This window comes from Rhodanobacter ginsengiterrae (assembly GCF_050026815.1).
Taxonomy (GTDB): Bacteria; Pseudomonadota; Gammaproteobacteria; order Xanthomonadales; family Rhodanobacteraceae; genus Rhodanobacter; species Rhodanobacter ginsengiterrae.
Genome location: NZ_JALBWO010000051.1, coordinates 113,935 through 164,457 on the forward strand (window position 1 = coordinate 113,935; position 50,523 = coordinate 164,457).

General features: G+C 66.2%; 45 protein-coding genes and 1 tRNA gene (1 of these 46 only partly in view). 29 read left to right on the top strand and 17 right to left on the bottom strand.

Annotation, left to right across the window (positions count from 1 at the left end; genetic code table 11):
* On the top strand, nt 1–390 hold the 3' portion of the coding sequence (gene sucD, locus ACQGNJ_RS07465; RefSeq protein ID WP_426688604.1) for a succinate--CoA ligase subunit alpha. 483 nt of this gene lie to the left of the window's left edge; 390 of the gene's 873 nt are visible here — the last part of the coding sequence; its start codon lies beyond the left edge, outside the window; it ends in the stop codon at nt 388–390.
* A gap of 88 nt (nt 391–478) precedes the next feature.
* Nucleotides 479–2,110: an NAD+ synthase gene (locus tag ACQGNJ_RS07470; protein WP_426688605.1), complete on the top strand. Its 1,632-nt coding sequence runs from the start codon at nt 479–481 to the stop codon at nt 2,108–2,110.
* 62 nt (nt 2,111–2,172) lie between these two features.
* On the opposite strand, the gene ACQGNJ_RS07475 is transcribed toward ACQGNJ_RS07470, so the two are convergent.
* A complete protein-coding gene (locus ACQGNJ_RS07475) occupies nt 2,173–3,003 on the bottom strand; it encodes an outer membrane protein assembly factor BamD (protein WP_426688606.1) in 831 nt (276 codons plus the stop codon).
* A 104-nt stretch (nt 3,004–3,107) separates the two neighbouring features.
* Between ACQGNJ_RS07475 and rluD the strand changes: the two genes are divergently transcribed.
* Together rluD and pgeF are read left to right on the top strand one after the other, a co-directional pair.
* On the top strand, nt 3,108–4,082 hold the full coding sequence (rluD, locus tag ACQGNJ_RS07480; protein ID WP_426688607.1) for a 23S rRNA pseudouridine(1911/1915/1917) synthase RluD: 975 nt from the start codon (nt 3,108–3,110) through the stop codon (nt 4,080–4,082).
* A gap of 68 nt (nt 4,083–4,150) precedes the next feature.
* Nucleotides 4,151–4,900 (top strand): peptidoglycan editing factor PgeF, encoded by a 750-nt coding sequence (gene pgeF / locus ACQGNJ_RS07485; RefSeq protein ID WP_426688608.1) that lies wholly within the window; start codon nt 4,151–4,153, stop codon nt 4,898–4,900.
* On the opposite strand, the gene otsA is transcribed toward pgeF, so the two are convergent.
* From otsA to otsB, 3 genes are read right to left on the bottom strand one after another with little or no spacing between them, the layout of a single operon-like run.
* Nucleotides 4,891–6,279, bottom strand: coding sequence for an alpha,alpha-trehalose-phosphate synthase (UDP-forming) (gene otsA, locus ACQGNJ_RS07490; RefSeq protein WP_426688609.1), 1,389 nt, complete (start codon nt 6,277–6,279; stop codon nt 4,891–4,893). The genes pgeF and otsA overlap by 10 nt on opposite strands.
* The gene (locus ACQGNJ_RS07495) at nt 6,279–8,081 is read right to left on the bottom strand and encodes a glycoside hydrolase family 15 protein (RefSeq protein WP_426688610.1); all 1,803 of its coding nucleotides are present in this window, start codon (nt 8,079–8,081) and stop codon (nt 6,279–6,281) included. Before ACQGNJ_RS07495 ends, otsA begins: the two co-directional genes overlap by 1 nt.
* The gene (otsB, locus tag ACQGNJ_RS07500) at nt 8,044–8,853 is read right to left on the bottom strand and encodes a trehalose-phosphatase (RefSeq protein ID WP_426688611.1); all 810 of its coding nucleotides are present in this window, start codon (nt 8,851–8,853) and stop codon (nt 8,044–8,046) included. Before otsB ends, ACQGNJ_RS07495 begins: the two co-directional genes overlap by 38 nt.
* A gap of 176 nt (nt 8,854–9,029) precedes the next feature.
* Between otsB and clpB the strand changes: the two genes are divergently transcribed.
* Nucleotides 9,030–11,621 carry an ATP-dependent chaperone ClpB gene (clpB, locus tag ACQGNJ_RS07505; RefSeq protein WP_426688612.1) on the top strand — a complete coding sequence of 864 codons (2,592 nt, stop codon included), beginning with the start codon at nt 9,030–9,032 and terminating at the stop codon, nt 11,619–11,621.
* Between the two features lie 109 nt (nt 11,622–11,730).
* Here clpB and ACQGNJ_RS07510 read toward each other — a convergent pair whose 3' ends face one another.
* Nucleotides 11,731–12,462, bottom strand: coding sequence for a CsgG/HfaB family protein (locus tag ACQGNJ_RS07510; protein ID WP_426688613.1), 732 nt, complete (start codon nt 12,460–12,462; stop codon nt 11,731–11,733).
* Nucleotides 12,463–12,936: 474 nt separating this feature from the next.
* Nucleotides 12,937–15,420 carry a TonB-dependent receptor plug domain-containing protein gene (locus ACQGNJ_RS07515; protein WP_426688614.1) on the bottom strand — a complete coding sequence of 828 codons (2,484 nt, stop codon included), beginning with the start codon at nt 15,418–15,420 and terminating at the stop codon, nt 12,937–12,939.
* A gap of 280 nt (nt 15,421–15,700) precedes the next feature.
* On the opposite strand from ACQGNJ_RS07515, the gene ACQGNJ_RS07520 reads away from it, so the two are divergent.
* From ACQGNJ_RS07520 to ACQGNJ_RS07555, 8 genes are all read left to right on the top strand, one after another.
* Entirely contained in the window at nt 15,701–16,027 is a 327-nt protein-coding gene (locus ACQGNJ_RS07520) for an FmdB family zinc ribbon protein (RefSeq protein ID WP_426688615.1), read from the top strand.
* Between the two features lie 104 nt (nt 16,028–16,131).
* The gene (locus tag ACQGNJ_RS07525; RefSeq protein ID WP_426688651.1) at nt 16,132–16,707 is read left to right on the top strand and encodes a DUF3011 domain-containing protein; all 576 of its coding nucleotides are present in this window, start codon (nt 16,132–16,134) and stop codon (nt 16,705–16,707) included.
* A 118-nt stretch (nt 16,708–16,825) separates the two neighbouring features.
* Nucleotides 16,826–18,598 (top strand): aspartate--tRNA ligase, encoded by a 1,773-nt coding sequence (gene aspS / locus ACQGNJ_RS07530; RefSeq protein ID WP_426688616.1) that lies wholly within the window; start codon nt 16,826–16,828, stop codon nt 18,596–18,598.
* A 40-nt stretch (nt 18,599–18,638) separates the two neighbouring features.
* A complete protein-coding gene (locus ACQGNJ_RS07535; RefSeq protein WP_426688617.1) occupies nt 18,639–19,277 on the top strand; it encodes an esterase/lipase family protein in 639 nt (212 codons plus the stop codon).
* Between the two features lie 85 nt (nt 19,278–19,362).
* Nucleotides 19,363–20,097: a YebC/PmpR family DNA-binding transcriptional regulator gene (locus ACQGNJ_RS07540; RefSeq protein ID WP_426688618.1), complete on the top strand. Its 735-nt coding sequence runs from the start codon at nt 19,363–19,365 to the stop codon at nt 20,095–20,097.
* Between the two features lie 34 nt (nt 20,098–20,131).
* Nucleotides 20,132–20,653 carry a crossover junction endodeoxyribonuclease RuvC gene (ruvC, locus tag ACQGNJ_RS07545; RefSeq protein ID WP_426688619.1) on the top strand — a complete coding sequence of 174 codons (522 nt, stop codon included), beginning with the start codon at nt 20,132–20,134 and terminating at the stop codon, nt 20,651–20,653.
* Complete coding sequence (gene ruvA, locus ACQGNJ_RS07550) at nt 20,650–21,246, top strand: Holliday junction branch migration protein RuvA (RefSeq protein ID WP_426688620.1); 597 nt, start codon at nt 20,650–20,652, stop codon at nt 21,244–21,246. Before ruvC ends, ruvA begins: the two co-directional genes overlap by 4 nt.
* Before the next feature lie 51 nt (nt 21,247–21,297).
* Nucleotides 21,298–23,229, top strand: coding sequence for a potassium transporter Kup (locus ACQGNJ_RS07555; RefSeq protein WP_426688621.1), 1,932 nt, complete (start codon nt 21,298–21,300; stop codon nt 23,227–23,229).
* Nucleotides 23,230–23,242: 13 nt separating this feature from the next.
* Here ACQGNJ_RS07555 and ACQGNJ_RS07560 read toward each other — a convergent pair whose 3' ends face one another.
* On the bottom strand, nt 23,243–23,377 hold the full coding sequence (locus ACQGNJ_RS07560; protein WP_426688622.1) for a hypothetical protein: 135 nt from the start codon (nt 23,375–23,377) through the stop codon (nt 23,243–23,245).
* A gap of 65 nt (nt 23,378–23,442) precedes the next feature.
* Here ACQGNJ_RS07560 and ruvB point away from each other — a divergent pair, with 65 nt between their 5' ends.
* The 11 genes from ruvB (at nt 23,443) to ACQGNJ_RS07615 (ending at nt 31,648) form a co-directional block, all read left to right on the top strand.
* The gene (gene ruvB / locus ACQGNJ_RS07565) at nt 23,443–24,492 is read left to right on the top strand and encodes a Holliday junction branch migration DNA helicase RuvB (RefSeq protein WP_426688623.1); all 1,050 of its coding nucleotides are present in this window, start codon (nt 23,443–23,445) and stop codon (nt 24,490–24,492) included.
* Nucleotides 24,485–24,907, top strand: a complete 423-nt coding sequence (gene ybgC, locus ACQGNJ_RS07570) for a tol-pal system-associated acyl-CoA thioesterase (protein ID WP_426688624.1) — start codon at nt 24,485–24,487, stop codon at nt 24,905–24,907. The genes ruvB and ybgC overlap by 8 nt, the downstream gene beginning before the upstream one ends.
* A gap of 48 nt (nt 24,908–24,955) precedes the next feature.
* Nucleotides 24,956–25,642 carry a protein TolQ gene (gene tolQ / locus ACQGNJ_RS07575; protein WP_426688625.1) on the top strand — a complete coding sequence of 229 codons (687 nt, stop codon included), beginning with the start codon at nt 24,956–24,958 and terminating at the stop codon, nt 25,640–25,642.
* A 14-nt stretch (nt 25,643–25,656) separates the two neighbouring features.
* On the top strand, nt 25,657–26,109 hold the full coding sequence (tolR, locus tag ACQGNJ_RS07580; RefSeq protein ID WP_426688626.1) for a protein TolR: 453 nt from the start codon (nt 25,657–25,659) through the stop codon (nt 26,107–26,109).
* On the top strand, nt 26,096–27,040 hold the full coding sequence (tolA, locus tag ACQGNJ_RS07585; protein WP_426688627.1) for a cell envelope integrity protein TolA: 945 nt from the start codon (nt 26,096–26,098) through the stop codon (nt 27,038–27,040). The genes tolR and tolA overlap by 14 nt, the downstream gene beginning before the upstream one ends.
* Nucleotides 27,037–28,368 carry a Tol-Pal system beta propeller repeat protein TolB gene (gene tolB, locus ACQGNJ_RS07590; protein ID WP_426688628.1) on the top strand — a complete coding sequence of 444 codons (1,332 nt, stop codon included), beginning with the start codon at nt 27,037–27,039 and terminating at the stop codon, nt 28,366–28,368. The genes tolA and tolB overlap by 4 nt, the downstream gene beginning before the upstream one ends.
* A 248-nt stretch (nt 28,369–28,616) precedes the next feature.
* Nucleotides 28,617–29,123 (top strand): peptidoglycan-associated lipoprotein Pal, encoded by a 507-nt coding sequence (pal, locus tag ACQGNJ_RS07595; protein ID WP_426688629.1) that lies wholly within the window; start codon nt 28,617–28,619, stop codon nt 29,121–29,123.
* A 2-nt stretch (nt 29,124–29,125) separates the two neighbouring features.
* Nucleotides 29,126–29,968, top strand: a complete 843-nt coding sequence (gene ybgF, locus ACQGNJ_RS07600; protein ID WP_483432963.1) for a tol-pal system protein YbgF — start codon at nt 29,126–29,128, stop codon at nt 29,966–29,968.
* Between the two features lie 12 nt (nt 29,969–29,980).
* Complete coding sequence (gene queE / locus ACQGNJ_RS07605) at nt 29,981–30,673, top strand: 7-carboxy-7-deazaguanine synthase QueE (RefSeq protein ID WP_426688631.1); 693 nt, start codon at nt 29,981–29,983, stop codon at nt 30,671–30,673.
* A 138-nt stretch (nt 30,674–30,811) separates the two neighbouring features.
* On the top strand, nt 30,812–31,498 hold the full coding sequence (queC, locus tag ACQGNJ_RS07610; RefSeq protein WP_426688632.1) for a 7-cyano-7-deazaguanine synthase QueC: 687 nt from the start codon (nt 30,812–30,814) through the stop codon (nt 31,496–31,498).
* A gap of 74 nt (nt 31,499–31,572) precedes the next feature.
* Nucleotides 31,573–31,648: transfer RNA gene (locus ACQGNJ_RS07615), tRNA-Lys, on the top strand.
* Nucleotides 31,649–31,693: 45 nt separating this feature from the next.
* Here the strand turns inward: ACQGNJ_RS07615 and ACQGNJ_RS07620 are convergent.
* From ACQGNJ_RS07620 to ACQGNJ_RS07635, 4 genes are all read right to left on the bottom strand, one after another.
* Nucleotides 31,694–33,592: an ATP-binding response regulator gene (locus ACQGNJ_RS07620; RefSeq protein ID WP_426688633.1), complete on the bottom strand. Its 1,899-nt coding sequence runs from the start codon at nt 33,590–33,592 to the stop codon at nt 31,694–31,696.
* A gap of 124 nt (nt 33,593–33,716) precedes the next feature.
* Nucleotides 33,717–34,433, bottom strand: coding sequence for a TVP38/TMEM64 family protein (locus ACQGNJ_RS07625; protein ID WP_426688634.1), 717 nt, complete (start codon nt 34,431–34,433; stop codon nt 33,717–33,719).
* Nucleotides 34,430–34,990, bottom strand: coding sequence for a nucleoside deaminase (locus ACQGNJ_RS07630; RefSeq protein ID WP_426688635.1), 561 nt, complete (start codon nt 34,988–34,990; stop codon nt 34,430–34,432). The genes ACQGNJ_RS07625 and ACQGNJ_RS07630 overlap by 4 nt, the downstream gene beginning before the upstream one ends.
* 11 nt (nt 34,991–35,001) lie before the next feature.
* Nucleotides 35,002–36,762 carry a glutamine--tRNA ligase/YqeY domain fusion protein gene (locus tag ACQGNJ_RS07635; protein ID WP_426688636.1) on the bottom strand — a complete coding sequence of 587 codons (1,761 nt, stop codon included), beginning with the start codon at nt 36,760–36,762 and terminating at the stop codon, nt 35,002–35,004.
* A gap of 114 nt (nt 36,763–36,876) precedes the next feature.
* On the opposite strand from ACQGNJ_RS07635, the gene ACQGNJ_RS07640 reads away from it, so the two are divergent.
* Nucleotides 36,877–37,146 carry a putative signal transducing protein gene (locus tag ACQGNJ_RS07640; RefSeq protein ID WP_426688637.1) on the top strand — a complete coding sequence of 90 codons (270 nt, stop codon included), beginning with the start codon at nt 36,877–36,879 and terminating at the stop codon, nt 37,144–37,146.
* Nucleotides 37,147–37,181: 35 nt separating this feature from the next.
* Entirely contained in the window at nt 37,182–37,700 is a 519-nt protein-coding gene (locus tag ACQGNJ_RS07645) for an adenine phosphoribosyltransferase (RefSeq protein WP_426688638.1), read from the top strand.
* A 17-nt stretch (nt 37,701–37,717) separates the two neighbouring features.
* Here ACQGNJ_RS07645 and ACQGNJ_RS07650 read toward each other — a convergent pair whose 3' ends face one another.
* A complete protein-coding gene (locus tag ACQGNJ_RS07650; RefSeq protein WP_426688639.1) occupies nt 37,718–38,323 on the bottom strand; it encodes a hypothetical protein in 606 nt (201 codons plus the stop codon).
* 79 nt (nt 38,324–38,402) lie between these two features.
* Entirely contained in the window at nt 38,403–39,368 is a 966-nt protein-coding gene (locus ACQGNJ_RS07655) for a LysR substrate-binding domain-containing protein (protein ID WP_426688640.1), read from the bottom strand.
* A 301-nt stretch (nt 39,369–39,669) separates the two neighbouring features.
* Between ACQGNJ_RS07655 and ACQGNJ_RS07660 the strand changes: the two genes are divergently transcribed.
* A complete protein-coding gene (locus ACQGNJ_RS07660) occupies nt 39,670–42,351 on the top strand; it encodes a M1 family metallopeptidase (protein ID WP_426688641.1) in 2,682 nt (893 codons plus the stop codon).
* Between the two features lie 60 nt (nt 42,352–42,411).
* Here ACQGNJ_RS07660 and ACQGNJ_RS07665 read toward each other — a convergent pair whose 3' ends face one another.
* Complete coding sequence (locus tag ACQGNJ_RS07665; protein ID WP_426688642.1) at nt 42,412–42,879, bottom strand: hypothetical protein; 468 nt, start codon at nt 42,877–42,879, stop codon at nt 42,412–42,414.
* A 231-nt stretch (nt 42,880–43,110) separates the two neighbouring features.
* Here ACQGNJ_RS07665 and ACQGNJ_RS07670 point away from each other — a divergent pair, with 231 nt between their 5' ends.
* Nucleotides 43,111–44,112, top strand: a complete 1,002-nt coding sequence (locus tag ACQGNJ_RS07670; protein ID WP_426688643.1) for a hypothetical protein — start codon at nt 43,111–43,113, stop codon at nt 44,110–44,112.
* A 154-nt stretch (nt 44,113–44,266) separates the two neighbouring features.
* Nucleotides 44,267–45,301, top strand: a complete 1,035-nt coding sequence (locus tag ACQGNJ_RS07675) for a DUF535 family protein (RefSeq protein ID WP_426688644.1) — start codon at nt 44,267–44,269, stop codon at nt 45,299–45,301.
* Between the two features lie 20 nt (nt 45,302–45,321).
* On the opposite strand, the gene ACQGNJ_RS07680 is transcribed toward ACQGNJ_RS07675, so the two are convergent.
* The 3 genes from ACQGNJ_RS07680 to ACQGNJ_RS07690 all read right to left on the bottom strand — a co-directional run bounded on the left by ACQGNJ_RS07680 (nt 45,322) and on the right by ACQGNJ_RS07690 (nt 49,455).
* Nucleotides 45,322–47,682, bottom strand: a complete 2,361-nt coding sequence (locus ACQGNJ_RS07680; protein ID WP_426688645.1) for a TonB-dependent siderophore receptor — start codon at nt 47,680–47,682, stop codon at nt 45,322–45,324.
* A gap of 193 nt (nt 47,683–47,875) precedes the next feature.
* Nucleotides 47,876–48,883, bottom strand: a complete 1,008-nt coding sequence (locus ACQGNJ_RS07685; RefSeq protein ID WP_426688646.1) for a FecR family protein — start codon at nt 48,881–48,883, stop codon at nt 47,876–47,878.
* A complete protein-coding gene (locus ACQGNJ_RS07690) occupies nt 48,883–49,455 on the bottom strand; it encodes an RNA polymerase sigma factor (protein ID WP_426688647.1) in 573 nt (190 codons plus the stop codon). Before ACQGNJ_RS07690 ends, ACQGNJ_RS07685 begins: the two co-directional genes overlap by 1 nt.
* Nucleotides 49,456–50,523 lie beyond the last annotated feature (1,068 nt).

Sequence of the window (50,523 nt, forward strand, 5' to 3'; positions counted from 1 at the left end):
GCCGTCTTCCAGACCACCAACGAGGGCCTGGGCCAGTCCACCTGCATCGGCATCGGCGGCGACCCGATCAACGGCCTGAGCTTCATCGATTGCCTCAAGCTGTTCCAGGACGACCCGCAGACCGAAGGCATCATCATGGTCGGCGAAATCGGCGGCAGCGCCGAGGAAGATGCGGCGGAGTTCATTGCCGAGTACGTGACCAAGCCGGTGGTGTCGTTCATCGCCGGTGCGTCGGCTCCGGCCGGCAAGCGCATGGGCCATGCCGGTGCGATCATTTCCGGCGGCAAGGGCACGGCGGAAGCCAAGTTTGCCGCGCTGGAGAAGGCTGGCGTCACCACCGTGAAGTCGCCGGCGGATCTGGGCAAGACCCTCGCCCGGCTGATGAAGTAATCAGCCCGACGCAAGTCGGCACCGCCGTACCGTAAAATGCGAAGGCCGCGATTCGTCGCGGCCTTCGTCGTCTCAGGAGCTCTGGTTCATGGCAAAGCTGCGGTTGGCGCTGGCCCAAGTCGATTTTCCGGTCGGAGCGGTGGCGGCGAATGCCGCCAGGGCGGGCGAGCTGATCGTCCGGGCGCGCGCCGATGGCGCGGCCGTGGTGGTGTTTCCGGAGTTGACCTTGAGTGGTTATCCGCCGGAAGACCTGTTGCTGCGGCCGAGCTTCCTGGCGGCCTGCGACAGCGAACTGGCAGCGTTGGCTGCCGCGACCCATGGCATCGCCGCGCTGGTCGGTCATCCGCACAGCGAAGGCGAAGTCTTCAACGCGGCCAGCCTGCTGCGCGACGGTCACGTGGAATGCACCGCGCACAAGCAGGCGCTGCCGAATTACGGCGTGTTCGACGACAAGCGCTATTTCCGCCCGGGTCACGCATCGGTCACCACGGTGATCGAGGGCGTGACCGTCGGGCTGTTGATCTGCGAAGACGTCTGGCAGCCCGAGCCGGCCGCGCAGGCCGCCGCCGCGGGCGCCGAACTGTTGCTGGTGATCAATGCCTCGCCCTGGGACGAGCGCAAGCAGGTCGAACGGGAGGCGGTGTTGCAGGCACGGGCGCGGGAAACCGGCTGCGCCATCGTCTATCTGAACCTGATCGGTGGCCAGGATGAGGTGGTTTACGACGGCAGCTCGATGCTGGTCAATGGCGACGGTGCCATCGCGGCGCGGGCGCCGGCCTTCGTCGATGCCTTGCTGTGGGCCGAGTTTGATCCGGCCACGCGCAGCCTTGCCGCGCAGGCATGGCCGGCACCGGGCGACGGCTCGCTGGAGGCGACGCTGTACGCCGCCCTGGTACGTGGCACCCGCGACTACATTGACAAGAACCGTTTCGGCGGCGTGCTGCTCGGCCTGTCCGGCGGCATCGATTCGGCGTTGACGCTGGCACTGGCGGTCGACGCGCTGGGCGCGGAGCGGGTGACTGCGGTGATGATGCCGACGCGCTACACCTCGCAATTGTCGCTGGATGGCGCACGCGCGCAGGCCGAACAGCTGGGGGTCGACTATCACGTGATCGACATCGAGGCGACGTATCAGTCGTTCGTCGACGCGCTGACGCCCGCGTTCGCCGGCAAGGGCGCCGATACCACCGAGGAAAACCTGCAGTCGCGCACCCGCGGCGTGATGCTGATGGCGCTGTCCAACAAGCACGGCCGTCTGCTGCTCGCCACCGGCAACAAGAGCGAGATGGCGGTGGGCTACTGCACCTTGTACGGCGACATGTGCGGTGCCTACGCACCGCTCAAGGATGTCTACAAGACGATGGTGTACCGGCTTTCGCGCTGGCGCAACGCGCAGGCCGACGCAGCGGAACGTGGCGACATGATTCCGTCCGCAGTCATCGACCGCCCGCCCTCGGCCGAGTTGCGCGACAACCAGACCGATCAGGATTCGCTGCCGCCGTACGACGAGCTGGATGCGATCCTCGAACGCTTCATCGAGGCTGAGCAGTCGCAGGCGGAGATCGTGGCGGAGGGCTTCCACGCCGATACGGTGCGCCGGGTGGTGCAGCTGGTGCTGCTGAACGAGTTCAAGCGGCGGCAGTCCGCGCCGGGTCCGCGAGTGACCACGCGTGCCTTCGGCCGCGAGAGGCGCTATCCGATCACTTCCGGTTGGCGTTGAGTCGCCACAAAAAAAAGCCGGCGATTGCTCGCCGGCTTTCCGTTTTCATTCCACCAGTGGACTCAGTGGTGTCCCGAGAACGGCACCATCTTGCGCAGCGTCGAGGGCGCGCGCGGCCACTTGGCGTCGGTCAGATAGGGGTGGTTCGGGTAGTTCAGCGCCAGCACCTGGCGGCTCTGCTCGGCCAGCGCCTTCTGATCCAGCGCCAGGTAGCTGCGGGTCAGGATGGCCAGCGCGTCGCCCGTCTGCGGTGCCTGCTGGTAATGCTCGATCACGTACTGGGAGCGGTCGGCGGCGGCGATGTATGCCTTGTTGCGCAGGTAGAACTCGGCCACGTTGATTTCGTACTGGGCGAGAATATTGCGCAGATAGATCATCCGCTGGCGCGCGTCGGCGGTGTAGGCGCTGTCCGGGAAGCGTCGCGACAATTCTGAGAAGTCATCGAACGACTGCAGGTTGTAGCCCTGATCGCGGCGCGAATCCTTGTCGGAACGGGGGAAAAAGCGTTCGAATACCGTGCCGGTGCGATCGAAATTGATCAGGCCGCGCAGGTAATAGGCATAATCGACGTGTTTGTTGGCCGGATACGTCTTGATGAAGCGGTTCACCGTCGACAAGGCATCATCGGGCTGGTTGTCCTTGTACTGCGAATAGGCCAGATCGAGCTGGGCCTGCTCGTTGTACTCGCCGGACGGGAAGCGGGCGATCAGACGCTGGTAGGCTTTGGTGGCAGCGGCGTAGTCGCCGTTCTCCAGCGAACTGTGCGCATTGTTGTACAGCGCCTCCAGCGGCATCGTGTCGATGTTCTGTTTCGACTTGAACATCGAACATGCACTCATCGACACCGCGGCCACCAGCAGCAACAGCACTTTCATGACAGTCAATTTGGACATCGGCAGCTTCGGCAAGTCGATTGTTGGACGCATAAGGAAGGAATTCAGATGTTTGAGCGAACAGGCATGATAGCCGAAACCGGCCATGGCCCGCGGATGCCCGCATGACCACGATCCGGCACGAGGCGCAGGTCCCGCTGACCGCGGCGGGACGCAGGTTCGACCAGTCCCTGGCCGAGATGTTCCCCGATTATTCGCGGTCGCGGCTGAGCGGCTGGATCAAGTCCGGCGCGGTGACCCTGGACGGCGCGCAGGTGCCGGCGCGGCAGTTGCTGCGCGGGGGCGAGCAGGTGCAGCTGGAGGTCGAACTGGAGAACGAGGTTTCCAGTGCTCCCGAAGCGATGGCGCTGGCCATTGTTTACGAGGACGAACACCTGCTGGTGCTGAACAAGCCCGCCGGACTGGTGGTTCACCCGGGTGCCGGCAACCCGGTCGGAACCCTGCTCAACGGCCTGCTGCATCACGACCCGAAGCTGGCCGAACTGCCGCGCGCCGGCATCGTGCACCGGCTGGACAAGGACACTTCCGGCCTGATGGTGGTGGCGCGCACGCTGCCCACCTGCACCGCGCTGGTCGACCTGCTGTCGCGCCACGAGGTCGAGCGCCAGTACGAGGCGGTGGTGCTGGGCACCATGGTCGCCGGCGGCACGGTGGATCTGCCGATCGGTCGCAGCATGGGCGATAGGCTGCGCCAGTCGGTGCGTGACGAGGAAGACGGCAAGCGTGCGGTCACGCACTACCGCCTGCGCGAGCGCTTTCGCGCCCACAGCCTGCTGCAGTGCCAGCTGGAAACCGGCCGCACTCACCAGATTCGCGTGCACCTGACGCATGTCGGCCACCCGCTGGTCGGCGATCCGCTTTACGGCGGCGGCCTCAAACTGCCCAAGGGCGCCAGTGCCGAACTGGCCAGCACCTTGCGCGGCTTTCGCCGGCAGGCGCTGCATGCCGAGAAGCTGTCCTTCATCCACCCGGCCACGGGCGAGGCGATCTCGTTCAGCGCAGAACGTCCCGAGGATCAGCGCTTGCTGATCGAGGCCCTGCGCGCGGACCTCGTCGAGCACGGCTCGGATCACTACTGAGCTGGAGCGGGAGGCGGAAACCACGAGTGTGCGATGCTTTGTGTTCCGCGTTTCCCGTTCCCGAGCCCATGACCGAAAGCTGGATCTTCCCCGACTGGCCCGCGCCATCGCAGGTACATGCCGCCGTCACCACGCGACTGGGCCCTGGCGTTTCGGCGCCGCCGTTCGAGCGTTTCAACCTCGGCCTGCGCAGTCGTGACGCCACGGATGCGGTGATTGCCAACCGCAGCGCGTTGCAGCAGGCACTGCGCCTGCCGGCGGAGCCGCGCTGGCTGCATCAGGTACACGGCAGCGAAGTGGCCGAACTCGGCCCCCTGCCCAGCAGCAACGAGCCGCAAGCCGACGCCGCGATCTCGCATATTCCGGGCACCGTGCTGTCGATCCTTACCGCCGACTGCCTGCCGGTGCTGTTCTGCGCCGCCGACGGCAGCGAGATCGGTGCCGCGCACGCGGGCTGGCGCGGTCTGGCCGGCGGCGTGCTGGAAGCCACGCTGAGCCAGATGATGGCGGCGCCGGGGCGGGTGCTGGCCTGGCTGGGCCCGTGCATCGGCGCGGCCTCCTACGAGGTGGGCGAGGAGGTGCGCGCGGCCTTCGTCGACCATGATGCGGCAGCGGCGGAATGTTTCGTCGCCACTCGCCCCGGCCACTGGCGCTGCGATCTGGCCGGACTGGCACGACAGCGGCTGGCGAAGCTCGGCGTGACCCGGATCCATGGCGGTGGCTTCGACACCCTGGCCGACCCGCGCTTCTATTCGTACCGCCGCGATGGCGCCGACAGCGGCCGCTTCGCCAGCCTGATCTGGCTGGATCAGGACTGAGCGCGCAGCGTCTGCAGGAAGTTGCTGCGCCATTGCGTGATGTCGTTCTTCTGCAGCGTGTCCATCATCGATCGCCAGCGTTCACGGCGTTCGGCCAGCGGCATGTTCAATGCGGTCTGCAGCGCGTCGGCGACTTCCTCGGTGTCGGCCGGATTCACCAGCAGCGCTTCGCTGAGTTCGAACGCGGCGCCGGCGAAACGCGACAGCACCAGCACGCCCGGATCCGCCGGGTCCTGGCAGGCCACGTACTCCTTGGCCACCAGGTTCATGCCGTCGCGCAATGGCGTCACCAGGCCCACCCGCGCGCTGCGGTAGTAGCCGGTCAGCAGCCGGTGCGCGAACGACTTGTTGATGTAGCGGATCGGCGCCCAGTCCGGCGTGGCGTACTTGCCGTTGATGTGGCCGGCACTGCGCTCCAGCTCGCGGCGGATCTGGCGGTATTCCAGCACCGCGCCGCGCGAGGGCGGCGCGATCTGCAGGAAGGTGACCTGGCGATGCAGCTCCGGCGCATGCTCCAGCAGGCGCGCATAGGCCTGGAAGCGTTCCGGCAGGCCCTTGGAGTAATCCAGGCGATCGACCCCGATGATCAGCGAGCGGCCTTCGAGGCTGGTGCGCAGCTGGCCGATTTCCTTGAGCGATGCGGCGCTGCGGGCCGCGTCGGCGATGCCCGCCGTATCGATGCTGATCGGAAAAGCCGCAGCGCGGAACAGTCGCCCGTTGGCGGCGCGCATGCGCCCGCCCAGGCGCATCGCGGCCCCGGCCTCGTGCAGGAAATAGTCTTCCAGAGCGCGCAGGTCACGTGCCGTGTGCACGCCCACCAGGTCATAGCTGGCCAGCGTTTCCAACAGCTCGCGGTGATTGGGCAGCGCGATGAGCAGGCCGGCGGCGGGCAACGGCGTATGCAGGAAAAAGCCGATGCGGTTTTTCACGCCGCGCTTGCGCAGCATCGCCGCCAGCGGAATCAGATGGTAGTCATGGATCCAGAGGGTGTCGTCGGGGCTGATCAGCTGGCACAGCCGGTCGGCGAAGATCTCGTTGACGCGCAGATAGCCGTCCAGATGGCTGCGCTGATAGTCGACCAGGTCGGGCCGGTAGTGCAGCATCGGCCACAGCGTGCCATTGGCGAAACCGGTGTAGAAGTCGTCGTGGTCTGCGCGCGACAGGTCGACGGTGGCGTAGTCGACCTTGCCATCGTGCACCTGGTGCAGCTCCGCCGCGGTGTCCGCGCCAATCCTGCCGCTCCAGCCGAACCACAGCCCGCCGCGCTCGCGCAGCGCCGCCTGCAGCGCCGAGGCCAGGCCGCCGGCCGCGGTCTGGCGCGGCAGCGCGACCCGGTTGGACACCACTACCAGGCGGCCCGCGCGCTTCGCCGCGGTCATCACAGCGCCTCCTCCCAGCGTCGCGACAGCCGCATGGCGGCCTGGATCAGGCCGACCAGCGAGTAGGTCTGCGGATAGTTGCCCCAATGCTCGCCGCTGGCCGGGGCGATGTCCTCGGACAGCAGGCCCAGCGCGTTGCGCTGCTTCAGCATGTGCTCGAACATGGCCCGCGCGCGTTCCTTGCGGCCGGTGGCGGCCAGCGCCTCGATATACCAGAAGGTGCAGATGTTGAAGCTGGTCTCCGGGGCGCCGAAGTCATCCGGTGCGATATAGCGGAACAGGTAGTCGCCGCGGCCCAGCGCCAGCCCGATCGCATCGACGGTGGCGACAAAGCGTGGGTCATCCGCTTCGAGAAAGCCGATGTCGGCCAGCAGCAGCAGGCTCGCGTCCAGGTGCTCGCCATCGTAGGCGTCGACGAAATGGCCGAGCTTTTCGTTCCACGCGCGCGCCTCGATGCGCGCATGCAGTTGCACCGCCTGCTCGTGCCAGTAACGCGCGCGGTCGTCCAGGCCCAGCTCGGTGGCGATGTGCGCGAGGCGATCGCAGGCGGCCCAGCACATTGCGGCGGAATAGGTGTGGATGGCGGCGCGGCCACGGAACTCCCACAGGCCGGCATCGGTCTGCTCGGCCATGCGCAGCGCCATCGCACCCATGTGCTCCAGCCGACGGAACGTCACCTCGTCGCCGCGATGCTGCAGCCGGCGATCGAAGAAGAGCTGCGCCGAAGCCAGCACCACCGAGCCGTACACGTCGTTCTGGCGTTGGCGCCAGGCGTCGTTGCCGACCCGCACCGGGCCCATGCCGCGGTAGCCGGCAAGGCTGTCCACCCGGCGTTCGGTCAGTTCGTCCTCGAAGGTGATGCCGAACACCGGGCCCAGCTCGCCCTCACTGCGAGGCGCGATCAGATTGAAGGTGTAACGGATGTATTCCTCCATCGATCGCGTGGCACCCAGCCGGTTGAGCGCGCGCACGGTGAAGGCGGCGTCGCGCAGCCAGCAATAGCGGTAATCCCAGTTGCGCGCGCTGCCGGCCGATTCGGGGATCGAGGTGGTGAGCGCGGCGACGATCGCGCCGGTGGCCTCGTACTGGCACAGCTTCAGCGTGATCGCCGCGCGGATCACCGCCTCCTGCCACTCGTAGGGAATCGACAGGTAGCGCACCCATTCGCGCCAGTAATCCAGCGTGCGCTCCAGCGCCAGGTGGGTGAAGTCGGCCACGTTGTCGGCCAGGGTTTCATCCGGACCGAAGACGAAGTGCGCCGGCCGGTCCAGTCCGAACGGCAGCTGGCGCTCGATCATTGGCGGCGCCACGTCGGTAGTCAGACGCTGCACCACGTCGCTGAGCAGGTAGCGGATGTGGTTGCTGCCGGAGGTTGTTTGCGGCATTCGTGCGCCGTAGTCGCACAACGGCCGCAGGCGGACGCGAATGCGCGGTGATCCGGCGATCGGCGCCACCCGGCGCACCAGCATTTCCGGATGGTAGAGGCGCCCATGCGTGCGATGCCGGGGCGCAAAATCGGTGATCTCGATGGCGCCGCCATGGCGGTCGAACAATCGCGTCACCAGCACGGCGGTATTGGCCAGGTAGAACTGCTCGACGTGGTCGAAGTCCTCCAGTTCGATCGTCCAGTCGCCGCCGTCGATTCCTGGCGAGAGCAGGTTGCAGAAGCTGGCATCGGCGTCGAAGCGTGGCAGGCAGCACCAGACAATGCGTGCATGCGGGTCGATCAGGGCGGCAACGCTGCCGTTGCCGATCACGCCGAGCTCAAGGCTGGCGCAGGCCTCCGTCGGGAAGTCGGGCATGGGTAAGGACTCCGTGCGTCAATGCGTCCAGGACGCGGGTCAACCAGGCCTCCGTCGCAGCGGGGTCGGGCAGGGTGAAGTGGGCCGCGCTCGGCTCGCGATCGCCGACGCGGATGCTGATCCCCTGCCGCTGGTTGACCGCGGCAAAGGCATGTTCGTCAGTGAGGTCGTCGCCCAGATAGACCGGCACGCGACCGGCGAACGGCTCGTGCTGCAGCAGTTCCCGCACGGCCTGGCCCTTGTCCATGCCGGCCGGCTTGAACTCCAGCACCTGGTTGCCTGGCTGCAACTCGTAGCCGGGCAGGCGCGTTACCAGAGCGGCAGCGGCTTCGCGCAGGCGGTCGAGCTGATCCGGTGACTGCCGGCAGTGCAGCGCGACGGCCAGCTGCTTGTTCTCGACTTGCACGCCCTCGAAACGCGCGGCCAGCGCCAGCGCCTCGCGGTGCATGCGCGCCTGCTGCATCTGCGGCACGGTGAGGCGGCGAAAGCCGCCATGGGCATGGCGCAGTTCCAGCCCGTGCATGCCTATGGCGGCCCAGCGCGGGCGGGCAAATATCCGGTCGAGGTCGTCAATCTCGCGCCCGCTGACCAGCGCCATGGCGCCTGCCGTCGCCCGATGCAGCGCGTGCAACAGGGCCAGCAGTCCATGACTCACCCGCACCGCGTGCGGATCGTCTACGAAGTCGAGCAGGGTACCGTCGACATCGAGAAGCAAGGCCCAGGTGGCGCCGGTGCAGGGCAATGCAGGGGCAGGCAGCGGAAGGCGTGACATGGAAGGGACGGGTTGTGCAATGGACATCACGGTCACCGTAGCAGGGTGAATGTGAAGAGTCGGCCATGCCGGCAGTGGTGCCGGCATGCCTCTCGCCGACTTGAATCGCGTCGAGCCGACCGCATTTTCGGCTGAGTGGCGGATGCACCGTCAAACCGGCTTCGGGGGTCATCGACATGCGGATGGACAAACTCACTTCGCGGTTCCAGCAGGCGCTGGCCGACGCGCAATCACTGGCCGTGGGTCGCGACAACAACATGCTCGAGCCGGCCCACGTGATGGCGGCCCTGCTCGATCAGCAGGGCGGCTCGACGGCGCCGTTGCTGACCCAGGCGCAGGTCAATGTGCCGGCCCTGCGGCAACGTGTCGCGGGCATGCTCGACGCGCTGCCGCGGGTCAGCGGCCAGGAAGGCAACATCAACCTCGGCAACGATCTCAATCGTCTGCTCAACCTCACCGACAAGCTCGCCCAGCAGCGCGGCGACCAGTTCATCGCCAGCGAGCTGTTCGTGCTGGCCGCACTGGATGACAAGGGCGAACTCGGCGCCGCGTTGAAGGCGGCCGGGGCGACGAAGCCGAATCTCGAGGCCGCGATCGACAAGCTGCGCGGCGGCGAGAAGGTGCAGAGCGAGAACGCCGAGGAGCAGCGCCAGGCGCTGGAGAAATACTGCATCGATCTCACCGAGCGCGCCGAGAAGGGCAAGCTCGATCCGGTGATCGGTCGCGACGAGGAAATTCGCCGCACCATCCAGGTGCTGCAGCGGCGCACCAAGAACAACCCGGTATTGATCGGCGAACCTGGCGTGGGCAAGACCGCGATCGTCGAAGGGCTGGCCCAGCGCATCATCAAGGGCGAGGTGCCCGAGGGTCTGCGCGATCGCCGCTTGCTGGCGCTGGACATGGGCGCACTGATCGCCGGCGCGAAATTCCGCGGCGAGTTCGAGGAGCGCCTGAAGGCGGTGCTCAGCGACCTGGCCAAGCAGGAAGGCCGGGTGATCCTGTTCATCGACGAGCTGCACACCATGGTCGGTGCCGGCAAGGCGGACGGCGCGATGGACGCGGGCAACATGCTCAAGCCGGCGCTGGCGCGCGGTGAGTTGCACTGCATCGGCGCCACCACGCTGGACGAATACCGCAAGTACATCGAGAAGGATGCCGCGCTGGAACGCCGTTTCCAGAAGATCTTCGTGGGCGAGCCCAGCGTGGAGGACACCATCGCGATCCTGCGCGGGCTGAAGGAACGTTACGCGGTGCATCACGGCGTGGAGATCACCGACCCGGCGATCGTCGCCGCGGCCACGCTGTCACATCGCTATATCCCCGACCGCCAGCTGCCGGACAAGGCGATCGACCTGATGGACGAAGCCGCCTCGCGCATCCGCATGGAGATCGACTCCAAGCCGGAGGAACTCGATCGGCTGGAGCGTCGGCTGATCCAGCTGAAGATCCAGCGCGAGATGCTGAAGAAGGAAAAGGACAGCGAGTCGAAGCAGCGCCTGGTCGATCTGGAAACCGACGTCGACAAGCTTGAGCGCGAGTTCTCCGATCTGAACGAAATCTGGAAATCCGAGAAGGCTGCATTGCAGGGCACGACCAAGGTCAAGGAGCAGATCGAAGCGGCGCGCCTGGAGTTGGAGACTGCCCAGCGCGGTCAGGATTACGCCCGCATGAGCGAGATCCAGTATGGCCAGCTGCCGGAACTGGAAAAGCAGCTGGCCGCGGCGCAGGCCGCCGAGCAGCAGGATTTCAAGTTGTTGCAGGACAAGGTCACCGCCGAGGAGATCGCCGAAGTGGTGAGCCGCTGGACCGGCATCCCGGTCAGCAAGATGCTCGAGGGCGAACGCGAGAAACTGCTGCACATGGAAGACCAGTTGCACAAGCGCGTGGTCGGCCAGGACGAGGCCGTGCATGCGGTCTCCGACGCGATCCGTCGTTCGCGCGCCGGGCTGTCCGACCCGAACCGGCCGAACGGCTCGTTCCTGTTCCTCGGCCCCACCGGCGTGGGCAAGACCGAATTGTGCAAGGCGCTGGCCGAATTCATGTTCGACACCACCGACGCGATGGTGCGCATCGACATGAGCGAGTTCATGGAGAAGCACTCCGTCTCGCGCCTGGTCGGTGCGCCCCCCGGCTACGTGGGTTACGAGGAGGGCGGTTACCTGACCGAGGCGGTACGCCGGCGGCCGTACAGCGTGATCCTGCTGGATGAGGTCGAGAAGGCGCATCCGGACGTGTTCAACATCCTGCTTCAGGTGCTCGACGATGGCCGTCTGACCGACGGCCAGGGCCGCACCGTGGACTTCCGCAACACGGTGATCGTGATGACCTCGAACCTGGGCTCGCAGATGATCCAGGACGCCGCGGAAAACGGCGGCGACGCGGAGGAGCAGTACACCCAGATGAAGGCTTCGGTGATGGGCGTGGTGCAGGCGCACTTCCGCCCCGAGTTCATCAACCGGCTCGATGAAATCGTGGTGTTCCGTCCGTTGGACAAGACGCAGATCCGCGCCATCGCGAAGATCCAGCTGCAGTATCTGGAGCGGCGGCTGGCCGAGCGTCAGCTGAAGCTCGACATCGCTGACGAGGCGCTGGCCCTGCTTGGCAACGTGGGCTTTGATCCGGTGTACGGTGCGCGGCCATTGAAGCGGGCGATCCAGCAGCAGCTGGAGAATCCGCTGGCGAAACAGATCCTCGAAGGGCGTTTCCAGTCGGGTGATACGGTGACGGTCGCCGCCGAGGGCGGACAGCTGGTGTTTCGCAAGTCCTGATGCGGCGCCGGCAGTCCGGCTCCGCCTGAACGAAACAGGGCCATCCTTGCCGGATGGCCCTGCGGTTTGAGCGATGCTGCCTCTGACCCGGCGCAGCTTTCGCCCGGGCTCACTCGAGGTCGAGCACCTTCTTGTCGTTGTCGCGGCGGCGCTGTTCCTTCTGCTGGTAGCGGGCCTCGCAGCCGTCGCGCTTGACCATCACGCAATCCAGGTAGTCGGTGGCCTCGATCAGCGCCGCGCGTACGGCCTTGCTGGCCGGCGTCTTCTTCGAGTGGCCGAAGTCACCGCCGACGCCGTGGGTGAAGCCGCTCAGACTGACCCCGCCGCCGGAACTGTTGCCCTCGACCGTGCGTGAATACACCACCTCGGAAGTTTCCGCGTCGATCACCCGCAGATCGATCGCCACATAGGCCTGGGACTTGCCGCCGCCCACGCGGAAGCCCGCGATGTTGAGGCCGCCGCCCGTCTTGGACGTGTCCTCGGTGTAAGCGGCAACGCTGCCGGTGACCAGGTACTGGGCGCCGGTGATGTTGCCGGTGTGCGGCGTGCTGCCGGGACGCATGCGCGAGGAGGCGGCCAGATCCTGCTCGGCCAGCACGGCATCGATTTTCTGGCGTTCGATCACCTTGAAGTCGCCGGTGGCGCTCAATTCGTTGCTGAGCACGTCGGCCAGCTGGTTGCCGACGTCGCCATTCCACCAGTTCGCGGAACTGGTCTGGTTGGTGAAGTCGATCACGGCGACGGTCATGGTCGGCGCTTCGCGGGCTACGCTGGCCGCACTTGCGGTCAGCGCGAAGGCCAGGGTTGCGCCCAGCAGGCGTGTACGGTTTGCGAGTTTCATCAAGTCCCCTCCGGTTAATGGCGTGATGCTGTCCCGATCGATGGCCGATGCCGCGGCAGACGCAAGAGCGCGGCGTCAAGCCGGGGTGCATCTCCGGATCCCCCTGGATTCCGGATGACGAGTGTCGCTGGCGGCGTGGGCGTTTGGCCGTCGCGCGATCACGCCGGATGCTGGTCGTGCGGGATTGGCGTTGTCAAGTGATCCATGGTCGGGCAGGAACCGCTGCACCCGGCGGCCATGTGCGGCGATTATCCTGGGCGGTCCGCAGACAGGCTGTCGGTGCTGGCGGCAGGTCCTGTAAGGCAAATCCGTCAAGGCCTGGCGGCGAGGACGACACCGTGCCGGCCGGGCTGCAGCGGTCGCCGGCAACCCTGCCGATGCGCTGGAGCCCCGGGCAACCGATCAGCGCGCCGGGAAAGCACAAGCCCCGGTCGGGCCGGGGCTTGTGCGTGTTGCCGGGATGGTGCCTGCCCTTTACTGCCAGCTGTAGCGGACCTTGCCGTAGACGTAGGCGCCGTTGTAGCCGAATGGCGAGAAGGTCGAGTAGGGCAGGGTGCCGTTGTTGCTGTTGTTGGCGATGTTCTTGTCGGGATGGGTGTCGAGCGCATTGTCGGCGCCCACCGAGAAGGTCCAGTCATTCAGATGGTAATTCACCGCCAGATCAAGCACCCACTTGGGCGTGAAGGTCTGATCAATCACCGGTGGGGTCGCATTCGGGTTGTAGGAGGCCAGACTGCTGACGTAATTGGTGTAGCGGCCATAGCGGGTCAGGGTGCCGGTCACGCCCCAGTTGCCCACGTCGTACTGCTCGCTGAGGATGAGCTTGCTGCGCGGGCTCGAGTTGGCCAGGTAGCCCTGGATGTCCTGGCGGTTCAGGCGGACGAAATTGACGCCCAGATTGTTCAGTACCGCCGGGTTGGGTTTGACGCTGGTGACGACATTCTGGTTGTAGTTGGCGCTCAGCGTGGTGGCGAGGGTGCCTGCATTGCCGAGGTCGGCCAGATAGCTGCCCACGAAGTCGACGCCGCGCGTTCGGGTGTCCGCCGCATTGGTGAAGTAGTTGACGCTGCTGTAGCCAAGGTTGTTGATGCCGTTGGCCGCCAGATAGCTCACCACCGACGGCGTGGTGGTCGAGATCGCGCCCGACAGCGCGATGCGGTCCTTGATGTTGATCTGATAGACATCAAGGCTGAGGGTCAGTGCATCGGTTGGGCTCCACACCGTGCCCAGGGTGAAGTTCTTCGACTTCTCCGGCTTGAGCGACTGGGCGCCGAGCAACTGGGCAATCTGGCTGCCAACGGGAACCAGTCCGCGGTTGTAGATGCCCGCTGGCAGGCCCGGCAGGCTGCCGGCGCTGTAGAACAGCGACGAGATCTGCGAGAAATACTCCTGGCCCAGCGAGGGTGCGCGGAAACCGGTCGAGGCGCTGCCGCGGATGGCAAAGCTGTCGGTGAAGTCGAAGCGCCCCGACAGTGATCCGGAGGTCGTGTTGCCGAAATCGCTGTAATGCTCATGCCGCACGGCGGCCGCGACGCCGAGCCGATCGGTCAGGTTGGTCTCCAGGTCCAGGTAGGCGGCGACGTCATGGCGCGAGGCGTCGACCGCGTTGGCCGGCTGCCAGCCGGCGAAGCCCTGCGCGCCGCCCGAGACGCCCGAGGTGCCCACATACCAGGAGGGCAGCGAGCCGGCGTCGATGCCATAGGTCTGGCGCAGATATTGCGCACCGAATGCCACGGTCAGCGAATTGGGCAGCCAGCCGGTGGTGACGTCCTTGGCGATATCCAGATCGACGCTCTGTTGCGCGGCGCTGAGGATGCCGTCGCTGAACACGCTTGGCGCGCTGCCGAAGTCGTGCAGATAGGCGTAGTTGGTGCTGTTTCGGGTTTCATAGGAAACGCGGTTGCGACCGTAGTTGCCGCTCAGGTCCCAGCGCCAGCCATCGACCTTGCCGCGCAGGCCAGCCACCAGGGTCGCGTCGGTGGAGTCGGCATGTTCGAGCGGCAGGAAGCCGTCGGGATAGACCTGGCCAATCAGCGCATTGTTCGGCTTGGGTGAATTGATGCCGTAGCGGAAGAATGCCGGCGACGTACTCTGGCGGCGACCGTAGTGGCCGAAGGTGTAGAGCTCGACATCAGGAGTGAGGTTGTACTGCGCATTGAGCAGAAGATTGGTGTCGTGGACGTCGGGATCGCCCTGGCGGAAGTTCACCCCCAGGTGCGGGAAGCCGGCGCGGGTGTCCGGCCCGGCGCGATTGGTGTGGTCCTGGTTGCCGCTTTGCAGGGTGAGGCGCAGCCAGCCCTGGTCGCCGCCCAGGGGAATGCCGAAGTTGGCCGCACCCTGCCACTGCCGGCCGTCACCCGCCGAATATTGGCCGCCGGAAATGGAGACGTCGCCCCCCTTGGCGCCCTGCTTCAGGATGATGTTGATGACGCCGGCGATCGCGTCGGAGCCGTACTGCGCGGACGCACCGTCGCGCAACACCTCGATGTGGTCGATGGCCGCCATCGGGATGGTGTTGAGATCCACCGGCTGCGAGCCGCGCCCGATCACGCCGTTGTTGAGCAGGATGGCGCCGGGGTGCCAGCGCTTGCCATTCACCAGCACCAGCACCTGATCCGGCGACAGTCCGCGCAACTGGGCCGGACGCTGCGTGTCCGCCGAGTCGGCAGCGGCCGGGCGCGGGAAATTCAGCGAGGGGATGATGCGCGCCAGCGCCGTGGACAGCTCGCTGGTGCCGGTTTGCTGCAACACCTTGGCCGAGACCACGTCGATCGGGGTCAGCGAGCTGCTCTCCGTCCGGCTGTCGGAACGCGTGCCGGTGACGATCACGGCGCTGAGGTCGCGAGCCTTGGCCGGCGCCGGCGTTGGCGTCTCTTGCGCCGCGGCATTGCCAGCCAGTGCAAGCCATACCGCGGCCGGTAGCCATGCCGGCGTGATCGTACGGGAACGTTTGCTCATTTGATTCTCCGGATAGGGGTTGTTGCATTGCAGCAGCCACAGACTAGTGATGTGAAAATCATCCGTCAATAGACGTTTAGACGTCCAAATGTGAAGGCACTGCCCATGCTGCTATCGGCGTGCCACTTGCCCGCGATGGGGCCGCGCTCTGCTTCCGTCTTCGAGGCTACTCCCGCGTCGCGTCCGTGGCCATGCTCCGGCCGGCACGTTGAAATCCGCCGCGGCGCGCCGATAATGGCCGATTGCCGGCCTCGTGCCGGCCTGGTCTTCCGGAGCCTCCATGCCCATCTACGAATTCGAATGCAGTCACTGCGGTCATCGTTTCGATCGCCTGCAGAAGTTGTCCGATACCGATCCGACGGTCTGTCCGGCTTGCGACACCTCCAGCCTGCGCCGGCGGGTGAGTGCGCCATCGTTCCGGCTGGCCGGCAGCGGCTGGTATGAGACCGATTTCAAGAAGGACGGCGACAAGAAGCGCAACCTGGTCGACGCGAGCCCTGCCGAGGCCAGGCCCGCGGCGAGCGAATCCGCGCCTGCCGCCGCGACTCCCGCCCCGGCCCCCAGCCCCGCCCCTGCGGCGGGAGGGACCGGAAGCGGCGGAAGCTGAACCGTCGGAACGCGCCGCAGGTTCATGCGTTGCGGCGCAAGATATGCTGACTTCCAGGAGGACGGCGATCGTGCCGCCTCCGTTGCCAGCGAGGAGTCAGCATGATGCGTGCGATCAGCGGATGGACCAGTGGAATCATCGTTGGGGGACTGCTGGGCAGTCTGCTCGCCGTCGCACCACCGGTGCGCGCGCAATCGGACGCGCCGGTGCGCTGCGTAAGCAAGGATGGCCATTATTCCCGTTGCTCAGTGCCGTGGCGGCGAGTCGAGTTGTACAAGCAGGAGTCCAAGGGCGACTGCATCGAGGGACAAAGCTGGGGCATGGACCACGGCACCCTGTGGGTCGACCGGGGCTGTCGCGGTCTGTTCGGCCCGGCTGACCGCGGTGGCTATGGCAACGGCAACGGCTATGGCAATGGTCATGGCCGTGGTCATGGCAGCCCGCAGGGTGGCTGGCAGCCCGGCCCCGACTGGAATCGCCGGATCAGCCTGCAGTGCGACAGCAACAAGAAGAAGTACCAGATGTGCCAGGTCGACGTGGGCCGCAACGGCAGCGTGCGACTGGGGCGGCAGCTCTCCGATGCCCGCTGCACCGAGGGCTACAGCTGGGGCTGGAACCGCGCCGGCGTCTGGGTGGCGCATGGTTGCCGCGGCCAGTTCCTGGTCGATCGGCGCTGGTAAGCCGCAGGCGGGCCGGCGTGGTCGGGCGCGGCCGGTCCGCCTCCGCGCATGGCAGTGGTAAACTTGGCGGTCTTTTCCCCTGTCTGAAGTCGCCGCGGCGACGCCGGAGTTCCAACGCATGCGCACGCACCACTGCGGCCTCATCGATGAGTCGCTGATCGGCCAGACCGTCACCCTGTGCGGATGGGTCAACAAGATCCGCCTGCAGGCCCACGTCGCCTTCGTCGACCTGCGTGATCATGAAGGTCTGGCCCAGGTGGTGATCGATCGCGACAACACCGCAGCTTTTGACGTGGCGAACGAGATCGGCAACGAGTACTGCCTGCGCGTCACCGGCGTGATCCGCCAGCGGGTATCGGTCAACGACAAGCTGAAAACCGGTACGGTCGAACTCGTCGCCGACACGGTGGAGATTCTCAACGCCGCGAAGGACCTGCCGTTCGCGCTGCACGAGAACCCGAACGAAGACATGCGGATGACCTATCGCTACCTGGACCTGCGTCGCCCCGAGATGCAGGCGATGATGCGCAAGCGGATTCGGCTGGTGCAGACCTTGCGTCGCTACCTCGACGAACGCGGCTTCCAGGACGTGGAAACGCCGATCCTGACCAAGGCCACGCCGGAAGGCGCACGCGATTACCTGGTGCCCAGCCGCGTGCATCCGGGCCAGTTCTACGCGTTGCCGCAATCGCCGCAGCTGTTCAAGCAGATCCTGATGGTGGCCGGCTTCGACCGCTACTACCAGATCGCCCGCTGCTTCCGCGACGAGGACCTGCGCGCCGACCGCCAGCCGGAATTCACCCAGCTCGACCTGGAGTTCGCCTTCGTCGAGGAAAAGGACGTGCAGGATTTCGTGGAGGAATTGATCCGCCACGTGTTCCGCGAAGTGCAGGGCGTTGAGCTGGATGCTGCATTCCCGCGCATGACCTGGATGGATGCGATGCGTCGCTTCGGTTCGGACAAGCCGGACCTGCGAATTGCGCTGGAGCTGGTCGACATCGCCGATGCGGTGAAGCACGTCGAGTTCAAGGTGTTCGCCGAACCGGCCAATGACGCGGGTGGCCGCGTGGCCGCGCTGCGCGTTCCCGGCGGCAGCACGCTGTCGCGCAAGGACATCGATGGCCTGGCCGAATATGTGTCGCGCTACGGCGCCAAGGGTCTGGCCTGGCTCAAGGTCGAGGATCTGGCAAAAGGCCGCGAGGGCATCAACTCGCCGGTGGCGAAGTTCCTCGACGACGCGGCGCTGGACGGCGTACTCAAGGCGACTGCTGCGCAGTCGGGCGACATCGTGTTCTTCGGCGCCGGTGCGTGGAAGACCGTCACCGACTTCATGGGCGCGCTGCGGCTCAAGGTCGGCAAGGATCGCGGCCTGGTCGAGGACAGCTGGAAGCCGCTGTGGGTCACCGATTTCCCGATGTTCGAGTACGACGCCGAGGCGCAGCGCTTCGTCGCCCTGCATCACCCGTTCACCGCGCCGAAGGTGGATGACGCCGCGCAGTTGCGCGCCGATCCGCACAACGCCGTGAGCCGCGGTTATGACATGGTGTTGAACGGCAACGAGATCGGCGGCGGCTCGATCCGTATCCATCGGCCGGAGATGCAGAGCACGGTGTTCGACCTGCTCGGCATCGGTGCCGAGGAGGCCGAGATGAAGTTCGGTTTCCTGTTGAAGGCACTCAAATTCGGCGCGCCGCCGCATGGTGGCCTGGCGTTCGGCATCGACCGCATCGCGGCGCTGATGGCCGGCACCGAGTCGATCCGCGACGTGATCGCCTTCCCCAAGACCACCAGCGCGCAGGATCTGATGACCGATGCGCCGTCGATGGTGAGCGACGCGCAGCTGAAGGAGCTGCACGTGCGCGTGGCGGCCGGCAAGGAGACTGTCGGCTGATCCGCCGACAGCTCCCCGTGCGATCTTCCGGCGACACGCCATGAGCGAGCACGTGATCCTGCTGCACGGTCTGTGGATGCGCGGTTTCGCGCTGTCCATGCTGCATCGCCGGCTGATGGAAGCGGGCTTTCGCGTGCACCGCTTCGACTATCTCAGCGTGGCCGCCACCGAGCAGCGCATCCTTGATCGGCTGCGCGCACGCATGACCGAGTTGACGGCCGAGGCCGATGCGGTGCACCTGGTCGGACACAGCCTGGGCGGATTGCTGGCCTTGCGTGCCTGCCGTGACGCGGTCGAGCTGCCGGCGGGGCGCATCGTCTGTCTGGGTTCGCCCTTGCTGGGTAGTGCTGCGGCGCGCAGCTTTGCCGGCTGGGGGCGTGGCGGCGAGGTGCTGCTGGGGCACAACCGCGAGTTGCTGGAGCAGGGCCTCGAACACTGGGACGGTGCGCGCGAGGTGGGGATGATTGCCGGGCGCACGCCGCTGGGGCTGGGCGCCATGCTGGGCCATTTCCTGGGCGAGCACGATGGCACCGTGGCGGTGGACGAAACCCGGCTGCCAGGGCTTGCCGATCATTGCGTGGTCGAAACCAACCACACCGGCCTGCTGTTTTCGCCCGAAGTGGCGCAGCTGGCGGCGGGATTCCTGCACCACGGGCATTTTTCGCCCGCGCCGCGTTGAGACGCCGCACCTGCCGATCCGGCACGAGGCAGGAATTGAAGGTAAAATTTCCGGCTTGTCCAACCGCCATCCCGCAGGAATCGTCATGGGTAGAGGTCCGTCCATCGAAGGTCGCAAGAACGCCGAAGACGCCAAGCGCGCCAAGGTGTTCACCAAGCTGATCCGCGAAATCACCGTCGCCACCCGCGCCGGAGTGGCAGACCCTGGCGGCAACCCGCGGCTGCGCGCGGCGATCGACAAGGCCTTGTCGGCCAACATGACCCGCGACACCATCGACCGCGCGGTCAAGCGCGGCTCCGGCGCGGACGGCGGCGCCGACATGCAGGAATTGCGCTACGAGGGTTACGGCCCGGCCGGCACCGCGCTGATCATCGAATGCTTCACCGACAACCCCACCCGCACCGTGGCGGACGTGCGCTACGCGCTGGCCAAGCACGGCGGCAACCTGGGTACCACCGGCTCTGTGGCGTTCCAGTTCACCCGCTGCGGCGAGCTGGCGTTCGCCACCGGTGGCGACGCGGCGGCCGAAGAGAAAGTGCTGGAAGCGGCGCTGGAAGCCGGCGCCGACGATGTCGTCAACGAGCATGGCGAAAGCACCGTGCTGTGCGCGCCGGAGAACTTCGAGGCGGTGCAGCAGGCGCTGATCGACGCTGGCCTGAGCGCCCTGCACGCCGGTGTGGTGATGCGCCCGAACAATCGCGTCGAGGTGCCGGAAGAGGCGCTGGAACAGCTGATGGACCTGCTCGAAAAGCTCGACTCGCTGGACGACGTCAGCGAGGTGTCGCACAACGCCTTGCTGCCGACCGAGGCTGCCGGATAAGTCGAAGGCCGTCGGCCTTCGCCTCGCCACAGCCATGACGCGCATCATCGGCATCGACCCGGGCAGCCAGCGCACCGGCGTGGGCATCATCGACGTGGATCACACGGGCAAGTTGACCCATGTATTCCATGCTGCGCTGGCGGTGGCGGGGGAGGCGACTTTCCCGCTGCGCCTCAAACGCATCTTTGACGAGCTGTGTGACATCATCGCCACCCACCAGCCAGCTGAGTGCGGGATCGAGCGCGTGTTCATGGCGCGCAACCCCGACTCGGCGTTGAAGCTGGGCCAGGCGCGCGGCGCCGCCATTTGCGCAGTGGTCAGTCAGGGGATCGTGGTGCACGAATATGCGGCAACCGAAGTGAAGCAGTCCGTGGTCGGCAGTGGCCGCAGCGACAAGACCCAGGTGCAGCACATGATCGGCATCCTGCTCGGCCTGAAGGGCCCATTGCAGGCCGATGCCGCCGATGCGCTGGCCATCGCCGTCACCCATGCGCACACCCGCGCCAGCCTGGCCCGCGTCGGCATTCCGCGCACGGCCTGGAGGCGGCGCCGGTGATCGGGCGACTGCGCGGAACCCTGATCGGCAAACAGCCACCTTCGTTGCTGATCGAGGTCGGTGGCATCGGCTACGAAGTCGAGGCGCCGATGTCCACCATCTACGACCTGCCTGGCCTGGGCAAGGAAGTGATCCTGCTTACCCATCATGCGGTGAAGGAAGACGGCGTGACGCTGTACGGCTTCCTGCATGAGACGGAACGGGCGCTGTTCCGCAATCTTCTGAAGGTCAGCGGCATCGGCGCGAAGATTGCCCTGTCGGTGCTGTCCGGCGTCTCCACCGATCATTTCGCGCGGCTGGTACAGGTCGGCGACGTGGTGGCATTGACCAAGATCCCCGGCATCGGCAAGAAGACCGCCGAGCGCATCGTGGTGGAGCTGCGCGATCGACTCGACGGCATCGCCAGCGTGCCTGGCAACCTGCCGCAGCGCGCGGGCGCGCCGCTGGATGCCTCCGGCGAAGCCACCGTGGCGCTGCAGCAACTGGGCTACAAGCCGGCCGAGGTCAGCCGGCTGGTGCAGAAGGTTGCCAGCGAAGGCGACAGTGCCGAAGCCATCATTCGCAAGGCGCTGCGCGCCGCTCTCGGCAGCTGATCCGGCGTCGGACGACGCCGTGCAGCAGCCAGCCAGTTCCCCAGGATTTCCATGAGCCAGCCATCAGACAACCCTGCCCAGTCACCGGCCAGCGGCGACACCGCCCATGTTCGCGGCGCCCGTTCCACCCTGATTCTCGGTGCGATCGGCGTGGTGTTCGGCGACATCGGCACCAGCCCGCTGTACACCATGCACGAGACCTTCCTGCCGGAGCATGGCCTGCATCCGCGACCGAGCACCGTCCTGGGCATCCTGTCGCTGATTACCTGGTCGCTGATCATGGTGGTGGCGGTGAAGTACGTCAGCCTGGTCATGCGTGCGGACAACAAGGGCGAGGGCGGCATCATGGCGCTGATGACGCTGGCGCAGCGCGCCAGCGGCAAGTCCGTGGCGATGCGTCGCGCGGTGATGCTGATGGCCCTGCTGGGTGCGGCGCTGTTTTTCGGTGATGGCGTGATCACGCCGTCGATCTCGGTGCTTTCGGCGGTCGAGGGCCTGCAGGTCGCGGCGCCGGGCCTGTCGCACTGGGTGGTGCCGATCACCGTGACCGTGCTGTTGGGCCTGTTCTGGCTGCAGCGCCATGGCACCGCCAAGGTCGGTGCCATCTTCGGCCCGGTGATGGTGCTGTGGTTCCTTGCGCTTGGCGTGATCGGCGTGTGGAACATCATTCAAGCGCCGGAAGTGCTGCACGCGTTGAACCCGTGGTACGCGGTGCAGTTCTTCATGACCCACGGCAAGACTTCGATCCTGGCGCTGGGTTCGGTGGTGTTGTGCGTGACCGGCGCCGAGGCGCTGTACACCGACATGGGGCATTTTGGTCGCGTGCCGATTCGCGCGGCCTGGTTCTTCTTCGTGATGCCGGCCCTGCTGCTGAATTATTACGGCCAGGGCGGCTTGTTGCTGGTGCATCCGGAGGCGATCGCCAATCCGTTCTATCACTCGGTGCCGGATTGGGCGCTGTATCCGATGATTGCGCTGGCCACCCTGTCGACGGTGATTGCGTCGCAGGCGGTGATCTCCGGCGCCTTCACGGTGACCCGTCAGGCGATCCAGCTCGGCTTCCTGCCGCGGATGCAGGTGGTGCACACCTCACGCGAGGCGATCGGGCAGATCTTCCTGCCGTGGGTGAACCGCGCGCTGATGGTGGCGGTGATCGCCACCGTGGTCGGCTTCGGCTCGTCCAACGCGCTGGCCGGCGCGTACGGCATCGCGGTGACCGGCACCATGGCGATCGACACGGTCCTGGTGATGATCGTGGCGCGGCGCATGTGGCAATGGAGCCGCGTGCTGGTGATCGCTCTGGGCGTGATCCTGCTGGCCATCGACCTCAGCTACTTTGGTGCCAACACGCTGAAGATCCTGCAGGGTGGCTGGTTCCCGCTGGTGCTGGGCCTGCTGATGTTTGCCGTGATGACCACCTGGCGCCGCGGGCGTGAGCTGGTGGTGCGCGAAATCAAGCAGAGCGGGCTCGCGCTGGCGCCGTTCATCGAGAACATGGCGGCGCACCCGCCGCTGCGGGTGCCCGGCACGGCGGTGTTCCTCACCGCCAACCTCAATGCGGTGCCGCACGCACTGCTGCACAACCTGAAACACAACAAGGTGCTGCACGAACGCAATGTGCTGCTTACCGTCGGCATCCTGGAAACGCCGGTGGCCGAGGCCGACGAGCGCATCCAGCTCACCGCGTTGTCGCCTGGCAGCGATGACTTCTACGCACTGGAACTGCGCTTCGGCTTCGCCGAGGATCCGAACATCCCGCAGGCGCTGTCGCAGTGTTCGCGTGAAGGCCTCGCCTTCGACATGATGGACACCACCTTCTTCCTTTCGCGCGAGAGCATCGTCGCCGACTCGCGACGCCCCGGCATGGCCCTTTGGCGCGACAAGCTGTTTGCCTTCATGTCGCGCAATGCACTGCCGGCCACCGCGTTCTTCCAGATTCCCGGCAACCGGCTGATAGAGCTGGGCGCGCAGGTGGAGATCTGATTCGCTGCGCGAATCAGATCTCCACCGCGATCCACGGATGGATCGCACGCGGGCTGATCGCGCAGGCGATCAGCCCGCGTAGCCATGGTCGGGCGCAGCCGGACCATGGCGAGTCAAAGACGTCCAGGAACGCACTTCTTTGACTCATGGACATGACTGCTCTTGCCGTTGACTTCCGCCCCACGCAAGAGCACAAACCGCCATAATGCGGCCATGACCGACCACCGCATCATCACCGCTGCCGCCCAGCTCGACGACGAGGCGCTGGAAGCCACCATCCGGCCGAAGCGGCTGGCCGAGTACCTGGGCCAGCAGGCGGTGCGCGAGCAGCTGTCGATCTACATCGAGGCAGCCAGGAAGCGCGGCGGCGCGCTGGACCACGTGCTGATCTTCGGCCCGCCGGGCCTGGGCAAGACCACCCTCAGCCATGTCATCGCCAACGAGCTGGGGGTCAACCTGCGCTCCACCTCCGGCCCGGTGCTGGAGCGCGCCGGTGATCTGGCCGCGCTGCTGACCAACCTGGAGGCGAACGATGTGCTGTTCGTCGACGAGATCCATCGCCTGTCGCCGGTCGTGGAGGAAGTGCTGTATCCGGCGATGGAGGACTTCCAGATCGACATCATGATCGGCGAAGGTCCGGCTGCCCGTTCGATCAAGCTGGACCTGCCGCCGTTCACCCTGATCGGCGCGACCACCCGCGCCGGCATGCTCACCGCGCCGTTGCGCGACCGTTTCGGCATCGTGCAGCGGTTGGAGTTCTATACGGCCGACGAGCTCGCCGCGATCGTGCGTCGCGCCGCGAAGATCCTCGGCATCGTCTGCGCGCCGGAAGGTGCGCAGGAAATCGCCCAACGGTCGCGTGGCACGCCACGCATCGCCAACCGCCTGTTGCGCCGCGTGCGCGACTACGCCGAAGTGCGCGCCGGCGGTGAGATCACGCTGCCGGTGGCGCGGGCGGCGCTGGACATGCTGAAGATCGACCCGGAGGGTTTCGACGAACTGGACCGGCGCCTGCTCGGCCTGATCGTGGAGAATTTCGATGGCGGTCCGGTCGGCGTCGAATCGCTGGCCGCGGCGCTGAGCGAGGACCGCGGCACGCTGGAGGACGTGGTCGAGCCGTACCTGATCCAGCAGGGCTACCTGGTGCGTACCGCCCGCGGGCGCATGATCAGCGCGAAAGGCTGGCGCTACCTCGGGCTGACCCCGCCGCCGCGCCAGGTGCAGGCCGCCGACTTGTTCGAGGCGGGAGCCGCTGATGTCTGAGCCCGTGGCGCAGCCGCCCTTCAGCTGGAAAGTGCGCGTCTACTGGGAGGACACCGATGCTGGCGGCGTGGTCTACCACGCCGGCTATCTGCGCTTCATGGAGCGCGCCCGCAGCGAGTGGATGCGCGCGCTGGGCGTGGACCAGATGGCGTACAAGCAAGCCACCGGGCTGGCCTTCATGGTGCGCGACATGCATATCGATTTCCTCAGGCCAGCCCTGCTGGATGATGAACTGGCGGTAACGGTCGAAGTCAAAGAGCGGCGCGCTGCCAGTATCCTGTTCACCCAGACAATCACGAAGATGGACGGCAGTTGCCTGATCCGCGCCAGCGTGCGGGTAGCTTGCGTCGATCTGACGCGCATGCGGCCGGCACCGATTCCGCCCGACCTGATTCCGTCCGAATTGATTTCGTAACCGCATCTCAAGAACAACCAAGCCGAACCGGCGGAGAACCTGCAAGCAATGAACGGTGGACTGAACATTTTCTCGCTGATCGCGGATTCGAGCCTGCCAGTGAAGCTGGTGCTGTTGATATTGCTGGTGTTCTCGTTCCTGTCCTGGGTCATCATCGTGCGCAAGTACTCGCAGACCAAGGCGGCGCTGGAAGACGCCGAGGCGTTCGAGGAGCGCTTCTGGTCCGGTGGCGACCTGGCGCAGCTGTTCCGCGAGGTCAGCAATGGCAGCGGCAACAACGGCGGCATCGAGAACATCTTCGAGTCCGGTTTCCGCGAGTTCGCCCGCCAGCGCCAGCGCAAGACCCACGACACGCGCAGTGTGATCGAGGGCTCCGAGCGTGCCATGCAGGTCGCCGGAACGCGCGAGATCGGTCTGCTCGAGCGCAACCTGGAGTTCCTCGCCAACGTGGGTTCCATCAGCCCGTACGTGGGCCTGTTCGGCACCGTGTGGGGCATCATGGGCGCGTTCCAGGGTCTGGGCGAGATGAAGGACGTCACCATCGCGGTGGTGGCGCCGCATATCTCCGAAGCGTTGATCGCCACCGCGATGGGCCTGTTCGCGGCGATCCCGGCGCAGTGGGCGTACAACCGCTACGCCACCAAGGTCGAGCGCATCGCCTCGCGCTATGACGTGTTCCAGGAAGAGTTCTCCTCCGTGTTGCAGCGGCAGATCCAGTCCGACGACGTCGCCTGAGCGGAGCTGCAGCCATGCGAAAGTCCGGGCGTCAGAAGCGCTACAAGCTCAAATCCGAAATCAACGTGGTGCCCTACATCGACGTGATGCTGGTGCTGCTGATCATCTTCATGGTCACGACGCCGATGATGAAGTCCAACGTCGACGTGAACCTGCCGCAGGCCGATGCGAAGTCGCTGCAGCAGAAAAAGGATCCGGTCATCGTCACCGTGAAGCAGGATGGCCAACTGTTCCTGACCTTGCCCGGCGCCGAAAAGGAACTGCTCGACGCCGCTGCGCTGCAGACCAAGGTGGGCGCCTTCGTGCGCACCAATCCGGACGTCAACGTGCTGGTGGCCGGCGACGACCAGGGCCACTACGGCGGCGTGGTCGCGGTGCTGGCCGACCTGCAGCAGGCCGGCGTTGCCAAGGTGGGCCTGATGGCGCAGCCCGTGCAGGGCAAGAGCACGTCCAATGGACGAAAGTAAGGCGACGCCGAAGGCGGTCGTACTTTCCGCCATCCTGCATATCGGCATCGTGGGGTTTCTGTTCCTCGCGGTGCTGCCGTGCTCGAGTTACGAGAATTTCTTCAACGCGCTGCACCTGCCGGCGTGGATGAATCCGATCACCTGCGCCAAGCCGCTGGAACTGCAGGGCCAGATCATCGAGGCGACCCTGATCGGGCGCACCGGCAGCCCGCCGCCGAAGGCGGTCAAGACCAAGCCGGTACCCAATTCCACCCCGCCGCCGCCGACCATCCCGCCGCCGACCCCGCCACCACCGGTGACGCCGCAGGTCAGCGAGCTGCCGCCGCCACCCAAGCACGTCGACGTCAAGGACCAGGAACGGGTGGTCGAGGACGCGGCGCAGAAGGCGGAGGATGCCAGGCAGCTGCAGGAAGAGAAGGAGCGCCAGCGCCAGTCCGAGCTGGACGCGCAGGCGGCCAAGAAAAAGGCCGAGGAAAAGAAGAAGCTCGATGCACTGTTCGCCAAGATGGACGCGGCCTCGGCCCAGACGAAGCAGCTGGACAACAAGGCGAAGCAGGCCAGGCAGCAGTTGGAGGACCTCAAGAACGCCCAGGACGACGGCCAGCCCGACCTGCCGGCGGCGGATCAGCGCCAGACCGGCAACAACAGCCCGAACAGCAATCTGGCCGACGAATACGCGGCAGCCATTCAGAATGCGGTCACGCCCAACTGGTTGAGGCCGGATAACATAGCGGCGCTGCCTTGTCAGGTTCATATCGTGCAATCGCCCGGTGGAGATGTGGTAAGCGCCACCGTCGATTCCAGCTGTCCCTATGACGATGCTGGCCGGCGTTCGGTCGAAAATGCGGTGCTGCGAACCAAGACCCTGCCGTACAAGGGCTTTGAAAGCGTGTTCCAACGCAACCTAACCTTCACATTCAGGCCGCAATGATCAAGCCCATGCGCAAATTCAGCTCAAGCTTCGCCGTCATCTTGCTGGCCGCCATGGCCTTGTTCGCCGGCCCCGCCGCCGCCCAGTCGCTGAATGTCGACATCGTCGGTGGTGTCAAGACGGCCACCCCGATCGTGGTCGTGCCGTTTGCCCAGGCCGGAGGCGCACCGCTGTCGACCGATGTCGCGGACGTGATGCGCAACGATTTCAACCGTTCCGGCAAATTCCGCTCGCTGGCCAAGAGCGACATCGTGGAGTTCCCCAGCAAGGGTGCGGACATCAAGTTTCCGACCTGGCGCCTGCTGAAGCAGGACTATATCGTCGTCGGCAACATCAAGGATGCCGGCAACGGCATGGTTCAGGTCGAGTACGAGCTGTGGGACGTCAACAAGCAGCAGAGCCTGCTGCACCAGCAGATGCCGCCGGCCCCGGCGGGCGACCTGCGCAGCGTGGCGCACCAGATCGCCGACGTGGTCTACGAGAAGATCACCGGCGTGCGCGGCGCGTTCTGGACCCGCATCGCCTATATCACCGCGGTTGGCCTGGGCAACAACACGACCTACTCGCTGCTGGTGGCAGATTCGGATGGCTACAACCCGCAGGTGGTGGCGCGCTCGCGCGAGTCGCTGCTGTCGCCGAGCTGGTCGCCGGACGGCAAGAAGCTGGCCTACGTGTCGTTCGAGAGCGGCAACTCCAACATCTACGTGCAGGACATCACCACCGGCTCGCGCCAGCTGGTGGAGTCGCATCCGCGCGGCATCAATGGCGCCCCGGCGTGGTCGCCGGACGGCAGCAAGCTGGCGGTGGCGCTGTCCTATGTCGGCAACCTCGAGCTGTTCGTGCTGGACCTGGCCAGCCGCAAGGAAACCCGGCTGACCAACAGCCTGTCGATCGACACCGAGCCGGTCTGGTCTGCGGACGGCCAGAGCATCTATTTCACCTCGGACCGGTCCGGTCGGCCGCAGATCTACCAGATCCCGGCCAGCGGCGGAACGCCGCAGCGGATCAGCTTTCAGGGCCAGAACAACGCCAACGCGTCGGTGAGCTACGACGGCAAGCAAATCGCGATGGTGCAGGGCAACGGGAACGTGTATCGTATCGCCATCATGGATCGAACCTTGGGTGACCAGGTGCGTTTCCTCTCGCCGGGCCCGATCGACGAGTCCCCGAGTTTTGCTCCAAATGCCAGCATGCTGCTCTATGCCGCTACCGAAGGACGTCGCGGCGTGCTGTACGCCGTATCGGCTGACGGCCAGGTTCGCCAGCGCCTCGTACTATCCGATGGCGACGTGCGCGAGCCGGCTTGGGGTCCATACCGGCAACGATGATTTTTCATGCTGCTGCGCGCAAGTGCGGCAGCATGATGCCCAGGGATAGGGCCCGAACAGCGCCGGAATGGCGCGTTTCGGTTTCCGGTGACGGCGCTTTCGCGTCGGGAGCCAGTCAGGGCGATGACGCAGCCTCACGCGTCGTCGATCTTTCAAGTGTCAAAATAACAGCCGGTCAACCGGCGTCAGCTGTCCCGTAATTCCAATCGTCATCGTTTGTCGGAACTCAACTCGTAAGGAACGTCACCATGAATAAGACCGTTCGCGTCGCCCTGGTTGCCCTGCTCTGCGTAGGCGCGGCCGCTTGCTCGAAGAAGCAGGAAGTCAAGCCCCAGCCGGCTCCGGAGCAGACCGCTCCGCAGCAGGCGCCCGTCTCTGACGGCAAGTACACCCCCGCCGATCTCGATACCGATGCCTGCCTGCGTCAGCGCGTCGTGTACTTCGATTTCGACAAGACCGAGATCAAGCCGGAGTTCCAGCAGATCATGGCGTGCCACGCCAAGTACCTGCAGGACCGCCCGATGTCGCACATCCGTCTGGAAGGCAATACCGACGAGCGCGGCACCCGCGAGTACAACCTCGGCCTCGGCGAGCGTCGTGGCAATGCCGTTTCGGATGCCCTGCAGGCCAGCGGCGGCCAGGCCAGCCAGCTGGAAGTGATCAGCTATGGCAAGGAAAAGCCGGTGTGCCGTGAGCACAACGAGGATTGCTGGAGCAAGAATCGTCGCGTCGAGATCGTCTACACGGCGCAGTAATGATGAAGCGACTGGCTAACAGCTTTGCAGCCAGGATCGGCACGGCGGGCGCAATCGCGTCCGCCGTGCTGTTCGCGTTCCCGGCATTCGCGCAGGACTCCCGCCTGAGTCTCGCCGATCGCGTTGCGCGACTGGAACAGCAGGCACAGAACAAGGACCAGTCGGGTACCGGCATGGTCAACCAGATGCAGCAACTGCAGGCACAAGTGCAGCAGTTGCAAGGTCAGGTCGAGGAACTGCAGCATCAGTTGCAGACGCTCGACGACAAGAACAAGGCCAAGTACGCCGATCTCGACGCCCGGCTTGGGCGCCTGGAGGCCGGCGGTACGGGCGTCGCCGCGGGCAGCCCGCCGCAGGCGGCCGGCAACCCGCCAGCTGCAGCTGCCGCCAGTGCGGGCGCGAGTGCCGCCGGTACGCCGGCGACCGCCGCCAGCAGTGCCGCCACGGGGGATCCCGCTGCCGGACAGGCCGCCTACGATGTGGCTTTCAAGGCGATTCGCGCGGGCAACTACGTGGAAGCGTCGCGTGAGTTCCGCAGCTTCATCCAGCAGTTCCCGAACAATCCGCTGGTTCCCAATGCCTGGTATTGGCTCGGCGAGTCGTATTACGCCACCACCAATTATCCGGTGGCGCTGGAATCGTTCCAGCAATTGCTCGGTCAGTTCCCGCAGAGCGACAAGGCACCCGATGCGTTGCTCAAGGTCGGCTACAGCCAGCTCGAGCTGAAGAAGAACGCCGAGGCCAAGGCCACGCTGACCCAGGTCACCACCAAGTATCCGGGTTCCAAGGCGGCCAGCCTGGCCAGGGAACGCCTGCAGCGTCTGCAGCTGCAGTCCGGCAACTGAGTCGATCGTCGAATGAGTGGCCATGACGCAGCGCAGGCGTCCGCAACGCCTGTCGTGGCCGCCACCGAGCGGCTGCGCATCACCGAGATCTTCCATTCGATCCAGGGCGAGGCCGATGCGATCGGCTGGCGTACCGTGTTCGTGCGCCTCACCGGCTGTCCGCTGCGCTGCGTGTGGTGCGATACCGAGTACTCCTTCCACGGCGGCAACTGGCACGCGATCGACGAGATCCTGGCCGAGGTCGCCTCGCACGGCGCCCGGCACGTCTGCGTGACCGGCGGCGAGCCGCTGGCGCAGAAGCGCTGCCTGGTCCTGCTGCAGCGCCTGTGCGATGCCGGCTACGAGGTGTCGCTGGAAACCTCCGGTGCGCTCGATGTCGCTGCGGTCGATCCGCGGGTGCGCAAGGTGATGGACCTGAAAGCGCCCGGGTCCGGCGAGAGCCAGCGCAACCTGTGGTCCAACCTCGATCACTTGCTGGCACACGATCAGATCAAGATCGTCATCGCCAGCCGCGAAGACTACGAATGGGCCTGCGCCAGGCTCGTCGAGCACAAGCTGGCGGACCGCTGCATGGTGCTGTTCTCGCCGGTGCACGGCGCGGTCGAACCGCGCGAACTGGCCGAATGGATCATTGCCGACAGGTTGCCGGTGCGCTTCCAGTTGCAGTTGCACAAGCTGCTCTGGAATGACGCGGCAGGACGGTAATTTTTGCGTTCGTTCCTGAACGCGTGAAGCAAGACCGTCCATCCGCGGCCGGACTCTTGAACAAGAACATGCGCGTCGGCCTGTGTTGCCGGTGGCGTTTTCCGGCCGGTGACCGGTCGTACCCGTGTGGATGCAACTATGTCTGACAACTCCCCCCGCAAGGCGGTCGTGCTCGTTTCCGGTGGCATGGATTCGGCCGTCGTGATCGCGCTGGCCCGTGAGCAGGGCTATCTGGTTTACGCGCTCAGTGTGTCGTATGGCCAGCGCCATAGTTCGGAGCTGGCGGCGTCGGACCGCGTCTCGCGGATGCTCGGCGCCATCGAACACAAGACGGTCGGCATCGATCTGCGTAGCATCGGTGGCTCGGCGTTGACCGCCGATATCGATGTGCCGCTGGACGCCGGCGACAGCAACGCGATCCCGGTCACCTACGTACCTGCGCGCAACACCATCATGCTGTCGATCGCACTGGGTTGGGCCGAGGTGCTGGGTTCGAGCGACATCTGGTGCGGCGTCAACGCGGTCGACTACTCCGGCTACCCGGATTGCCGGCCGGCTTTCATCGAAGCGTTCGAGCAGCTGGCCAACCTCGCGACCAAGGCTGGTGTCGAGGGCGCAGGCATTCGCGTGCACGCGCCGCTGATGCGCATGAGCAAGGCCGACATTGCACGTGAAGGCCAGCGTCTGGGCGTGGATTTTTCCGCCACGGTCAGTTGCTATCAGGCCGACGAGGACGGCCGCGCTTGCGGGCATTGCGATGCCTGTCGCCTGCGGGCGCAGGGCTTCCACGAGGCGGGATTGGCCGATCCCACGCGCTATGTGTGACCGATCCGCGAAAGCGTTTGCTTGTGCGCTTGCCGCGCAGACCGTAAAATTGTCCGCTTGAGTTTTGCAATGATGGGTCGTTAGCTCAGTTGGTAGAGCACTGGACTTTTAATCCATTGGTCCCGGGTTCGAATCCCGGACGACCCACCAGTTTTCAGAGCGCCCGCCCGGGCGCTCTTTTTTTGTGCGCCGCAGTCACTCACCGGCGTGTGCAGTGGTCCACGCCGACATCATCGCGCTGCGCAACTGCGGCGGCGAGACGGGTTTGTACAGCAGCGGAATGTTCGCCGCGATGATGTCGCGCAGATGGTCCACGCGGGTCTCACCGGTGACCAGCAAGCGCGCGAACGGCGCGTTGCCATCGCGCAGGTAGTGCTGGTCGAGCGCGGCGAACAGGTCGAGCCCCCGCGTGCCGCCGCGAAGTTGCAGGTCGCTGATCACGATGTCCGGCGGCCCGGCCCAGTTCTCCACCGCCTCCATCGCCTGCAGGCGATCCTCGGCCACCTGCACGTCGCAGCCCCAACTGCGCAGCAGGAAGCGCACCCCGGACAGGATCGCCGGGTCGTCGTCGACCACCAGCACGCGCTTGCCGGCGAGGTCGACGGGCATTTCCTGCGGCGGCAGGGATTCGCCCGGCATCGCGCGCGCCACCGGCAACTGGAAGTGGAACACGCTGCCACGGCCGAGCCGGGACTTCACCACCACTTCGGTGTCGAGCAGCCTGGCCAGCCGCTGCACCGTGGCGAGGCCAAGGCCCAGGCTGGACTGCGAACCATCGTCAAGCCCGGCATCGAGATGGTCATCGATACGGTAGAACTCGTCGAACACGCTGGGCAGGTGTTCCGGTGCGATGCCGCTGCCGGTGTCCCATACCTCGATGCGCACCAGGCCGTCCGCAGCCACCCGGGTGCCCAGCAGCGCGCCGCCATGGTGGGTGAAGCGCAGCGCATTGCTGACCAGGTTGTTGAGGATGCGGGTCAGCATGGTGCGGTCGCTGCGCACCCATAGCCGGGTCGGGTGGCTGAGCAATTGCAGGCCACGCTGCTCGGCCACCATGGTGAAATTGCGGCTGACCTCGGCGAACACCTGCGCCAGCGGAAATTCGCTGATCTCCACCTGTACCGCGCCGGTTTCCAGCCGCGACAGGTCCAGCAATTCGCTGAACAGATGATCCAGCGATTGCACGCACTCCTGCACGCGGGCGATCCGGTCCAGCTGCTGCGGGTCGTCCTCGTCCACGCTGAGCGCGGAGGAGAACAAGGTCAGTGCGTACAGCGGCTGGCGCAGGTCATGCGCGGCTGCGGCCAGGAAGCGCGATTTGGCCAGGCTGGCCGCCTCCAGTGCAGCGTTCTTGCGGGCCAGTTCCTGCGTGGCGTGTTCGATCTGTTCCTGCATGCCGCGCCGCACATCGTGAAGCGCGGCGGCGGCGTGATTGAAGCCCCGCTGCAACTGGCCGATTTCAGTGTGATCGGTGATCGGCACCTCGACCGGCTTGTCGCCCTGCCAGAGCTGGTGGACGGCACCGGCCAGGTGGCGCAAGGGAGCGCTGATCCAGCGGGCCGCCTGCCAGGCGATCAGCCCGGCCAGCAGCAGGCTGGCGAGCAGCGCGATCAGTGCATGACGCAGACTGTCCTGCTGGGCGGCAATGGCCTGGTGCAGGCTGATGTCCACCCGCACCGACCCCTCGGCGAGGGCGCCGGGCCGGTCGTGGTCGATCACGTCGCGTACCACGGTCAGCACCTCCGCGGGGCGGCGCCTGGCGTCGACCTCGGCATGATCGGCGAGGATCTGGCCGGCGCTGGAGCGGATCTGCACGCGGACGACGTGCGGCAGTTTGCCGACCGAATCGGCGATTCGCGTCAGTTCCCGCAGCTGCAGGGTCCGCAGCGGTTGCAGACTGATCGAGGCGGCCTGGATGGCGATGGCATCGGCGTTGCCGCGCGCCATCTGGCGCAGGTTGACCAACTGGCGCTGGGTCAGCAGGGTGGCCAGCAGGGCGGCGGTGACCAGCGCTGGTATCAGCGCGACAAAGGCCATCCGCTGCATCAGCGACCGGCGCTGCCACACGCGTTTTGGCCAGGAATCAGCCGCCATGTCCATCCGCCCCCTCCCATCCCGCGTTGCGCGTCGGTCCCTGCAGAACGCTCTTCAGGCCACGCGACTGGCGTCCCGGGTGTTGCCTGGCAACACTAGCGCGAAACGGGCGAATTGACAGCTTTCAGTCGCCCCGGCGATCACCTTGGCGCCATCGCCGCGTGAGGCGTTCCACCAACAGCGGCAACAAGGCGAGCAGGGCGAGCCCGGCCAGCGGCAGCCATACCTCCCGATGCATCAGCAGTCCAGGGCCGATGCTTTCACTCTGGCTCATCGCATCGCCGAGGCCGGCGCCGATTGAGGTTTCGAAGACCAGTGTGACGGTGCCGCCAAGCCAGCTCGCACCGAGGAACAGCCATAGCGGGCAGCGCAGCCAGGCCAGCGCGATCGTGACCGCACCGAACGGCACGACGGGAACGAAGCGCAGGAACAGCGTGTAGCTCACCGGATGCTGCCCGAAACCGTGGTGCATCCGTGCCACGATGGCGGGCGGCTGCCGGCTGCCTGGACCGAAGGCATAACGACTGGCAAGGAACAGGATCAGCGAACCCAGGGTCAGCCCGATCGACGCATACAGCGTGGCGTCGAACACGCCGAAAGCGAAGCCGCCGGCCAGGATCACCACGATGGTGCCCGGAATGCCGGTGGCCACGGTCAGCGTCAGCAGGCCGGTGAAGGCGAAGCGACTCAGCCAGGGGTGGTCGTCGATCTGCGCATGCAGTTCAGCCTGGTTGGCCAGCAACTGATGGGGCGTCAGCTGGTCCAGCGAGCCGGAGGCGAACAGCACGATGCCGGCCAGCACCAGCAGCACCAGCGGCAGCGTGGCGCGCCAGCGGCTCAATACGGTGTGCCGCTGGCGCCGTAGGTGGCCAGGACTTCGCGGGCCTGGTCGCGCAGGATGTCGCGGCGCACCGCAATGTTGCGGCGGTTGAGTTCGCCGATCCAGTCGGCCGGCAGCGGGCCTTCGTCGAAATCGGTCAGTTCCTCGACGTCTTCGGAGCGGGCGCCGATCAGCAGTTCGTCGATGCCGGCCCACACGCTGGCGCCATAGCACTGGCAGCAGGGCTGCGAGCTGGTGGCCAGCACGTAGTGGCCACCGTCCTCGTTCAGCCGATGCCGGCTGAGCCGCTGCTGGGCGATCATGATCACCATCATTTCCGCGTGGGCCACCGAGCAGCTCTGCGGCACCACCCGATTCACGCCGACGGCGACCAGCCGACCGCTGTGGCTGTTGAACACGGCCGCGCCGAACGGACCGCCGCCACCGCGAGCCACGTTCTGTCTCGACAGCTCGATCGCCAGGCCGACGCGTTCCTCGTCGCTGTGGTAACGCTGGTTGGTGTCGGCCACGTCGCCGATCCACGGCGGCAGGGTCAGATGGATTTGCAGGGGCAGCATGGCGTCCTCCGTTACTGGCCGGCAGCCCGGGCCCAGACATCGCGCAAGGTCACCGTGCGGTTGAACACCGGTGCGTCGGCGCGATGGTCGACGCGGTCGGCCACGAAATAGCCCAGCCGCTCGAACTGGAAGCGCTGTTCGGCAGCGACGTCGGCTGCGGCCGGTTCCAGCCAGCCGCGGATCACCCGCTTGGCGTCGGGGTTGATGTGCTCCAGCCAGCTCTTGCCGTCGTCCTCGCTGTCCGGCGCGGCCACGCTGAACAGACGGTCGTACAAGCGCACCTCGGCGGCCACCGCGTGCTTCGCGCTGACCCAGTGGATGGTGCCCTTCACCTTGCGGTCGGCGCCGGGCAGGCCATGGCGGGTTTCGGCATCGAGCGTGCCGTGCAGTTCGGTCACGTTGCCTTCGGCGTCCTTGACGATGCCGGTGCATTTGACGATGCCGACGCCACGCAGGCGCACTTCGCCCTCGGGCTTCAGCCGGTGGAAGCCCTTCGGCGGCACCTCGGCGAAGTCGTCGCGCTCGATCCACACCTCGCGCGCGAACGGCACGGCACGGGTGCCGAAGCTCTCGTCCTTGGGATGGTTGGCGAAGTCCAGGCTTTCCTCGCGGCCTTCGGGCAGATTGGTCAGCACCAGCTTCAGCGGATCGAGCACCGCCATGCGTCGTGCCGAGGTGGCGTCCAGGTCTTCGCGGATGCAGCCTTCCAGCACGGCGTAGTCGATCACGCTGTTCTGCTTGCTCACGCCCAGCCGCTCGATCAGCAGGCGCAGACCGGCCGGGGTGAAGCCGCGGCGACGCAGGCCGCGTAGGGTGTTCATGCGCGGGTCGTCCCAGCCGTCGACGAAGTTCTCGTTGACCAGCTGGGCCAGCTTGCGCTTGCTGGTGATCGAGTAGCTGAGGTTGAGGCGGGAGAATTCGATCTGGCGCGGCTTGGCCGGCCGCGTGGGCAGGCCGGCATCGAGCAGCGGCTGCCAGAGTTCGGGATGGTTCGGCAGGTCGACCTTGTCGACGAACCAGTCATACAGCGGCCGGTGGTCCTCGAACTCCAGCGTGCACAGCGAATGGGTGATGCCTTCGAGCGCGTCGGACAGGCAGTGCGCGTAGTCGTACATCGGGTAGATCGGCCAGGCGTCGCCGGTGTTCTGGTGGGCGATCTTGCGCACACGGTAGATCGCCGGATCGCGCAGGTTGATGTTGCCGGCGGCCATGTCGATCTTCGCGCGCAGGGTCTTGCTGCCGTCGGCGAATTCGCCCGCGCGCATGCGCGCAAACAGGTCCAGGTTCTCCTCCACCGACCGCTCGCGAAACGGCGAGTGGCGGCCCGCTTCGGTCAGCGTGCCGCGATAGGCGCGCATCTGCTCGGCGTCGAGGTCGTCGACATAGGCCACGCCATCGGCGATCAGCTTGCAGGCGGCGCGGTAGAACACCTCGAAGTAATCCGAGGCGTGGCGCAACTCATGCCATTCGAAGCCGAGCCAGCGCACGTCGTCCTTGATGCCCTCGACGAATTCGGGGTCTTCCTTGCCCGGATTGGTGTCGTCCAGGCGCAGGTTGCACCAGCCACCGAATTCCTGCGCGATGCCGAAGTTCAGGCAGATCGCCTTGGCGTGGCCGATGTGCAGGTAGCCGTTCGGCTCCGGCGGAAAGCGGGTGTGGATGGCCGTGTGCTTGCCCGACGCCAGGTCCTCGCGCACGATCTGCCGGATGAAATCCTGCGGCACCGTGGCCGGCGGATTGGCGGGTGCAGCGGCGGGACGATCGGTCGACATCAGGCTCTGGCTCACGGACGAGGGTGGAAACGAGCAAGTTTACCCTGTCGCCGACTTCGGGCGCAGGGCGGGGCGGCTTGCCCCGTACTGCCGTGCGGGCGTAGCGTGCGGACCATGCACACCATCTATCGCGCCGAAAACCTGTTCGATGCCCACCTGGTCAAGGATGCGCTGGAAGCCGGCGGCATCCCCGCGTTCATCGCCGGCGAGTACCTGACCGGCGCGGTGGGGCAATTGCCGGCGATGGATTACATCGCGGTGATGGTTCCCGAAGCCGCCCTGGCCGACGCCAGCGCCGTCGTGGCCGAGGTTGAAGCCGGCCTGGGCGAGGCCCGGCAGGCCATGCATGACGGTGACCTGCCAGGCGAGCTGTTGCCGTGCTGAGTCATATCCATCGCTTCCCTTGCTGAGCACGCGGCATGCACGAATTCGCTGAGTTGATCCGCGCGGTACCCGATTTTCCGCTGCCGGGCGTGGTGTTTCGCGACGTGACCCCGCTGCTGGCCGACGCTGTCGCTTTCGCCCGCTGCATTGATGCCCTGGCCGAGCCGTGGCAGCACGGCGACGTGCAGGCAGTATGTGGCGTCGAGGCGCGCGGCTTCATCTTCGGCGCGGCGCTGGCGCACCGGTTGCGTGCCGGCTTCGTGCCGCTGCGCAAGCCCGGCAAGTTGCCGCCGCCGGTGATCGCGGCGGCGTACCAGCTTGAATACGGCGCGGACCGGCTGGAGGCGCAACACGCGGCGATCCATCCGGGCGAACGCGTGCTGCTGATCGACGACGTGCTGGCCACTGGCGGCACGCTGGCGGCGGCGGGTGCGCTGGTGGAGCAGCTGGGCGGCGAGCTGCTCGGTGCCGGCGTGGTGATCGAACTGGTCGGGCTGCGCGGCCGCGAGCGCTGGCCGGACGCGAAGCCCCTGCACAGCCTGTTGCGTTACTGAGGTTGTCCCGCCCCGGCTCAGACCGGGACGATGGTGATGCTTTCCACATAGATCAGTTCGCAGGCGCCGCCACCGGTGTCGTTGCGGGTCAGCGAGGTGTTCCAGTGCCAGCCGTCGGGCCGGCTGGCATCGACCAGGAAGCCCTCGATGTGCACGACCTGTCCGGTGCGGACCAGCTCCAGCTGGCGCCTGACGTCGTCGTCGGCAGGAATCATGTGCATGTTCGCGCTGGAGGTTTCGATCTCCCGGCGCGGGATCGGGAAGTCCTTGACGTGCCAGTAGTAGAAGCGGCCGGACTGGCGGATGTCGATCGTCGCCAGCACCTCGCTGTCGGACATGCGACCCCAGCCTAGCGCGAGGTCGACGGGTACCAGGTCGCCATCGCTGGCACCCGAATAATCCTTGCGCGAAAGCACGCGCGCGGTGATGTCGAAATGGGCGCGGGTCTGCAGGCTGACGCCGTCGCGCTGCAACACTGCGCCGTGATCCAGGTCGACCTGCTGCGGCACCTCGGCAGCGAGCACGCCGGGCGCGGTCGCCACGGCGCCGTGCTGCCGCTGCGACAGGAAGAACACCAGCGCCAGCATTGCCGCGGCGGCGATCAGCAGTTTGCGCATCGTCATGTGAGGTCCGGGGCCACGTGAATCCGCTGGTGCTGAGGATGATCGGTGCTGGCGCCGGCGGCGTCCAGAGAGGCGGCGGTCAGCGCGCGGACGTCTTGCGCTTCAGCGCGCGCGCCGCTGTCGCGGGCGTGGTGGCGGAACGCGTGTCGAGCAGGTCGGCCGGCAAGTCGCGCAATACTTCGGCCAGTCGCTTGAGGAACGCATCCATCGCCGAGCTCTTGCGCCAGACCATCGCAATGCGCCGGCTCGGTGGCGTGCCCTTGAACTCGATCAGGTGCAGGTTCTCCACCGGGGCCACCGGCGGCTTCACCGCGGTCACCGGCAGCAGGGTGATGCCGACGTTGGCTGCCACCATCTGGCGCAAGGTCTCCAGGCTGGTGGCGCGGAAGCCCGAATGTTCGCCGGCGCCGGCCAGATGGCAGACCTCCAGCGCCTGGTCGCGCAGGCAGTGGCCATCCTCCAGCAGCAGCAGGTTCTGGTGGGACAGGTCGGACAGTTTCAACTGGCCCTGCTTGTGCGCCAGCGGATGCGCCTCGGACACGGCCAGCAGGAAGGGTTCCTCGAACAGGAATTCCTGATGCAGGCTGTCCTCGTGCAGCGGCAGCGCAAGAATGCCGGCGTCGAGCTTGCCCTCGTGCAGCAGGCGCAGCACGGTCTCGCTCTTTTCCTCGACCAGCAGCAGCTCCAGTCGCGGGAAGGCCTTGCGCACCAGTGGCAGCACATGCGGCAGCAGATACGGCCCCAGGGTCGGGAAGATGCCCAGTCGCACCGTGCCGGATTCGGGGTCCAGCGTGCGCCGTGCCACGCCGCGGATCTGCTCGATCTCGTTGAGCACGTTGCGCGCGCGCATCGCGATGTCGCGGCCGACTTCGGTCAACAGCACTTTGCGCGGCGTACGCTCGACCAGCGGTACGCCCAGTTCGTCCTCCAGTTTCTTGATCTGGGTGGACAAGGTGGGCTGGCTGACGAAGCAGGCATTGGCGGCGCGACCGAAGTGGCGGTGCTCGGCCAGGGCCACCAGGTACTGGAGATCGCGCAGGTTCATGGGGTGTCCCGATACGGCAATAGCCAGAAACTATGGGCGGGATGGTAACAATCAATTGGAGCGATGCAAGCGATGTCGCTAACCTGCACGCCGTTGGTCCCGTGACAACCCCGCGCGTCGGAGTCCCCTCCCTCTCCCCCGCAGGCGCGCGGGCTTCCCCGACCGGCGATGGAGTCCGCTTCATCGCCGGTTTTTTTTGGCCAGCGGATGACGCTGTGGCAGCGGCCATGCCTTCTGGCACTGGGTCGCAAGTCATGCCCGCTCTAGCGTTGGGATTTCCCCCACGCCAGAGCACCTTGCCATGCGTCGATTCGCCCGCCCCCTTCTGCTTACCGCCCTCGCCACCTGCTGTGGCGCGGCGTTCGCCGCCACTGCCGATCAGGCGCCGCAGGGGCGACTGCCGGGCTGGGCGGTACCGCAGTCCTACCAGCTGGCGTTCAAGGTCGACCCTGCGCAGCAGGATTTTTCCGGTACCACCACGATCAAGCTCAAGCTGAGCCAGGCCTCCGATCATCTGTGGCTGGATGGCGCCGAGTTGAAGGTGTCGAAGGTGACGATCACCGATGCCGCCGGCAAGTCGCATGTCGGCAAGTACGTCAGCGTGGATCCGAAGGCCGGCGTGGTGCGGGTGGACTTCGGCAGCACGCTGCAGCCGCAGGACCTCACCGTGAAGTTCGAGTACACCGCGCCGCTCAATGCGCAGTTGCAGGGCCTGTACAAGGTCACCGCGAAGGGCCAGCCCTACGCGATGACGCAGATGGAGCCGATCAGCGCCCGCTTCGCGTTTCCCGGTTTCGACGAGCCCGGTTTCAAGACCCCGTTCGACATCAGCATCACCGTGCCGGACCACGAGAACGTGGTGGCGAATACCAGGCAGGTGAAGGAGCAGGCGGCCGGCAAGGGCTGGAAGACGGTGACCTTCGCGCAGACGCTGCCGCTGCCGACGTATCTGGTGGCGTTCGCGGTCGGGCCGTGGGACATCGTGGACGGCCCGGACATCTCGCCCGACGCCTATCGCAGCGAGCCGCTGAAGCTGCGCGGCATCGCCGCCAAGGGCGAGGGCCATCGCATGCAGCACGTGCTGAGCGAAACGCCGAGCATCATCCACGCGCTGGAGAACTACTACGGCTTCGGCTATCCGTTCGGCAAGCTCGACCTGCTGGCCGCGCCGGATTTCGAGGCTGGCGCGATGGAGAACCCGGGTCTGGTGACGTTCCGCGACTGGCTGCTGCTGCTGGACAAGGATTCCCCGGCGCGCAACGTGCAGGGTTCGTTCAACGTCAACGCGCATGAGCTGGCGCACCAGTGGACCGGCGACACGGTGACCACCGAATGGTGGAACGACATCTGGCTCAACGAGGCGTTTGCGACCTGGATGCAGCAGAAGGTCACCATGCAGGTGCATCCGGAATATCGCGCCGACCTGGATCGCGTGCGCGGTGCGCAGGGCGCGATGAGCAACGACAGCCTGACCAGTGCGCGCAGCATCCGCCAGCCGATCTCCGGCAACGGCGACATCATGACCGCGTTCGACGGCATCACCTACCAGAAGGGTGCCAGCGTCATCGGCATGTTCGAAAACTATGTGGGTGAGAAGACCTACCAGAAGGGCATGCGCGCGTACATCCAGAGCCAGAAGTACGGCAATGCCACCGCCGACGACCTGGTCTCGGCGATTGCCACCGCCGCTGACAAGGGCGACGCCTTCAAGCACGCGTTCAAGAGCTTCCTCGACCAGTCCGGCGTGCCGTACGTGGCGACCAGGCTGGAACAGAAAGACGGCCAGACCGTGCTGCAGCTGAGCCAGAGCCGCTACCTGCCGCTCGGCAGCAGCGGCGAACCGCAGCGCATCTGGGGTGTGCCGGTATGCGTGCGCTATGGCACGAATGATGGCAGCAAGGTGGCCTGCGACATGCTGGACAAGGCCAGCGGCTCGATGGTGCTCGCCGGCGCCAGCCATCCGACCTGGGTGATGCCGAACGCGAATGCCAGTGGCTACTACCGCTTCAGCTTGGACAAGGACGGCCTCGCCAGTCTGATCAAGCAGGTCGGCAAGCTCAGCGATGCCGAGCAGCTGGCTTACGCCGATGCGATCAATGCCAGCTTCCGTCGCGGTGACCTCGACGCGGGCCAGGTGCTGGCTGCGCTGCAGCCGCTGACCAGCTCGAAGATCCGCGAAGTGGCCACCGCGCCGCTGGGCATGGTCAGTGGTCTGTACCATCGCATTGCCACCACCGATGCACAGCGTGCCCGTCTGACGGCATGGGCCACGGCTGCCTACCTGCCGCGGCTGGAACAGCTCGGCTACCAGCGCAAGGCGGGCGAGCCGGAAGACGATTCGCTGATGCGCGGCAGCCTGGCCAGCTCGCTGGCGTTCGATTTCAAGGTGCCGGAAGTGCGTGCGGCCCTGCTCAAGCAGGGTGAGGCGGCACTCAAGCCGGGCGCGGATGGCCAGCTGAACCTGGCCGCCGCCGATCCCGATCTGCTCGGTGACGCGCTCGGCGTGGCGGTGCAGGAACACGGCAAGAGCGCAGTCGATGCCTTGATTGCCGCGTTGCCCAAGACCAGTGATCCGGCCCTGCGCAACGGCATCCTCGGCGGTCTGGCCAGCGTGGAAGATCCGGCGCTGACCGAACAGGTGCGCAACTTCGCGCTGACCAAGCCGGTCAAGGTCGGCGAGATGGGCATGCTGCTGCGTGGCGGCCGCGATACGCGGGCCGAGCGCGATGCGATGTGGACGTGGTTCACCGCGCACTATGCGCAGATCATCGCCCGCACCGGCAGCTTCTCCGGCGGACGCCTGCCTGCGCTGGCCGCCGGTGGTGGCTGCTCCACCGCCGAGTACGATCGTCTGCAGTCGTTCTTCAAGACGCGCGAGAAGGATGCTGCCGGCATCGGCCGTGGCCTGGCGCAGACCGGCGAATCGATCCAGCTGTGCAGCGCGTTGACGGCCAGGCAGGATCCGGCCGCCATCCTGCGCTGATCGGGTCATGCGCGGTCGGCACGCCAGCGTGTCGACCGCGCCATCCGGCAAGTCGCCCCGTCAGTTCGGCGCGGTGGCTTCCATCGGCAGTCTGCTGTCCAGCCATTCAAGCATGAACACGTCCAGCGACTGTCGCGCTGGCCGTTCGATGCCGGCCTCGCGCACGAAGGCAGTGGCAGCCTTCATCAGCGACTGTCGCGATTGGCTGGAAGCCTGCCGCGCGGCAGCCTGCTGCTGACGCAGCTGCACGATATGCGGCGAAGGCCGGCCCGGTTTGACGAACTTCTGGTAGCGCCGCAATTCATCGGCGACCTGGCCGGTACGGAGGGCCGCCTGCAATACGGCTTGTTGCGCATGCAACAGCTGGATCAGTGAGGCTGCCGCCGGTGTCGGATGGGCCGCGTCGCCCCGGCCGAGCAGCAGGTCGGCGAGTTCGGCCGGCCATGTTGCCGGACGCATGCCGCCGGCCATCAGCTGTTCCAGTTCGTGCAGAAAACCGGCATGGAGGAACGGTTGCAGCGTAGCCATGGCAAACCCAAGCCGGGAAACAGACGACGATACGTGGTTGAGGTGGCGGACGCCATGACGCATCCAGGGCCGCGCCGGATGTTGCGTCAGCGGTCATTGTTCACATCGCGGTGGTCCGGCTGGCGATAATATCGAGGCATATACGGGTGTATCGGCCGCCAGCGTCACGGCACAGGCCGCGCGACATCGTTCCACTCACATGTTCCATCGGCATCGCCTACAGGGGGCTTGATGATCGAGCTGGAAATCCAGGGCCTCTCGCAGAGTCGGGAAGGTTTGCTCATCGAAGTTGGCCGTTTCATTCTCGCCAGCGGTTTCACGCTTCAGCGCCAGCGTCTGGTGCAGGATACGCACGGCATCCTGTTGACCATGGTGGTGCGCGGTCCGCCGCGAAAGCAGCGCGCGCTCGAAGCGGCGCTGGAGACCTACGACCGCTTCATCAGCTTCAACGTCTCGCCGTTCGTGGAAGGCGAATCGAAACCGCACTTCGGCGCGTCGGCGAAGCGTTCGACCTATCTGCCGCCGCCGGCACCCGAGCCGCTGCCGATCGAGCTTGCTGCACAGCCTGCAGTCGTAGCTGTCGTGGCAGCGGCGCCTCAGCCGACAGACGGACCATTCACGGTCGCGCCGATCTTGACCAGGCCGGTCGGCGCAGAGGCTTCGCCTCCAACCGCGGCCGCGGCGGCCCCGCCCGAAACGGACTTCGACTTCATCCTGCCCACGCCGCGCGCGCCGGCACCCGCGCCGGCAGCAGCGGTAGATGTCCAGCCATTCGTCGAAACGGTGATGCTGGGGCCGGACGAAGCGGCGGTCGACCAGGCGCTGCAAGCCCTTGAGCACGACTACCCCAGGCTCATGCCCAAGCTGCTGGCGCTGCAGGGGGCGCTGGCGGAAGGCGCGCGCGAGTCCTCGCTGGCCCTGGCTGGCCAGCGTGTCGGGAGCTGGGTGTTCTCCCGGGAATACGCACTGGACAGCGGGCTGGAGCTGGCCGATGCACTCGAACGCATCGGCACACCGGCGTTGCGCGCGCTGATCGAGGTGGATCTGCAGGAGGCGCAATTGCACCTGCTCGCCAGTCCGCTGTGCACGGAAGGGCACTCGGGTTGCAGCTTCTTCAGCGGCTTTCTGGAAGGACTGCTTGGCCCGGCCATCGCGCCGGGGAGTCTGTCGATTTTCCCGGTGTGCTGCCGCAGTTACGGTGCCGATGCCTGCGTGCTGGCGATTTCCGACTGACCACCTGATCGCCGGCACAACCGCACCGGCGGTCCTGCCCACGACTCACTGTGGCTCGTCCTGACGGGTGGGCCGTGCCGCCCCTGCAACGGCCATTTCAAAATTCGGCTGCCCGCGCGTCTCAAGGGTCAACTCGGCATGACGAGGTGGACCGATGCGTATCGAAAGAATCAACAAGACGGGCATGCTGTGGATGGAAGCCATGCGCGCTCGCTGGTCGCTGCGACATGCTTCGGGTGAGCGGCGCTGGCAGCTTGTCCTGCACATGACAAGCTGGCTTCGGCTGTTCAGGGCGCAGACGCGATGGCTGCACTCGATCCATGCACGGGAATCGATGCGCCGCGCGGCGCAGGCCGATCCGCGGCTCTACGAGCGCTGGCATCGGCCCTATATTTCGACGCACTTCAATGCCGACGCACGGCGGCGCATCGTCAGCGCCCACTACACGTTCGTGATGCGGCGCTTTCCTGCGTGGCTGGCCGAACGCGTCGTACTGGGCGGTGGCGCGAGGCTGGCCAGCTTTCGTCTCGACGATACCGGCGATGTTCACCTGCACCTGCGCAAACCTTCGCGTGGTGACGCCGGCGAACTGGGCCTGCTGCTGCTGACCGAAGACAAGGACCTGCTGGCCACCTGCATCCTCACGTTCGACCGTCCCGACAGCATCACCATCGGTGCGCTGCTGGGTGCAGGTGCGCATACTCCGTTCGAGGCGACCCGCGACTTCATGCAGGCCAGTCATGGCTTGCATCCCAGGGAGCTGCTCCTGGCGCTGGTGCGCGAGCTTGCCGCGCTGCATGGCGTGCAACGCATTCGCGCCGTCCACTCATCGACATGTGCAGGCAGCTCGTCGAACGAACTCGCCGTGGAAGACAGCGATGCCTTCTGGCTGGGGCAGGGCGCCGGTCCGGCGGATTCGGGTTGCCATGCGTTGCCGCTGGTGCTGGAGCCGGTGCCGTGCAGCGCAGGCCCCCGCAGCCGCGCTGAAAAGCGGCTGCGCAGCGAGGCGTTTCGCCAGCAGGCGTGCGAGATCTTCGTTGCTGCACTTTGCCAGACCAGCGCGCCGCGCCCAGGCCGGATCGCGACGCCGGTGGCTCGCGACGCGGCCGCCACGGCGGGCAGCGGTCGATCCGCTTCGAGTCAGAAGGCTTCCGCCGACCAGGCCAACTTGCTGGTCGCCGGTGCGTGAGCTGCGCATCGTTGCGGCGGCTAGAAATGGAACGTTCCGCTGAGGACGACCATGCGGCCTTCGCGGACCGGCACGAAGGAGGACTCGGCATTGATCGCATACAAGGTGCGTGCAAAAAGATTCTTCACGCCAAGCGTCATCGTCCAGGGATCGGCGTGGTAGGTCAGGTTTGCTTCCGCGCTGAGCTGACGGGGGATCGCGAAATGGCCGCCGCCCTCGACGCGCCCGGTGGTGGCACTGCGTCCGAATACCCCGCCGGCCACGCTCCAGGATCGCAGGGCAGGTCGCTGGAAGCGGTAGCTGGCCCATGCGTTCCACTGATGCCGCGGTGCGCCGAAGGGCAAGCTGCCGTCGTGATTGCGGATGCGCGCGCCGGTGTAGCTTGCCGACAGGTCCAGGCCCGGCAGGACCTGTCCATCAAGCTCGATCTCCACGCCGGTGTTGGTCTGGCCGGGACCGGGCACGGCAAAATGCGGCGCTTCGGGCGACACCTCGTTGATGCTGTGGTCCAGCTGGATCCGGTACCAGGCCACGCTCAGTCTGGCACGCTGCTCGAACATGCCGAGCCGGCTTCCCACTTCGATCTGGCGCGACACCGCAGGAGGCAGCGGCCGGCCATCCTCGCCCAGCAGTGCGTCGGCCTGGAACCCGCTGCTGCTGGAAGCGTAGAGCGATACATCGGCTGCCGGCTGGTATACCACTCCCAGACGTGGCACCCACTTCGATCGGCGCATGGCGGGCGACGCCAGCCCGCTCAGCTGGTAGGTGGCGTGACGCAGGGTCGCCAGAACATGCCATGACGCGCCAATCGAGATCTGGTCCTGCGCGAACAGCCCGGTCTGGGTCGACCACGATCCGCCAAGCTGGCGCGCCCGCGTGAGCCCCGCGTCCTGCAACGACGCCGAAGGCAGAAAGGCGTACGACAGCGATTCGGCGTTGATGGCTGTTCGCGCCGTGGTGACGCTGGATGCGTCGCTGTTGCCCGCGTGCGTGCGGGCGTAGTCGATTCCCAGCAGCACGTCGTGCACCAGCACGCCTTGCTCGAAGCTTGCCGCCAGTTCGTTCTGCAACGTGTAGAACGCGTCGGAATAGCGGTAGGTGCTCGCCAGGGCCTGGGTGAGGCCGACGCGCTGGGTATCGTGGAAGGCCCAGGCCTGGCCGCTGCTTCGCTGGCTTACATATTGCCCGCGACTGCGCACGCTCCAGTCGTTGCCGAGGGTGTGTTCGGCCATGTAGAACGCGCGGCTGGTGAGGAACCTCGCATGATCGTCCGGGTTGCCCAGCAACTGGTTGAAGGGCGACGCTTCGGCGAGCGACTGGCCGAGCAACACCTTGTGGTCCGGCACCGGCACGCGGTTGTCGACATATTCGAGACCGAACAGCAATCGCGTGGCATCGTGCTGCCACGCGATCGACGGCGCCAGGTAACCGCTGCGCTGGCCCTGATAGCCCTGCGCCGTGCGTGCGGCCCGATTGCCCGCCGCAATCAGGCGATAGCTCAGTTGTCCCCGCTTATCGAGCGCACCGGCCAGGTCCACGCCCAGTCGCGTGCCGTCATAGCGTCCGCTGGAAAACATCACCTGGCGCACCGGCTCGGCCTGCGGCCGTTTCATCACGATGTTCACCGAGCCGCCGAAATTGTTGTCGACCGACGACTCGCCGAGGATCGTCTCCGGCCCCTTCAACACCTCGACCCGCTCGATGCCGATCAGCGGCGGCAGATCCTCGATGCGCGCCACGCCATTGGGCATGCCATCGGTGAGGCCGTTGCCGGTGGCGAACCCGCGAATGCGAAACAGCGGCGGCCCGCCGAAGCCATCCACATAGTCCACCCCCGCGACATGGCGCACCACGTCGGCCACCTCGAAGGCCTGCCGGGAGTCCATCAGGTCGCGCGTCACGATGCTCACCGACTGCGGCAGGTCGGCCAGGTTCGCCTCCGTGCGCGTGGCGCCACGCGTGGTGTCGGCGATGAAGCCGGTGTCGCTCAACACCAGGCCCGATACCTGCACGGCATCGAGCACCGAGACGACCGGCACACCCGGCTTGGTGCCGCTGAGCGCGCTTGCGTAGGAAATTGCCGGGGTGAAGTCATGCTGGTGCACCACCACCGTGCGCTTGCCGATCACCTCGTAGTCGAGTCCGCTGCCGGCCAGCAGACGCGCAAGCGCCTGTTCCACGTTCAAGCTGCCCGACGTGCCCGCGCTGTACCGGCCGGCGATCGCGGTGCTGGAGGCGAGTATCTGCACGTCGGCCTGGCGCCCAAGCTCCATCAGCGCACTGGACATCGGTTGCGGCGGGATCGAGAAGGTGGTCTGGCCGGACTGCAGGATCGGTGCGCCTGAAGCAGCGCGGGCCGGGCCGGCGAACGTCGCGGCCACGGCTGCCGCCAGACACAGGCCGAACGCGCAGCGGATCCGTCTCGCGCGACGCCACCGCCTCATCCGCCGCACCGTCGCCATGCATCTTGCGTCGAGAGGTCGCCCTGGCAACGCGTGGCCGGCATGCATCCTGTGCAGGGGCAGCATTTACGTCCCGCCATCTTGCCTACCCTGCATGCGGCCCATCGGCCATCTATGGTTTTTCGGTGCTCGACAGCACCACATGATCGGCGAACGTGCTCACCTGTACCGGGAAAATGTGCGGCAAGGCGCCGACCCAAGTGTCGATATTAGTGGTGTTGACGGTGCCGGTGAACATCAGTTCGCCCAGTTTCGGATCGGCCATCTGCACCGGCTGCCGACTGTAGCGGTTGACGTTGGCCAGTACGGCCGACAGCGGTTCATTGACGAATTCCAGCCGATGCTGGCGCCATGCCGCCGCATGCTCCGGGGCCACCTCCGTCACGCTGAGCGCACCGCTGGCCGGGTCGTATTCGGCGCGCTGGCCAGCCACCAGATCGAGTCGGCCCGACCTCGTTCCGGCAACGAGCTTTGCGCCGCCGGCGGGTGACAGGCGCACCCGACCTGCGGTCACCGTCACGCTGACGCGCTGGCCAGTACGCTGTACGTTGAATGCGGTGCCGAGATCCTCGATGTGCAAGGGACCGGCGGTGACCACGAAGGGACGGTGCCGGTCGTGCGTGACGGTGAAGAACGCTTCACCCGCGCCCAGCTCGATATCGCGACGATCGCGCTCAAAACGCGTGGTCAGCGTGGACGCCGCCCCGAGCTGGACGGCAGTGCCATCAGGCAATCGGATATCGCGGTCCTCGGCCACCGCACTGGCGTAGTGCAGCGATGACGGTGAGCGATCCAGCCCGCCGCGCAGCATCCAGCCGCCCAGCATCACCACGCAGATCATCGCCGCGGCCGCCGCGGCTGCCAACAGACGGCGTGGCCGCTTTGCGCTGCGTGGGGCGAACTCCTCAATCAGCCGCCGCCGCTGCCGGGGCGACGCGCTGGCAACCATTTCGCCCAGCGCGTTGAGTTGCTCGAAGGTCTCTGCGTTGCTGGGATCGGCCACCATCCATGCCCCCCAGCGTTCGAGCAGGTCCGGGGAAGGCGCGGGATCACGCAGTTGAGTCCACCACAGCGCGGCCGTGCGCATGGTTTCCTCGTCGAATCCGGTGGTGGTGCCCATCACGGCGTCTCCCTTGCAAAACATCGTTCTCGACAGTGGGCCATCGCGCGGCTGACGTGATAGCGCACCATGCGCTCGCTGAGCTTCATGTCTTCGGCAATGGCCGCAAAGCCGCGTCCTTCCAGCACATGCATCACGAACGCCTGGCTCGATTTGGCCGGCAGCTCGCGCAGCGCCGTCTGCACTTTCTTCCATTGCTGGCCGGCCCACAGGTGCTGCTCGGGCAGCGGCATGGCGTGCAGATCCTCGCTGGCCGGCGCGGGCGTCATGCTGGCGCGGACCTTGCGCTTGCGCAGATAGTCCACCGACTGATTGATCGCCATGCGGAACAGAAACGCCCGCGGCGATTCCACATGGCCGAGGTCGCTCATGGTCAGCAACTTCACATAGACCTCCTGGGCGATCTCCTGCGCATCGGTGCGCGAGCCGAGACGGCATTGCAACAGCGCCAGCAGGGCATGGTGATGCTCGCGATACAGCGCGGCCACCCGCTCGGCATGCGCGGGCGCACGCCTCTCTGGCGCTTCGTCGTTGCGGCGGAGTGGATCCTTTAAGCGGTGGGGGCTGTCCATCCGGGTACTCATGGCGCGCTTCGCGCATGGGGTCGGGCCAGGTGGCGACCCACGGGTTTGTCGATTCCGGGCTTAGACGTGTCAGGCCGGGGAAATTGAAATGGCGCCGGTTCTTTCCCCGGACAAGGCCGTATATCCGTTGATGGGGCCCAGAGGGCACTGCGTTGCCGGAAAGCTTGCCGAGACCATCGCAACCGGCAGCCAATCGATCGTTGCTATGCGTTGCTGGAGTCTGTTGCTAGCGCATGGGTGCAGCGACTTGCGGATCAGGTTCGCGGGCGTGCGTGGCCGTTGCTCTTGAAGCAAGAGCTTTCGTCCTCCTTCGGAGGGCGAGTCACTTTCTCTCGCTTGCCCGAGAGAAAGTAACCCAAGAGAGGGGCACCCCGCTTCCGCGCTTTCCGGGCATCGGGCAACCGCTCCTGCGTTGCCTCAACTCGGGCATCCATGCCCTCGCCATGCCCGGAAAGTCCGCGTGCGGGTTGCGGGGTTTGTCGACAGGGCATCCTGCCCTGACGCCAAACTGGCCGGCATCCCAGCCGGCCACCCTGCGGGCTGATCCTCCACCCGCCCGCCGCTGCAGAGGGGCCCCGGGTAGAGCGACGCGCATCCTTGGCGTACTTTTCAGAACAGCCAGGTCAACAGCCTGAGCAAGAGCAGCAGAGCGACGCGTCGCTCTGCTTCTGGCTCTGGCTCTTGCTTCCACGCTTCATCACCGAGTGCGGGCCAGGAAGGCCCGCCGCTCTACCCGGGGTCCCTTGCGCGGCGGTGAGTCGGGGACGACAGGCCCGCAGGGGAGTCGACATGGATGTCGACTCCTTTTCGCACGGGCAGGAAGCCCGTTCGAAAAGCCCGGTCCCGGCTCACGGACTTGTTGGGCAGGATGCCCAACAAGCGCCAAGCGGGGTGGCCTTTCTCTTTGGTTATCTTTCTCTTTGGCCACGTGTTTGGACCGGGGACATGGGTAACAGGTGTGCCAGGACATGGGTTACACCTCACCGCTGATTTCTAGCGCGGTGGAGGTGTTATTTCATGGCTTGGAAGGAAACCACATCAATGACTCTGCGAACT

What these genes read in the sequence shown, in the direction of transcription:
- ACQGNJ_RS07470 (WP_426688605.1), top strand. Translation starts at nt 479, where the DNA reads ATGGCAAAGCTGCGGTTGGCGCTGGCCCAAGTCGATTTTCCGGTCGGA.
- ACQGNJ_RS07475 (WP_426688606.1), bottom strand. Translation starts at nt 3,003, where the DNA reads ATGTCCAAATTGACTGTCATGAAAGTGCTGTTGCTGCTGGTGGCCGCG.
- rluD (WP_426688607.1), top strand. Translation starts at nt 3,108, where the DNA reads ATGACCACGATCCGGCACGAGGCGCAGGTCCCGCTGACCGCGGCGGGA.
- pgeF (WP_426688608.1), top strand. Translation starts at nt 4,151, where the DNA reads ATGACCGAAAGCTGGATCTTCCCCGACTGGCCCGCGCCATCGCAGGTA.
- otsA (WP_426688609.1), bottom strand. Translation starts at nt 6,279, where the DNA reads ATGACCGCGGCGAAGCGCGCGGGCCGCCTGGTAGTGGTGTCCAACCGG.
- ACQGNJ_RS07495 (WP_426688610.1), bottom strand. Translation starts at nt 8,081, where the DNA reads ATGCCCGACTTCCCGACGGAGGCCTGCGCCAGCCTTGAGCTCGGCGTG.
- otsB (WP_426688611.1), bottom strand. Translation starts at nt 8,853, where the DNA reads ATGTCACGCCTTCCGCTGCCTGCCCCTGCATTGCCCTGCACCGGCGCC.
- clpB (WP_426688612.1), top strand. Translation starts at nt 9,030, where the DNA reads ATGCGGATGGACAAACTCACTTCGCGGTTCCAGCAGGCGCTGGCCGAC.
- ACQGNJ_RS07510 (WP_426688613.1), bottom strand. Translation starts at nt 12,462, where the DNA reads ATGAAACTCGCAAACCGTACACGCCTGCTGGGCGCAACCCTGGCCTTC.
- ACQGNJ_RS07515 (WP_426688614.1), bottom strand. Translation starts at nt 15,420, where the DNA reads ATGAGCAAACGTTCCCGTACGATCACGCCGGCATGGCTACCGGCCGCG.
- ACQGNJ_RS07520 (WP_426688615.1), top strand. Translation starts at nt 15,701, where the DNA reads ATGCCCATCTACGAATTCGAATGCAGTCACTGCGGTCATCGTTTCGAT.
- ACQGNJ_RS07525 (WP_426688651.1), top strand. Translation starts at nt 16,132, where the DNA reads ATGCGTGCGATCAGCGGATGGACCAGTGGAATCATCGTTGGGGGACTG.
- aspS (WP_426688616.1), top strand. Translation starts at nt 16,826, where the DNA reads ATGCGCACGCACCACTGCGGCCTCATCGATGAGTCGCTGATCGGCCAG.
- ACQGNJ_RS07535 (WP_426688617.1), top strand. Translation starts at nt 18,639, where the DNA reads ATGAGCGAGCACGTGATCCTGCTGCACGGTCTGTGGATGCGCGGTTTC.
- ACQGNJ_RS07540 (WP_426688618.1), top strand. Translation starts at nt 19,363, where the DNA reads ATGGGTAGAGGTCCGTCCATCGAAGGTCGCAAGAACGCCGAAGACGCC.
- ruvC (WP_426688619.1), top strand. Translation starts at nt 20,132, where the DNA reads ATGACGCGCATCATCGGCATCGACCCGGGCAGCCAGCGCACCGGCGTG.
- ACQGNJ_RS07555 (WP_426688621.1), top strand. Translation starts at nt 21,298, where the DNA reads ATGAGCCAGCCATCAGACAACCCTGCCCAGTCACCGGCCAGCGGCGAC.
- ACQGNJ_RS07560 (WP_426688622.1), bottom strand. Translation starts at nt 23,377, where the DNA reads ATGAGTCAAAGAAGTGCGTTCCTGGACGTCTTTGACTCGCCATGGTCC.
- ruvB (WP_426688623.1), top strand. Translation starts at nt 23,443, where the DNA reads ATGACCGACCACCGCATCATCACCGCTGCCGCCCAGCTCGACGACGAG.
- ybgC (WP_426688624.1), top strand. Translation starts at nt 24,485, where the DNA reads ATGTCTGAGCCCGTGGCGCAGCCGCCCTTCAGCTGGAAAGTGCGCGTC.
- tolQ (WP_426688625.1), top strand. Translation starts at nt 24,956, where the DNA reads ATGAACGGTGGACTGAACATTTTCTCGCTGATCGCGGATTCGAGCCTG.
- tolR (WP_426688626.1), top strand. Translation starts at nt 25,657, where the DNA reads ATGCGAAAGTCCGGGCGTCAGAAGCGCTACAAGCTCAAATCCGAAATC.
- tolA (WP_426688627.1), top strand. Translation starts at nt 26,096, where the DNA reads ATGGACGAAAGTAAGGCGACGCCGAAGGCGGTCGTACTTTCCGCCATC.
- tolB (WP_426688628.1), top strand. Translation starts at nt 27,037, where the DNA reads ATGATCAAGCCCATGCGCAAATTCAGCTCAAGCTTCGCCGTCATCTTG.
- pal (WP_426688629.1), top strand. Translation starts at nt 28,617, where the DNA reads ATGAATAAGACCGTTCGCGTCGCCCTGGTTGCCCTGCTCTGCGTAGGC.
- ybgF (WP_483432963.1), top strand. Translation starts at nt 29,126, where the DNA reads ATGAAGCGACTGGCTAACAGCTTTGCAGCCAGGATCGGCACGGCGGGC.
- queE (WP_426688631.1), top strand. Translation starts at nt 29,981, where the DNA reads ATGAGTGGCCATGACGCAGCGCAGGCGTCCGCAACGCCTGTCGTGGCC.
- queC (WP_426688632.1), top strand. Translation starts at nt 30,812, where the DNA reads ATGTCTGACAACTCCCCCCGCAAGGCGGTCGTGCTCGTTTCCGGTGGC.
- ACQGNJ_RS07620 (WP_426688633.1), bottom strand. Translation starts at nt 33,592, where the DNA reads ATGGCGGCTGATTCCTGGCCAAAACGCGTGTGGCAGCGCCGGTCGCTG.
- ACQGNJ_RS07630 (WP_426688635.1), bottom strand. Translation starts at nt 34,990, where the DNA reads ATGCTGCCCCTGCAAATCCATCTGACCCTGCCGCCGTGGATCGGCGAC.
- ACQGNJ_RS07635 (WP_426688636.1), bottom strand. Translation starts at nt 36,762, where the DNA reads ATGTCGACCGATCGTCCCGCCGCTGCACCCGCCAATCCGCCGGCCACG.
- ACQGNJ_RS07640 (WP_426688637.1), top strand. Translation starts at nt 36,877, where the DNA reads ATGCACACCATCTATCGCGCCGAAAACCTGTTCGATGCCCACCTGGTC.
- ACQGNJ_RS07645 (WP_426688638.1), top strand. Translation starts at nt 37,182, where the DNA reads ATGCACGAATTCGCTGAGTTGATCCGCGCGGTACCCGATTTTCCGCTG.
- ACQGNJ_RS07650 (WP_426688639.1), bottom strand. Translation starts at nt 38,323, where the DNA reads ATGACGATGCGCAAACTGCTGATCGCCGCCGCGGCAATGCTGGCGCTG.
- ACQGNJ_RS07655 (WP_426688640.1), bottom strand. Translation starts at nt 39,368, where the DNA reads ATGAACCTGCGCGATCTCCAGTACCTGGTGGCCCTGGCCGAGCACCGC.
- ACQGNJ_RS07660 (WP_426688641.1), top strand. Translation starts at nt 39,670, where the DNA reads ATGCGTCGATTCGCCCGCCCCCTTCTGCTTACCGCCCTCGCCACCTGC.
- ACQGNJ_RS07665 (WP_426688642.1), bottom strand. Translation starts at nt 42,879, where the DNA reads ATGGCTACGCTGCAACCGTTCCTCCATGCCGGTTTTCTGCACGAACTG.
- ACQGNJ_RS07670 (WP_426688643.1), top strand. Translation starts at nt 43,111, where the DNA reads ATGATCGAGCTGGAAATCCAGGGCCTCTCGCAGAGTCGGGAAGGTTTG.
- ACQGNJ_RS07675 (WP_426688644.1), top strand. Translation starts at nt 44,267, where the DNA reads ATGCGTATCGAAAGAATCAACAAGACGGGCATGCTGTGGATGGAAGCC.
- ACQGNJ_RS07685 (WP_426688646.1), bottom strand. Translation starts at nt 48,883, where the DNA reads ATGGGCACCACCACCGGATTCGACGAGGAAACCATGCGCACGGCCGCG.
- ACQGNJ_RS07690 (WP_426688647.1), bottom strand. Translation starts at nt 49,455, where the DNA reads ATGGACAGCCCCCACCGCTTAAAGGATCCACTCCGCCGCAACGACGAA.